Below are 56,655 nucleotides of genomic sequence, written 5' to 3' on the forward strand. Positions count from 1 at the left end.
TTTTCGTGGGCACGTACTGGACCGTGGCCGGATAGGACGCGGCGCTGGCCATGCGCTCGGTATACGGGTCAGGCTGTCGCCCGGGACGGGGCGGCGGCGGGTTGTCCACCGGCCGCCGCCCCTTCCCGCGTCCCGGGACGTACGTCTGCGCCCTACGCCGGCCGCCGCCTCGCGCCTAGCCTGGCCCGTATGCCGATCCGAGCCGTCCTGTGGGACATCGACGACACCCTCTTCGACTACACCTCCGCCGACCTCGCCGGGATGCGCGCCCAGTTCGCCGCCGAGGGGCTGCCCGCCGGGTACGGGAGCGCCGAGCAGGCTCTGGACCGCTGGCGGGAGCTGATGAAGCTGCACTGGGAGCGGTTCGCCGCGGGGGAGTGCACCTTCGAGGAACAGCGCAGGGCCCGGGTGGAGGGCTTCCTGGGCGGCCCGCTGAGCGACCGGGAGGCCGACGACTGGTTCGACCGCCACCGCGTGCACTACGAGCAGGCCTGGGCCCTGTTCCCCGACGCCGTGCCGGTCCTGGACGCTCTCGGCGACGGCTACCGGCATGCGGTGCTCTCGAACTCCAGCCTGACCGTCCAGGAGCGGAAGCTGAAGGCCCTGGGCCTGTGGGACCGCTTCGAGACCGTGCTGTGCGCCGCCGAGCTCGGGGTCTCCAAGCCGGCCCCGGAGGCCTTCCACGCCGCCTGTGACGCGCTCGGGCTGCCGCCCGGAGACGTGGCGTACATCGGGGACGAGCCGGACATCGACGCCCGCGGGGCCGTCGCCGCCGGCCTGACCGGCATCTGGCTGGACCGCACGGGCGCGGGCGGACGGCCCGAGCTGGTGAGCGTCACGGGGCTCGATCAGCTCCCTGACCTGCTGGCGGGCAATACCCGTTTTGGAGCCCCGGGAACCTTCGGGTAATGTTCTTTCTGCGCCGCCCGAGCGGGCCGAGAGGCCCGGCCGGACAGCGCAAACCGAACAAAGACCCCCACTCGGGGGTTGAGTTTTGGTGGGCTATGGTGTAATTGGCAACACTACGGTTTCTGGTACCGTCATTCTAGGTTCGAGTCCTGGTAGCCCAGCTTGCGAGAGCTGTTGAAGTTCGTAGATCAAGACGCAGCTCTGCTAGGGCCCCCGTTGTGTAGCGGCCTAGCACGCCGCCCTCTCAAGGCGGTAGCGCCGGTTCGAATCCGGTCGGGGGTACAGATCCTTTCTTTCCGACACCTTCAGGTCGCTCCTGGATGTATCGACGCGAGGATCGCTAGGGCCCCCGTTGTGTAGCGGCCTAGCACGCCGCCCTCTCAAGGCGGTAGCGCCGGTTCGAATCCGGTCGGGGGTACTGGTTGCACACCAATTCAAAATGGTCTCAACCACCATGGGCTATGGTGTAATTGGCAACACTACGGTTTCTGGTACCGTCATTCTAGGTTCGAGTCCTGGTAGCCCAGCGCAGATCACAACTGCACATAAAGCAAGCCCCCGTTGTGTAGCGGCCTAGCACGCCGCCCTCTCAAGGCGGTAGCGCCGGTTCGAATCCGGTCGGGGGTACGCACCGAAAAGGTCCCGCATCATTGATGCGGGACCTTTTCGCATGTCCGGGCCTGCCGTGGAATTCCCTGGCTCGCCTGCCCGGCGCCGGTCGGGTTCCACGGCGGGCCCGGCACGGCCGAGGCCCCGAACTCCGGTGCGGTGCGCGGGAGTTCGGGGCCTCGGGTGAAGTGGCGTGCGGAAAGGGGAAGTTGCGGGGGAGCGGGGGTCAACTGCCCGAGCGGCGCAGGGACTCCGAGAGGCGGGCCGCCGCGTCGATGACCGCCTGGGCGTGCATCCGGCCCGGGTGGCGGGTCAGGCGCTCGATCGGCCCGGAGACCGACACGGCCGCCACCACGCGGTTGGAGGGTCCGCGCACCGGCGCGGAGACCGAGGCCACGCCCGGCTCGCGCTCGCCGATCGACTGGGCCCAGCCCCGGCGGCGTACCCCGGACAGGGCCGTGGCCGTGAAGCGGGCGCCCTGGAGGCCCCGGTGCAGGCGCTCCGGCTCCTCCCAGGCCATCAGGATCTGCGCGGAGGAGCCGGCCTTCATGGTGAGCGTGGAGCCCACCGGGACGGTGTCCCGCAGTCCGGACAGCCGTTCCGCCGCGGCGACGCAGATGCGCATGTCGCCCTGGCGGCGGTAGAGCTGCGCGCTCTCGCCCGTCACGTCGCGCAGGTGGGTCAGCACCGGTCCCGCGGTGGCCAGGAGGCGGTCCTCGCCGGCCGCGGCGGCCAGTTCGGAGAGCCGGGGGCCGAGAATGAAACGGCCCTGCATGTCCCGGGCCACCAGTCGGTGGTGCTCCAGTGCCACGGCGAGCCGGTGTGCCGTGGGTCGTGCGAGTCCGGTGGCCGCGACCAACCCGGCGAGGGTGGCCGGACCGGACTCCAGGGCGCTCAGCACGAGCGCCGCCTTGTCGAGAACGCCGACGCCGCTAGAGTTGTCCATGCGTCGATACTCGCGTCTCACTCTGTGAAACGCAAGTTCAATTTTCCAACGAACTTGTCACGCTGTACCGGCGGCCACACGAAGGCCCGCGGTCACCGCCCCGTACGGGGGTTCGGGCGGGGTGCACCGACATCTCTAGTTGAGCCGGCAAAGCCGCCGGCCGGAGGGAAAGCGATGGGTAGGACACTCGCGGAGAAGGTCTGGGACGACCACGTCGTCCGGCGTGCCGAAGGGGAGCCCGACCTCCTCTTCATCGACCTTCACCTGCTGCACGAGGTCACCAGCCCGCAGGCCTTCGACGGGCTGCGCAAGAACGGGCGGCGGGTACGGCGCCTGGACCTCACCATCGCCACCGAGGACCACAACACCCCGACCCTCGACATCGACAAGCCGATCGCGGACCCGGTCTCCCGGATCCAGCTGGAGACGCTGCGCAGGAACTGCGCCGAGTTCGGGGTGCGGCTGCACCCGCTGGGCGACGTCGAGCAGGGCGTCGTCCACGTGGTGGGACCGCAGCTCGGACTGACCCAGCCGGGCACCACCGTGGTCTGCGGCGACTCGCACACCTCCACGCACGGCGCGTTCGGCGCGCTGGCCTTCGGCATCGGCACCTCGCAGGTGGAGCACGTCCTGGCCACCCAGACGCTGCCGATGGCCCGCCCCAGGACGATGGCCATCACCGTCGACGGCGAGCTGCCCGCCGAGGTCACCGCCAAGGACCTGATCCTGGCGATCATCGCGAAGATCGGCACCGGCGGCGGCCAGGGCTACGTCCTGGAGTACCGGGGCCCGGCCATCGAGAAGCTGTCGATGGAAGCCCGCATGACCATCTGCAACATGTCGATCGAGGCCGGAGCGCGGGCGGGCATGATCGCCCCCGACGCCACCACCTTCGACTACCTCAAGGGCCGCGACCACGCCCCGGAGGGCGAGGACTGGGACGCCGCCGTGGCGTACTGGAAGACGCTGAGGACGGACGACGACGCGGTCTTCGACGCGGAGGTCGTCATCGACGCCGCCTCGCTGGCCCCGTTCGTCACCTGGGGCACCAACCCCGGCCAGGGCGCCCCGCTGTCGGCCGACGTCCCCGACCCGGCTTCGTACGATGACCCTTCGGAGCGCAACGCCGCCGAAAAGGCCCTGGAGTACATGGGGTTGACGGCAGGGCAGGCGCTGCGCGACATCCGGGTCGACACCGTCTTCGTGGGGTCCTGCACCAATGGCCGTATCGAGGACCTGCGGGCGGCCGCCTCCGTCGTCGAGGGCCGCTCCGTGGCCGACGGCGTGCGGATGCTGGTCGTCCCCGGCTCGGTGCGGGTCGCGCTCCAGGCCATGGACGAGGGCCTGGACAAGGTGTTCACCGCCGCCGGGGCCGAATGGCGGCACGCGGGCTGCTCGATGTGCCTAGGCATGAACCCCGACCAGCTCGCCCCCGGTGAGCGCTCCGCGTCCACCTCCAACCGCAACTTCGAGGGCCGGCAGGGCAAGGGCGGCCGCACCCACCTCGTGTCGCCGCAGGTGGCGGCGGCCACGGCCGTACTGGGCCATTTGGCGTCGCCCGCCGATCTGTCCGACGCAGTCGCAACCGCCCTCGTGGAGGCCTGAGAACCATGGAAGCTTTCACCGCGCACACCGGCCGGGCCGTGCCCCTGCGCCGCTCCAACGTGGACACCGACCAGATCATCCCCGCCCACTGGCTCAAGAAGGTGACCAGGGACGGCTTCGAGGACGGGCTGTTCGAGGCCTGGCGCAAGGACCCGGAGTTCGTGCTCAACAAGCCCGAGCGCCAGGGTGCCTCCGTGCTGGTCGCCGGACCCGACTTCGGCACCGGATCCAGCCGTGAGCACGCCGTCTGGGCCCTGCAGAACTACGGTTTCAAGACAGTTGTCTCCTCCCGTTTCGCGGACATCTTCCGGGGCAATTCGCTCAAGAACGGCCTGCTCACGGTGGTTCTGCCGCAGGAGACCGTGGACCGGCTGTGGTCGCTCACCGAGGCCGACCCGAACGCCGAAATCACGGTTGACCTGCAGGACCGGCAGGTGCGGGCCCAGGGCGTCACGGCCGACTTCGAGTTGGACGAGAACGCCCGCTGGCGGCTGCTCAACGGGCTGGACGACATCTCCATCACCCTCCAGAACGAGGACGCGATCGAGGCGTACGAATCCGGCCGCCCGGCCCACAAGCCGAGTACGATCCGCGCCTGATCCCCCGCCGGACGTCGTTCGAGGGTCGGTTTTCGGCCCCTCCGTAGCCCGTTCGGCCTGAGATCCACGCCTCACTTTCGGCGCCCCCCGCCATTCGTGGCAGGGGGCGCCGAACTGTGTTCCGGGTCTCAACTGCGCTTGTGAGTACATGAGTTGGGCAGTGGGTCGGAAGTGACTTGTGGGGCTGATGGAGCCTGGAATTCCGTTAGTTGCCCCCGGCGGAGGCGACAACTCGCCCCAGATGGCACAATCGGTGCATGGAACGAGACAGCCAACTCAAGCTCCACGAGGCGGTCGCGGACCAACTGAAAGAAGCACACACACGGTTGCGTGCACTGCAAGTCCCGGAGGGCGTACGGATGGCGCTGTCCCGGCAGCTGCTGGCCATATCGGCCGTGGCGAAACACGATCTCGCGACCGCCGACAGGCGTCTGAGCAGGTTGATGAAGGACCTCGACGAAGGCAGATTCCCCGAAGGCGAGTAGCAACTGGGGCTGCGGAACTCCCCTGCGGGCTCCCGTAAGACCTACGACGTTGCGGCACTAGGGTGATTAGCCCGTTTCGTGTTTGATTTGCGGTATATATCTGCCTAACGTGCGAATAAGCCGGACATTTCGTCCCGGCAATGTCTCCGAAGGGGAAGACGTGAACAAGGCCCAGCTCGTAGAAGCGATTGCCGACAAGGTCGGCGGCCGTCAGCAGGCCGCTGACGCCGTGGACGCCGTCCTGGACGCGATCGTCCGCGCCGTCGTCGCCGGCGACCGCGTCTCGGTCACCGGTTTCGGCTCGTTCGAGAAGGTGGACCGTCCGGCCCGCTACGCCCGTAACCCGCAGACGGGTGAGCGCGTCCGGGTCAAGAAGACCTCCGTGCCGCGCTTCCGCGCCGGTCAGGGCTTCAAGGACCTCGTCGCGGGCTCGAAGAAGCTCCCGAAGAACGACGTGGCCGTGAAGAAGGCGCCCAAGGGCAGCCTGTCGGGCGGTTCTTCCACCCGTACGACCGCCAAGGCCGCGGCCAAGAAGGCCACCGCCAAGAAGGCGACCGCGACGAAGAAGGCCACCGCCGCGAAGAAGACCACGCCGACGGCAGCCAAGAAGACCACGGCGACGGCGAAGAAGACCACGGCCAAGAAGGCCACGCCGGCGGCGGCCAAGAAGACCACGGCGACGGCGAAGAAGGCCACCCCGGCCAAGAAGGCCACGGCGACCACCGCCAAGAAGACCACCGCGAAGAACACCGCCCCGGCGAAGAAGGCCACCGCCACCAAGGCCCCGGCCAAGAAGACCACGGCGCGCAAGACCACCGCGAAGAAGACCACCGCCAAGAAGAAGTAGTTCTGGCGACGCGGTACTCACACGCCGGGCCGGGCTCCCTCCGGGGAGCCCGGCCCGCGGTGTTCTCCGGCTGTCGTGTGTCCGGGGGGCGCGACCCAGGCGTTCACAGGGACTCGGCGGCCCCACGGGTCCCGCTCGGAAGGTCTTCAGAAGGTCTGGAGGGTCACCAGGGTGATCCGGGGGACCGGAGCCGCGCCCGCTGTCCCGCGGGCCGTGCCGTCCGCCGTCGCGTCCGCCGTTTCGACGCGTACGCGCTGGCCGGCGCGCAGCAGCCGCAGCCCGCCCGCGTCGAAGGCCGCCGCGTCGAAGGGCACCGGGGTACCGTCGTCGAGCAGCACGCTGCCGCTGCGGGTCTCGGGGTCGTACGTGTAAGCGGTGGCCTGCATGCCGGAAAGCCTAGGCCCTGCCGGGCGGGGACAGCGGCCGGTCCGGGGAGAGCGGGGCCGAAGTCCGGGCGAAGGCGGGGGAGAGGGCGGCGGTGTGCGGGCCCACGCCCAGCGCGAACGCGGCGCGCAGATCGTCGCCGGTGTCCACGTCCTGCCGTACGGAATCCACCAATTCGAGCAGCAGCTCCTCGGCGCCCGAAATCATGTGCCGGATGCGCGAAGGTCCCCCGAACGAGGGCAGGAATTCCACTTCTGGCGCAGTGGAAAGGAATGTGGTTCCGATTCCGGCGGCGTCGGCCAGAAATGCGCGCGGAAATTCCGCCGCCCGGTCGAGCACCCGCCGCAATTCGGCGGGCCGCAGTGCGGGCAGGTCCGCGTTGAGCGCCGCGACGGAAGCGGCGGGGCGGCGGGACCGCACCGTGCGCACACCGTGTGCCAGCGCGGCGTTGAGGCCGGCGGCCGGGGTGTCGGCGAGGACGCGGGCGCCCAACTCCGTGAGCGCGGCGGCGGCCGTGGCGTCGTCCGTGACGACCACCACATCGCGGACCGCGTCGCAGGCCAGCGCGGCGGCCACGGTGTCCTGCGCGAACGCCAGCGCCAGACCCGGCCGCAGCGCCTCTCCGGCGGCGGGCGCGAGCCTGCTTTTCGCCCGTGCCAAGGGCTTCAGCGGCACCACCAGGGACCAGCGGGGGGTCCGGAACGCGTTCAGGGGACGGACCTTTCTTGCCGGACGCCCGGCCGGGCGGCGCGAGGGGTCAGGGGGGGCGGACGGGCCCATTGTCGCCCCGGGCCCGACCGGCCAGGAGGCCCGGCCCCCGGACCGGGGCGTACGGTGTTCTCGACAGACGAGGGACCCGGGGCGACACTTGTCCGCCTGAACCAGGCGCACAAGTGCACACGGGGTGCAGTGGCCAGGGTCCCGAAGGAAGGTGTCCCGAGTGTCCCGCCGCAGAATCGGCTTCTGGTACCGCCTGGCCGCGGTCATCGCCAAACCCCCGCTGCTTGTGCTCTTCAAGCGGGACTGGCGCGGAATGGAGCACATTCCGGCGGACGGCGGCTTCATCACCGCCGTGAACCACAACTCCTACGCGGACCCCCTGTCGTACGCGCACTGGCAGTACAACACCGGCCGCGTGCCGCGCTTCCTGGCCAAGGCGGGCCTGTTCAAGACGCCCTTCGTCGGCATGATGCTGCGCGGCACCGGCCAGATCCCGGTCTACCGCGAGACCACCGACGCGATGAACGCCTTCCGGGCCGCCATCGCGGCCGTCGAGCGCGGCGAGTGCGTCGCCTTCTACCCGGAGGGCACCCTCACCCGCGACCCCGACATGTGGCCGATGGCCGGCAAGACCGGCGCCGCCCGCGTGGCCCTGCAGACCAAAGCGCCCGTGATCCCGGTCGCCCAGTGGGGCGCGAACCTCGCCATGCCGCCGTACGCCAAGGGCAAGAAGACGCACTTCTTCCCGCGCAAGACCCTCCAGGTGCAGGCCGGGCCGCCGGTCGACCTGGAGCGGTTCTACGACAAGGAACCCACGCCGGACGTGCTCCGCGAGGCGACCGAGGTCATCATGGCCGCCATCACCGAACTCCTCGCGGAGGTCCGGCAGGAGCCGGTGCCCGCCGAGGTGTACGACCACCGCAAGGCCCGGGCCGAGCAGCGACGCAGGGCCCTGGAGAAGAAGAAACAGCAGCAGCAGTCGGGGGAGAACGCCAAGTGACACGGGTCGCCGTCTTCGGCAACGGCTCCTGGGGGACCGCCTTCGCCATGGTGCTCGCCGACGCGGGCTGCGAGGTGTCCCTGTGGGGCCGCAACGCCGCCCGCGCGGAGGTCGTCAACGCCACGCGGAGCAACCCCGACTACCTGCCCGGGGTGCGGCTCCCCGACGGCATCACCGCCACCGCGGACGCCGCGGAGGCCGCCGCGGGCGTGGACTTCGCCGTGCTGTGCATCCCCTCGCAGACGCTGCGGGAGAACCTGAGCGGCTGGAAGGACCTCCTGCCGGCCGACTCGGTCCTCGTGTCGCTGATGAAGGGCGTCGAACTCGGCACCGCCAAGCGCATGAGCGAGGTCATCGCCGAGGTCGCCAAGGTCCCCGAGGAACGGGTCGCCGTGCTCTCCGGGCCCAACCTGTCCAAGGAGATCGCCGCCCGGCACCCCGCCGCCGCCGTGGTCGCCTGCCGCGACGAGGAGGCCGCCGTACGGTTCCAGGCGGCCTGCCACACCCCGTACTTCCGCCCGTACACCACCACCGACGTGGTCGGCGTGGAGCTGGGCGGCGCGGTCAAGAACGTCATCGCGCTGGCCGTTGGCATCACCAACGGCATGGGCATGGGCGACAACACCAAGGCCTCCCTCATCACCCGCGGCCTCGCCGAGACCACCCGGCTGGGCCTGGCGATGGGCGCCGACGCGCACACCTTCGCCGGGCTCGCGGGCATGGGCGACCTGGTCGCCACCTGCTCGTCGCCGCTGTCGCGCAACAACACCTTCGGCACGAACCTGGGGCGCGGCATGACCCTCCAGGAGGCCGTCGCCGCCACCAAGCAGACCGCCGAGGGCGTCAAGTCCTGCGAGTCCGTACTGGATCTGGCGCGGCGGCACGGCGTCGAGATGCCGATCACCGAGACGGTGGTGAGCATCGTCCACGAGGGCAAGCCGCCGCTGGTCGCGGTGAAGGAGCTGATGTCGCGCAGCGCCAAGCCGGAACGCTGAATTCCGCAGTGCGTCCACGACGGATGCGCCGGGGCTCCTCGGGTACCCTCAAGCCGATATGAGCAGCCAGAACCTTCCCCAGAGCCCTGACCAGGAGCCCCGCAAGCCGCGTGTGGCCGTCGTCTTCGGCGGCCGCAGCTCCGAGCACGGCATCTCGGTCGTCACGGCCGGCGCCGTCATGCGGGCCATCGACCGCGAGAAGTACGACGTGCTGCCGATCGGCATCACGCTGGACGGGCGGTGGGTGCTGGCCGCCGACGAACCCGACCGGATGGCGATCACCGACCGCCGGGTCCCCAACGTCGAGCAGCTCACCGACGCCTCCGAGGCCTCCGTCGTGCTGTCCGTGGACCCCGGCAACCGCGAGGTCGTGTACAGCGAGCCGGGTTCCGTGCCCAAGGCGCTCGGCGAGGTCGACGTCGTCTTCCCGGTCCTGCACGGTCCGTACGGAGAGGACGGCACCCTCCAGGGACTCCTCGAGCTGTCCGGCGTTCCGTACGTCGGCGCGGGCGTGCTCTCCTCGGCCGTCGGCCAGGACAAGGAGTACATGAAGCGGGTCTTCACCTCCTTCGGGCTGCCGGTCGGCCCGTACCTGGTCGTCCGGCCCCGCGAGTGGGCCGCCGACCCCTCGGCCGCGCGCAAGCGGATCGTGGACTTCGCCGGGGAGCACGGCTGGCCGCTGTTCGTGAAGCCCGCGCGGGGCGGCTCCTCGATGGGCATCACCAAGGTGAACGACCTCTCGGGGCTGGACGAGGCGATCGAGGAGGCCCAGCGCCACGACCCGAAGGTGCTGGTCGAGTCGCTGCTCACCGGGCGCGAGATCGAGTGCGGGGTGCTGGAGTTCGAGGACGGGCCGCGGGCGAGCGTGCCCGCCGAGATCCCGCCGGTCTCCGCACACGACTTCTACGACTTCGAGGCCAAGTACATCGACTCGGCGGCCGGCATCGTCCCCGCGCCGCTGACGGCGGAGCAGACCGCCGAACTCCAGCGGCTCGCGGTCGCGGCCTTCGACGCGGCGTCCTGCGAGGGCCTGGTGAGGGCGGACTTCTTCCTCCAGGACAACGGCGAGTTCGTGATCAACGAGATCAACACAATGCCGGGCTTCACGCCGATCTCGATGTACCCGCGCATGTGGCAGGAGTCCGGCGTCTCCTATCCGGAGCTGGTGGACCTGCTGGTCCAGGCGGCCCTGCGCCGCTCCACCGGCCTGCGCTGAGCCTCCGGCGACCGGGGCCGGTCCGCCGTCGCGCGGACCGGCCCGGCCGTCCGGCGGATCAGCCGTCGGGTCCTGCTGGGACGGGCCGCTCGGCCTAGCCGGGCGGATCAGTCGTCGATGGTCTTGGGGATCGACTTCTCGACGGGCTTCGCGAAGTCGACCAGGATGCTCGCGTCCGGGTGGTACGAGGCGGGGACCAGCAGTTCCACGTACGCCTCGCGGTAGCGGGAGATGAACCGGATCCCGTCGTCGCCCCGGTCGTCGACGACCCAGCCGACCCCGTCGACCTCCGCCGCGTTGTTCTCCGGATCCATCGCTTCGGCGGGCCGTTCGATCCCGCAGCGCAGTACGATCGCGGGGTCGCCCCAGGCCGCCGTGTACGGGGAATCGGGCGACACGTCGCGGCGCGCCACGTCGTCCATGACCTTGGTCGGCAGCTCCTCGTGGAGCGCCTCGCAGTACCCCGCGGCCTCGGTGTCCGGCGAAGGAACCGCCACGACGGCCGCACCGCCCGCGGGGGAGCAGGCGACGGCCGCCGACAGCAGAAGCGCTGCGGCGGCCGAGGCACGGCGGAGCCGGTGGGTCGAGGAAGCCATGCGGCCAAGCGTAGACGGGGCTACAAGTGGACGACCGGGCAGGTCAGAGTGCGTGTGATGCCGTCCACCTGCTGGATCTTGGCGACGACCATGCGGCCGAGCTCGTCCACGGTGTCCGACTGGGCCCGCACGATCACGTCGTAGGGTCCTGTCACGTCCTCGGCCTGGATGACTCCCGTTATCTTGCCGATCATGTCGGCGACCGTCGAAGCCTTGCCGACTTCGGTCTGGATGAGGATGTACGCCTGTACCACGGAACCTCCAAGGCGGCCACGAGGATCATGTGGGGTGGGGAAAGAGACGCCACCGTACCGTGTCGTCGCGGGCGGTGGGGAGACCTGCGCGGCCGGTCGCGCCCGTACGCCCGAGGCGCTCGCGGCGTGCGGCGAACAGAAGTTGACGTACGTGTTGACGGTACCTAGAGCAGTGCTGGCTCGCGACCGCAAGCGCACTGGGGCAGAAGGGGCACATTCATGAAGGGCACCGTGGGAGAGCTGGGAGAGTTCGGCCTCATCAGAGAGCTGACCTCCCGCCTCACCTCCACCCCGGCCGTGCGGCTCGGGCCCGGCGACGACGCGGCGGTCGTCGCGGCGCCGGACCGGCGGGTCGTCGCGAGCACCGACATCCTCCTGGAGGGGCGGCACTTCCGGCGCGACTGGTCGACGGCGTACGACGTGGGCCGCAAGGCCGCCGCCCAGAACCTCGCCGACATCGCCGCCATGGGCGCCGTGCCGACCGCCCTGCTGCTGGGGCTGGTCGTCCCCGCCGAGCTTCCGGCGACCTGGCCGACCGAACTGATGGACGGGCTGCGCGACGAGTGCCAGGTCGCGGGCGCGGCGGTGGTCGGCGGGGACGTGGTGCGCGGTGACACCATCACCGTCGCGATCACCGCGCTCGGCGACCTGCGCAACCACGAGCCGGTCGTACGCTCCGGGGCCCGCCCCGGTGACGTCGTCGCGGTGACCGGGTGGCTCGGCTGGTCGGCGGCGGGGCACGCGGTCCTCTCCCGCGGCTTCCGCTCGCCGCGCGCCTTCGTCGAGGCGCACCGCAGGCCCGAGCCGCCGTACCACGCGGGCCCCGCGGCCGCCGGGCTCGGCGCGACCGCGATGACCGACGTCAGCGACGGCCTGGTCGCCGACCTCGGGCACATCGCGGAGGCGTCGAAGGTCCGCATCGACCTGCGCTCGGGCCTCATCGACATCCCGACCCAGATGTCGGACATCGGGCAGGCGGTCGGCGTGGACCCCATCCAGTGGGTGCTGACCGGGGGGGAGGACCACGCGATCGTGGCCACCTTCCCGCCGGACGTGAAGCTCCCCGCCCGCTGGAAGGTCATCGGCGAGGTCCTGAACCCCTCCGCGCTGCCGCAGGTGACGGTCGACGGGGCGCCCTGGACCAACAAGGGCGGCTGGGACCACTTCGGCGACATCGAGGGCTGATCCGCTCCCCGGGGGGCGCGTTACATTCGCAGGTATGCGAATAACTCCTGCCGCACGTCACGGCGTGCTCCCCTGCGTGCTGACCGTCGCCGGCTCCGACTCCGGCGGCGGTGCGGGCATCCAGGCGGACCTGAAGACGATGCTGGCCCTGGGCGTGCACGGGATGAGCGTGCTGACCGCCGTCACCGCCCAGAACTCCCTGGGCGTGCAGGGGGTTTGGGACCTGCCGGTGGAAGCGGTGCGCGCCCAGTACCGCAGCGTCGTCGACGACATCGGGGTGCAGGCCGTGAAGACCGGCATGCTGTCGTCCGCCGAACTGGTGGAGGAGGTGGCGGGCCTGCTGGCCACCACCGACGCGCCGGTCGTCGTGGACCCGGTGGGCGTCTCCAAGCACGGGGACTCCCTGCTCGCCCCCTCGGCGGTGGAGTCCGTGCGCAAGCACCTCCTGCCGACGGCCACCGTCACCACCCCGAACCTCGACGAGGTGGCCCAACTCACCGGCGTACGGGTGGAGTCGGAGGAGGGGATGCGGGAGGCGGCGGACGCGCTGCTGGCCTGCGGGCCGCGCTGGGTGCTGATCAAGGGCGGCCATCTCCCTGGCGACGCCGTCGACTTGCTCACCGACGGCGCCGAGGAGCACTGGCTGCGCGCCCCGCGGTACGACAACCGCCATACGCACGGCACCGGTTGCACGCTCGCCTCCGCGATCGCCTCGGGTCTGGCCAAGGGACTGGACGTGCCGCAGGCGGTCTCCGCCGCGAAGGAGTACGTCACGGAGGCCATCGCGGCGGGCTTCGCGCTCGGCGCGGGCATCGGCCCGGTCGACCACGGGTGGCGGCTGCGGAACCCGGCGGAGGGCGCGGGGCGGGAGTAGTTCGGGGGAGCCGGTCAGGGGTAGTCCCGCAGCACGATGTCGGTGGCCGCCCGCTGGGTCAGCCGCTGGAAGAACCCGGCCAGGGGGCGCGCGGCGAGCACGCGGTACATGAAGTCCCGCTGCCGGATTCCGCGGGCGGTGGGCGGCGCGAGGAAGGGGCCCGCGTTGCCGGCGATCTTCTGGCAGCCCTTGGCGAAGTCGCGGAACTCCGCCTCGTACGCGGCGAAGGCGGTGCGGTGGTCGCCGCCCGCCGCGGCGAGCTCCCCGGCCAGGACGTACGCGGCGACGATCGCCGCGCCCGTGCCCATGCCGCCCATGGTCGCCCCGTATCCCGCGTCCCCCACCAGCACCACCCGCCCGACGGACAGCCGGTCCACGTGGATCTGCGCGATGGCGTCGAAGTAGAGCTCGTCGGGGGAGGTGAGCCGGGCCAGCGCTTCGAGGACGTGCCCGGTCTCCCACCCCATCCCCCGGAACCTCTCCGTCAGGATCTTCTGCTGCTGGGCGAGGTCGCGGCGGTCGACGTCGAGCCGCTCGGCGCAGGAGAAGACGAGGGAGGCCCCGGCGCGGGCGGGGTCGCCGTCGGCGTTGCCGATGCCCACCATGCGGCCGGGGTCGCTGTGGAGCCGGGCGGTGCGGTCGAGCCCGAGGTGGTTGGGGACGTCGAACCCGGCGACGTAATAGCCGAGGTACGTCAGGTACCGGGACTCGTCGCCGAAGGCGAGGGCACGGGTGCGCGAGTGCAGGCCGTCGGCGCCGACCACGAGGTCGAAGGTGCGGGGAGCGTTTTTCTCGAAGGTGACGTCGACGCCGGTCGGGGTCTCGTGGAGGGTGGCGACGGAGTCCGCGAAGACGTAACGGACGTTGTCCAGGTCCTTGGTCCGCTCGTACATGATCGCGGCCAGGCTGCCGCGGGCGATCTCGACGTCGCCGCTCATCATGGCGGCGGGCAGGTCGACGCGGGGGGTGCCGTCGGCGTCGACGACGGTCTGCACGCCCATGTGCGTCTGCCGGGCGTGCACCTCGTCCCAGATCCCCATGTCCTGGAGGACCGTGCGGTGCACATGCCCCCGGAAGTCGACGGCGAAGCCGCCGGGGCGCAGGGCGGGGGCCTTCTCGACGACGGTGACGCGGGCTCCGCGCCGGGCGAGCTGGAGGGCGAGGGCGGGGCCGGCGATGCTGGCGCCGGAGATGAGGACGTGGAGGTGGGCGAGGGCCTGGGACTGCGGTCGCGGTGTCATGCCCCGGAGCGTGCCGCCCGGCCCTTACCACCGGCTGACCGGCGCCTGACGGCACGGCTGAGCCCTGCCCGCCGCTCCGCCCGGGGGGCGCGGGGAACTGCGCGCTCAGCCACGACGCACTCGCACGGCTCCCACCGGGGGTGGTGCCCCTTCAGGGGCGCGGGGAACTGCGCGACCAGCCACGACGCATCCGCAGTGAACCCTGGGCAGCCGCGCGGCGAGCGCTTTAGGGAAAGGGGCGGGTCCGGGGCCTCTCCTACCCGAGCCCGGCGGGGCTGAGGCGTCCGGCACAGGTGCTGGGCTCTCGGCCCTTGCGGAGGAGCGTGCCCGGCGCAGGTGCTCACGCAGGGGGCGGCACCCGGGTGGGCCGGGAGCGGGAGGGGCCGCCCCCTTGCCCGCCCGTTCCGCCCCCTTGGGGCGGCCCCGTCGCCCAAGGGGACGGGGGTGGCGGGGCGGCTGCGACGCTCAAGGGGGGACGGGGGCGGCAGGGCGGCTGCGAAAGCCCGAGGAGGACGGGGGTGGCAGGGCGGCTGTGACGCCCAAGGGGGGCGGGGGTGAAGGCGAGGTTGCGGAGCTCAAAAGGGGGCGGCCCCCCCCAGCGGGCTACTCGATGCCGATCAGGAGGGGGGAGGCCTGGTCACCGCCGTGGTAGAGCAGGGTGTCCACTGCCAGGTGCCGCCCCCGCACATGCGCCTCCAGCCCCTCCCCGAGCCCCTCCGGCGCCCCGTCCCCCAGCACCAGCGTCACCAGCTCGCCGCCCGCCGACAGCATCCGGTCCAGCACCGTCCGCGCCGTGGCGGCGACCTCCGTGCCGATCACCGCGACGTCCCCGTCGATCAGCCCGAGCACGTCGCCCGCCTGGCACACGCCCACCGTCGTCCACGACTGCCGTTCCGCGACGGCCAGTTCCGCGTACCGGGTGGCCCCCGCCGCCGACGTCATCGCGACGACGTCCTCGTCGAAGCGCCGTTCCGGCTCGTGCACCGCGAGGGCCGCGATGCCCTGGACCGCGGCCCGGGTCGGGATCAACGCGACTCGCACGCCCTCGCTCCGTACCTGCTGGGCGGCCGCCGCGGCCGTGTGCCGCAGATCCGCGTCGTTGGGCAGCAGCACGACCTCCCGCGCGTGCGCCCGCCGGATCGCGTCGACCAGTTCCCCGCTGGCCGGCGGCTCCCCGGGCCGGGCCAGGACGGTCGTCGCGCCGGCCTCCGCGCACAGCTCCACGAGCCCCTCGCCCGGCACCACCGCGACGACGGCCCGCTGCGCCCGCTCCCGGGGCGGAGCCGTCCGGTCGGCCCCGAAGTGCGTGATGCGGATCCGGTACGGCCGCCCCGCCTCGACCCCCGCCTCGACGGCGGCCCCCGCGTCGTCCACGTGCACGTGCACGTTCCACAGCCCGTCCCCGCCGACCACCACCAGCGAGTCCCCGAGACCGTCCAGCCGGCGCCGCAGCCGGTCCACGGCCGCGTCCTCCGCCTCCAGCAGGTAGATCACCTCGAACGCGGGCCCGCCCTCGTCCGAGTGGTCGGCGGAACAGTCCTCGTCGGCCGCCGGCACGGCAGGGACCTTCGCCCGTACGGCCACCGCCTCCCCCGTGACCGCCTCGACCAGCACCCCGAGCACCGCCACCAGCCCCCGGCCGCCCGCGTCGACGACCCCGGCCCTGCCGAGCGCGGCGAGCTGCGCGGTGGTCCGCGGCAGAGCGGCCCGGGCGCCCTCGTACGCGGCCCGGGCGACACCGGCCACGCCGTCGCCCCCGAAAGCGGCAGCCTCGCGGGCCGCCGCCGTGGCGACCGTGAGCACCGTCCCCTCCACGGGGTGCGCCACCGCTTCGTACGCCAGCGCCGCCGCCCGCTGCAACGCCCTTCGCAGGGCCGCCCCGTCCGCCCGCTCCACCGTGGCCAGTTCCTCGGACATGCCCCGCAGGAGCTGGGAGAGGATCGTGCCGGAGTTCCCCCGGGCGCCTATCAGCGCACCGTGCGCCATGGCCCGTACCGCGTCGGAGAGGAGGGGGAGAGAGGCGGCGGGGCCCGGCACCGTCTCGTGGGCGGCGAAGACGGCCTCCACGGCCTGGGCGGCCGACTCCATCGTCAGATACAGATTCGTCCCCGTGTCCCCGTCGGCGACCGGATAGACGTTGATCGCGTCGATCTCCTCGCGCTCGGCGCCCAGGACCGCGAGGGCCAGCGAGCACCAGGTGCGTACCGCGACGGCGTCGAGGTCGTCGGGGGACTGCGGCACCTGGGCCTCCTCCTTGAGCAGCGGGAACTCTCGCAGATTAGTCCCCGGGGCGGGGACGGCGGCAGAAGGGCCCGGGGCGGGGGCCCCGGCAGCCGTGGTAGTTTCGTTGTACGAGAGCAGTCGTTGTATGCTGCTCCGGTTGCCCGATGAAAATCGGGACATTCCCCCGGCTACGCCACAGGATCCTCGGATCTCCCGGCATGCCGGAATTCACTGTAAGTGCATCTGAAGTCTTTGGAGTGACCGTGGCTGCCAACTGCGACGTCTGCGGCAAGGGGCCGGGCTTCGGCAACAACATTTCGCACTCGCACCGCCGTACCTCGCGTCGTTGGAACCCCAACATCCAGCGCGTGCGTGCAGTGGTCGGTCGGACGCCGAAGCGGCTTAACGTCTGCACCTCGTGCATCAAGGCCGGCAAGGTCTCGCGCTGACGTCTCGATAGCGCGGCCACCTCGCTGGTTGCTTGAAGAACCGGTCCACCCTCGGGTGGGCCGGTTTTTTCTTGCCCGCTTCCGGCTCTTTGCCGCCCGCCCAGCACAATCGGCGCATGCGCTTCGGACTGCTGGGCCCCGTGGAGATACGCACCGACGCGGGCGGGAGCGTCGATCCCGGCGGCGAACGCCAGCGCACTCTCCTCGCCCTGCTGCTCCTGCACACCGGGCGCGGTGTCGGCACCGGGCGCCTCATCGAGGGCCTGTACGGCGACGAGCCGCCGGCCGGAGCCGCGAACGCCCTCCAGGCACAGGTGTCCCGGCTGCGCAGACGCGTCGAAGCCCTCGGCGCACGCGTCGAGTCGGTTCCCTTCGGATACCGGCTCGACACGGGTCCCGCCACCGTCGACGTGCACCTCTTCGAGGACGCGGCGCGCGCCGGACGCACCGCACTGGCCGCGGGGGAGTACGGACGGGCCGCGGAACTGCTGCGCGAGGGCCTGGCCCTGTGGCGCGGAAACGCCTTCGAAGACCTCGCCCCCGCGGCCTTCGCCGCCGGTGAGGCCCGCCGTCTGGAGGAGGCACGGCTGAACGCCCGGGAGGACCTCGCGGCGGCGGAGCTGGAGCTGGGGGGAGGCGCCGCCCTGGTACCGGAACTGCGCGGGCTGATCGCCGCACATCCGCTGCGGGAGCGGCCGTACGGACTGCTGATGCGGGCCCTGCGGGCGGCCGGGCGGACCGCCGAGGCGCTCACCGTCCACGAGGACGCCCGGCGCACCCTCGCCGAGCGGCTCGGCACCGACCCCTCGCCCGAACTGGCCGCCCTCCACCTGGAACTCCTGCGCCCGGAGGGCGCCGCCGCCCCCAGGCCGCTGCCCGCCCGGCTCACCAGCTTCGTCGGACGCGAGAACGACCTGGAGCAGCTCGACGGACTGCTGCGCACGGCCCGCCTGGTGACCCTCACCGGCCCCGGCGGCGCGGGCAAGACGCGCCTCGCCCAGGAGGCGGCGGAGCGCCGGCGAGGCCAGGTCTGTTACGTGGAGCTGGCACCCGTGCGGGACGCGGCGGGCCTGCCGTACGCCGTACTGGCGGCGCTCGGAGTGCGCGAGAGCGGCTTCCCCGACCGGGCGGGCGGCGCCGACGCCCTGGAGCGGCTGCTGTCGGCACTGGCCGCCTGCCCCGGCCTCCTCGTCGTGCTGGACAACTGCGAGCACCTGGTGGAAGGGGCGGCGGCCCTGGCCGTACGGCTCCTCGGCGCCCACCCCGACCTGCGCGTACTGGCCACCAGCAGGGAGGCCCTGTCGATCACGGGGGAGACGCTGGTCACGGTGGAGCCGCTGGGGCGGGCGGCGGCGGTACGCCTCTTCACGGACCGTGCGACCGCCGTGCGCCCGGGAGTCGACCTGCGCCCCGGCGGCGAGGGGCACGCCCGCGCGGAGCGCCTCTGCGCGGCCCTGGACGGCCTTCCGCTCGCCCTGGAGCTCGCGGCGGCCAGGCTGCGCACCCTCACCGTCGGCGAGCTCGCGGACCGCCTCGGCGACCGGCTGGGCGGGCCGGGCGACGACCGTTTCCGGCTGTTGTCGCGCGGCGACCGCACCAAGGAGCCCCGGCACCGCACCCTGCGCGCGGTGGTGGAGTGGAGCTGGGAACTGCTCGACGCGGCGGAACAGCGGCTGGCGCGCAGGTTCACCGTGTTCGCCGGCGCCGTGACGGCGGACGCCGTGCGGCAGGTGTGCGCGGCCGATGACGCGGAGGACGTCCTCGCGTCCCTCGTCGAGAAGTCCTTCGTGACGGCCGCCGACGGGCGCTACCGGATGCTGGAGACGATCCGGGCCTTCTGCGCGGAGCGACTGGGCGCGGAGGAGGAGACGTTCCGCACCGCCCACACGGCGTACTTCCTGGACCTCGCGGAACGGGCCGAGCCGCACCTGCGCGGGGCCGCCCAACTGCGCTGGCTGGACCGCCTGGAGGCCGAGCACACCGACCTCCTGGCCGCCGTGCGGCACGGCGACGCCGCCACCTCCCTGCGGCTGCTCGCCTGCCTGTCCTGGTACGCACCGCTGCGCGGCCGCGCCGGGGAACTGGCGCAGGCGGCCCGTGCGGTGCTGGAGACGGTCGGGCCGCGGCCTCCCGAGGGGCTGGCGGAGGAGTACGTACTGTGCCTGCTGGCGGCCGTCGACCACCGGGCGGGACCGCACGGCACCGCCGCCGACGACGAACTGACCGCGCGCGCCGACCGGCTCGTCGCGGGCCTGATCGGCACCCTGCGCCGCCCGCACACACTCACCCTGTGGTCCCTGGCGGCGGGCCCGCGCACGAGCACGGGGGCGCCGCCGGAGGCGGAGGCGGCGTACGGCGACAGCAGCCCCTGGGCGGCGGCGCTGCTGCGGATGGGCCGCGCCTACCAGCAGCTCTTCGCGGGGCGGCCCGGGGCCGCGGAGGAGGACTTCACGGCGGCGCTGACCGGCTTCCGGGCGACCGGGGACCGCTGGGGCATCGCCAACTCCCTCGACCCGCTCGCCACCTTCGCGCACTGGCGCGGCGACCACGCCCGGGCGCTGGCCCTCCTGGACGAGGCACTGGTCCTCGTCACCGAACTCCGGGCCCCCGAGGAGACCGCCGACATGCTGATGCGGCGCGGCCACGTCCTGCTGCACGCGGGCCGGCCCCGCGAGGCAGTCGCCCTCTTCACCCGCTCCGCCGAACTGTCCCGGAGCGTCGGCGTCCCCGACAAGGCGGCCGGCGCGCTGCGCGGCCTCGGCGACGCGGCCCGCCTGGCCGGCGACACGGCACGCGCGCGCCTGCACTACGAGGCGGCCGTCGCCGTCGGCACGGACAGTTGGTTCGGTACGGGCGAGACCCTGCGCGTGCTGCTCGGCCTCGGCCGCACCGCCCTGGCGGAGGGCGACCGGGCGGGGGCCGAGGAGTGCTTCGGCCAGGCCGCGGTCCTGGCCGCCGGCCAGCCCGGCCGGCTGATCCCGGCCGAGCTCGCCGAAGCCCGGGCGGAGGCGTGCGCTCCGGAGCGGGCGGCGGAACTGCTCGGCGAGGCGGAGGCCCTGCGCGGCGCCCTCGTGCTGGGCGACCTGGACGTCGTGCGGACCAGGGAGGCGGCCCGCTCCGGGCTGACGGAGGAGTCGTACCGGGCGGCGTACGAGCGGGGCCGCCGGGCCCGCTCGTGAGGCGGGGTTCTCCACAGGGGACGGGCCTTGTCAGAGGGATGGTGTCCAATGGATCTCGTGCCCTCGCTCGACGAACCACTCAAGAAGACACTCGGCGGCACCACCGCGAAGGTGATGGCCGAGCACCTCGACCTGCACACGGTCGGTGACCTGCTGCACCACTACCCGCGGCGGTACGCCGAGCGCGGCGAGCTCACCCAGCTCGCGGACCTCCCGCTCGACGAGCACGCCACCGTCGTCGCCCAGGTCGCGGACGCCCGCGTGCTGCGCTTCAACAACGGCAAGGGCCAACGCCTCGAAGTCACCCTCACCGACGGCAGCGGACGCCTCCAGCTCGTCTTCTTCGGCAAGGCGATCTACCACCACCAGAAAGAACTCCTGCCGGGCCGCAAGGGCATGTTCTCCGGCAAGGTCGGCGTGTTCCGCAACATCCGCCAGCTCTCCCACCCGGCGTACGAGATGCTCGGCAAGGACGCGGGCTCCGACGCCGTCGAGGCCTGGGCGAACCAACTGATCCCCCTCTATCCGGCCTGCGCCCAGATGGAGAGCTGGAAGATCGCCAAGACCGTCGACGTGGTCCTGGCCTCCATGGAGGCCGCCGACTGGGCGGAGCTGGTCGATCCCCTCCCGGCCGCCCTGCGCGAGGGCCGGGGCCTGGTCCCGCTCCCCGACGCCTTCCGCAAGATCCACCGCCCGCGCACCAAGGCGGAGATCGCCGACGCCCGCGACCGCCTCAAGTGGGACGAGGCCTTCGTCCTGCAAGTCGCCCTGGCCCGCCGCCGCCACGCCGAGACGCAACTGCCCGCCGTCGCCCGCAGGCCCGCCCCGGACGGCCTCCTGGACGCCTTCGACGCGAAGCTCCCCTTCACCCTCACCGAGGGCCAGCGGAAGGTCTCGAAGGAGATCTTCGACGACCTCGCCACCGAACACCCGATGCACCGCCTGCTGCAGGGAGAGGTCGGGAGCGGGAAGACGATGGTGGCGCTGCGCGCCATGCTGGCCGTCGTCGACGCGGGCGGGCAGGCCGCGATGCTCGCGCCCACCGAGGTGCTCGCGCAGCAGCACCACCGGTCGATCGTGGAGATGATGGGCGAACTGGCCGAGGGCGGGATGCTCGGCGGATCGGCCATCGGGACGAAGGTCGTGCTGCTCACCGGGTCGATGGGGATGCCCGCCCGGCGGCAGGCGCTGCTCGACCTGGTCACGGGGGAGGCGGGACTCGTCATCGGCACGCACGCGCTGATCGAGGACAAGGTGCAGTTCCACGACCTGGGGCTGGTGGTCGTCGACGAGCAGCACCGGTTCGGGGTCGAGCAGCGGGACGCGCTCCGGTCCAAGGGCAAGCAGCCGCCGCACCTGCTGGTCATGACGGCCACCCCCATCCCCCGCACGGTCGCCATGACCGTCTTCGGCGACCTGGAGACGTCCGTGCTGGACCAGCTCCCCGCCGGGCGCTCGCCGATCGCCACCCACGTCGTACCGGCCAAGGACAAGCCGCACTTCCTGGCCCGCGCCTGGGAACGCGTGCGGGAGGAAGTGGAGAACGGCCATCAGGCGTACGTCGTCTGCCCGCGCATCGGGGACGGCGAGGACGAGCCGAAGAAGAAGTCCAAGAAGGCCGCCGAGGAGGCCGAGGACCCGGAGAAGCGGCCCCCGCTCGCCGTCCTGGAGATCGCCGAGCAGCTCCGCGCCGGCGCGCTCGCGGGGCTGCGGGTGGAGGTGCTGCACGGGCGGATGCAGCCCGACGACAAGGACGACGTGATGCGCCGGTTCGCGGCCGGGGACGTGGACGTCCTCGTCGCGACCACGGTCATCGAGGTCGGGGTGAACGTGCCGAACGCCACCGCGATGGTGATCATGGACGCCGACCGCTTCGGCGTCTCCCAGCTCCACCAGTTGCGCGGCCGGGTCGGGCGGGGGTCGGCCCCCGGGCTGTGCCTGCTGGTCAGCGAGATGCCCGAGGCCAGTCCCGCCAGGGCCAGGCTGGCCGCCGTCGCCGCCACCCTCGACGGCTTCGAGCTGTCCCGCATCGACCTCGAACAGCGCCGGGAGGGCGACGTCCTCGGGCAGGCCCAGTCCGGCGTCCGGTCCTCGCTGCGCGTGCTCGCCGTCATCGAGGACGAGGAGGTCATCGCGGCCGCCCGCGAGGAGGCCGTCCAGATCGTCGCCGCCGACCCCGAACTGGAACGCCTCCCGGAGCTGCGGACGGCGCTGGACGCGCTGCTGGACAAGGACCGGGAGGAGTACCTGGACAAGGGGTGACCACGGCGGCGCCGGCCCGGCCGCCGCTCGTCTCGCGGAACGTGACGCGGACGCGTGCGAGGCGCGCGGTGCCGTCGCGGCCTCTTCGACGGCCCAGGGACACGGGCTCCCTCGCCTTCTCGGGCGACGCGGACGGCTCCATCGGCCAGGACCGGCCGTACGCGTACTCCACCGCGAGCCGCGTATTCCACCGCGAACAAGGGCACCCCGTTCCGGCGGGGCCCACGCCTGCCGGAAGGGCGTGGGGCTGAGAGACTGGCCGGGTAGCCCGACCCCGTACCGACCAAGGACCTCACCACATGACCCGCGTGATCGCAGGCACCGCCGGCGGACGCCGCCTGGCCGTACCGCCGGGCAACGGCACCCGCCCCACCTCCGACCGCGCGCGCGAGGGCCTGTTCTCGACCTGGGAGGCGCTGCTCGGGACGCTGGAGGGGGTGCGGATCGCCGACCTCTACGCGGGCTCCGGCGCCGTCGGGCTCGAAGCGCTGTCCCGGGGCGGCGTGCACGCCCTGCTCGTCGAGGCCGACCCCAAGGCGGTGCGGACGATCCGGGACAACGTGCGCACGCTGGGTCTGCCCGGCGCCGAGGTCCGCGCGGGCAAGGCCGAGCAGGTCGTGACCGCGCAGCCGCCCGCTGACCCGTACGACATCGTCTTCCTGGACCCCCCGTACGCCGTCACGGACGACGATCTTCGGGAGATCCTCCTCACACTCCACGCCCAGGGGTGGCTCGCGGAGGACGCGCTCGCCACCGTGGAACGCGGCACCAGAGGCGGAGAATTCACGTGGCCCAAGGGATTCGAGCCGCTGCGGGCCCGTCGCTACGGCGAGGGAACGCTCTGGTACGGTCGCGCCGCCTCACCGTGCGACGACGCACGACCGTGCGACGACGCCCCCGAAGGCGCGGACGCACGATGACCGGACCGGAGAGCGAGGGACCACAGATGCGCCGGGCAGTCTGTCCCGGGTCGTTCGACCCCATCACCAACGGACATCTCGACATCATCGGCCGGGCCTCCAGCCTTTACGACGTGGTGCACGTCGCGGTGATGATCAACCAGTCGAAGAAAGGTCTCTTCTCCGTCGAGGAGCGGATCGAGCTGATCCGGGAGGCCACCGCCGACTACGGCAACATCGTGGTCGAGTCCCACCACGGGCTGCTCGTCGACTTCTGCAAGGAGCGCGACATCCCCGCGATCGTCAAGGGCCTGCGGGCCGTCAGCGACTTCGACTACGAACTCCAGATGGCGCAGATGAACAACGGGCTCTCCGGTGTGGAGACCCTCTTCATACCCACCAACCCCACCTACAGCTTCCTCTCCTCCAGCCTGGTCAAGGAGGTCGCGGCCTGGGGCGGCGACGTCGCGCACCTGCTGCCGGAACACGTGCACGCGGCGCTGACGAAGCGCCTCGCGGAGAAGCGCGCGCAGGCGCCGGACAACTGACAGACCGTCAGCAGGTGTCGGGCGGGACACGACTGGCCTTACAGTCGTCCCGTCCGTCTCCACACCAGGCCGAGAGAGTGGCGAGAACACGGTGGACGTGCAGAACAAGCTGGACCGGATCGTCGAGGCGATCGGCAACGCCCGGTCCATGCCCATGTCGGCCTCGTGCGTGGTCAACCGCGCCGACCTGCTGGACATGCTCGAAGAGGTGCGGCAGGCCCTGCCGAACTCCCTCGCCCACGCCCAGGAGCTGATCGGCGGCCGCGAGCAGTTGGTCGAGCAGGCCCGCGAGGAGGCCGCGCGGATCATCGAGACCGCCCAGGCCCAGCGCGGCGACCTGATCTCCGACACCGAGGTCGCCCGCCGCTCCCAGGCCGAGGCCGACCGCATCCTCGCCGAGGCCCGCCAGGAGGCCGAGGAGATCCGCGCCGAGGCCGACGAGTACGTCGACTCCAAGCTCGCCAACTTCGAGGTCGTCCTCACCAAGACCATCGGCTCGGTGGGCCGCGGCCGCGAGAAGCTGCTCGGCCGGGGCCCGGGCCTCGGCGGACAGGGCTACGGCGACCCCGAGGACGACGACGCCCCGGACTACAGCCCCGACCCGGCGACCCTGCTCAGCCGCGCCGACGAGTACGTCGACACCAAGCTCGGCGCCTTCGAGGCCGTTCTCGCCAAGACGCTGGAGGCGGTCGGCAAGGGCCGCCAGAAGCTGCACGGCCGCGTCGCCTCCGACGACCTGGGCCTGCACATGGCCGAGCAGGACGGCCTGGACCACTCGCAGCTCCGCGGTTCCGACGCCGACTTCCTCGCCGACCTGGCCGAGCCGCAGCCCGCCCCGGTCCAGGCCCCCGCCCCGCCGCGCGCCCCCGAGCCCCCGCAGCTCCAGCCCCAGGTGCCCGCCCAGCAGCCGTACGACCCGTACGCGGCCCAGTACGGCCGGCAGCCCCAGCAGCAGGACGCCTACGCGGCCCCCTACGGCCAGCAGGACCCGTACGGTTACCAGCAGGACCCGTACGCGGCCTCCTACGCCCAGCAGGGGTACGACCAGTACGGCCGGCCCCTGCCACAGCAACCGCAGTCCCAGCCGCCCCAGCAGTCCCACCAGCAGCAGGGCGCTCTTGACGAGACCAGCATGTTCGACACGAGCATGATCGATCTCGACCGGTTGCGGGAGTACGAGCAGGGCCGCTGACGCCCGTCGCGGGGGCCCCGGGACCGGATTGGGCACTGGGCGACGCGTCAAGTATCCTGGCCATTCGTCGCGGACCACGTCTGCGATCTCGGCTGCCCGATTCGCCATGGATTTCCGTCCTGCGACGCTACGGCAGCCCCTCCGAAAGCAATCCGAAAGCAGGAAATCCCCTGAACGCGCGCCTCGACCACCGCAACCCCCTCGTGTTCGACACACACGAGCTGGGCCGGCGTCCCGGTGCGCTCCAGCGGCTGACCCGCTCCGCGGAGGCCCCCAAGGACTTCGGTGTCGAAGGGGTCGTCGGCGTACCGGAAGGTGCGCCCTTGGAGATCAGGCTCCGCCTCGAATCCGTCATGGAAGGGGTGCTTGTCACAGGCACCGTCCGTGCGGAGGCCGAGGGGGAGTGCGTAAGGTGTCTGGAGCCGGTGCGACTGAAGGTCGCGGCCGACTTCCAGGAGATGTTCTCGTACCCTGACGCCGACGACCGGGGCCGCGCACAAGCGGAACCGGGCGACGACGCCGAGGACGACGAGGACACACTCTTCCTCGAGGACGGCTTGTTCGACCTCGAACCGGTGCTGCGCGATGCGGTGGTGCTCGCACTGCCGATGCAGCCGGTGTGCCGGGAGGACTGTGCAGGTCTGTGCTCGCAGTGCGGGACCAGCCTGAACGAGAACCCGGACCACCATCATGACGCCGTCGACATCCGTTGGGCGGCGTTGCAGGGACTCGTCGAGACCGGCCAGGTCGACGAGAAGGACAACGTGCACGACGCTGATTCCGGCGTCGACGAGAAGCAGGAGAAGTAGCCGTGGCTGTTCCGAAGCGGAAGATGTCGCGCAGCAACACGCGCCACCGCCGGTCGCAGTGGAAGGCTGCGGTCCCCACCCTGGTGTCGTGCGAGCGCTGCCAGGAGCCGAAGCTCCAGCACATTGCGTGCCCGAGCTGCGGCACGTACAACAAGCGCCAGGTCCTCGAGGTCTGAGCGGCTGGTGAGAGGCACCATGTCTGAGTCACACAAGACGGACAATGCCTCGTCTCACACGCTTCTGGAAGGGCGGCTCGGGTATCACCTCGAGTCCGCCCTTCTGGTGCGTGCGCTGACCCATCGTTCGTACGCGTACGAGAACGGCGGCCTGCCGACGAACGAGCGTCTGGAGTTCCTCGGGGACTCCGTGCTCGGCCTCGTCGTCACGGACACGCTGTACCGCACCCACCCCGACCTCCCGGAAGGCCAGTTGGCCAAGCTCCGGGCCGCGGTGGTCAATTCTCGTGCGCTGGCGGAGGTGGGCCGCGGCCTCGAACTCGGCTCCTTCATCCGGCTCGGCCGGGGCGAAGAGGGCACGGGAGGCCGGGACAAGGCATCCATCCTCGCCGACACCCTGGAAGCGGTGATCGGCGCGGTCTATCTCGACCAGGGTCTGGACGCCGCTTCCGAGCTGGTGCACCGGCTCTTCGATCCGCTGATCGAGAAGTCGTCCAGCCTCGGCGCCGGTCTGGACTGGAAGACCAGTCTCCAGGAGCTCACCGCGGCCGAGGGGCTCGGGGTCCCCGAGTACCTGGTCACGGAGACGGGCCCGGACCACGAGAAGACCTTCACTGCTGCCGCCCGCGTCGGTGGTGTCTCGTACGGCACCGGCACCGGCCGCAGCAAGAAGGAAGCGGAACAGCAGGCGGCGGAGTCCGCATGGCGCGCGATCAGCGCGGCGGCGGCGAAGGCCGAGGCCGAGGCGGTTCCGGCTCCCCAGCCGGACGACGAGAACTCGTCGCAGGTCGCCTGACCCCGTTTGACCAGCAGCAGTACGTCCGGCCCCGGTGGCGCCCCTCGCAGGGCGGCGCCGGGGCCGGACGTGTACCCGAACACCGTGACAGGAGTACCGCCGTGCCCGAGCTGCCCGAAGTGGAAGTCGTACGCCGAGGTCTGGAGCGGTGGGTCGCCGACCGCACGGTGGCCGAGGTCGAGGTGCTGCATCCGCGTGCGGTGCGCCGCCACCTCGCCGGCGGCGAGGACTTCGCGCAGCGGCTGCGCGGGCACCGGATGGGAGCCGCGCGGCGCCGCGGCAAGTACCTGTGGCTGCCGCTGGACGACGCGCCGCTCGCGGTCCTCGGGCACCTCGGAATGAGCGGCCAGTTGCTGGTCCGGCCCGAGGAGACCGCCGACGAGAAGCACCTGCGGGTGCGCGTGCGCTTCGCCGACGGGCTCGGTACGGAGCTGCGCTTCGTCGACCAGCGCACCTTCGGCGGACTCTCGCTGCACGACACCACCGCCGACGGCCTCCCCGACGTCATCGGGCACATCGCCCGCGACCCCCTCGACGAGGCCTTCGACGACGACGCCTTCCACACGGCGCTGCGGCTGCGGCGAACGACGATCAAGCGGGCGCTGCTCGACCAGTCGCTGATCAGCGGCGTCGGGAACATCTACGCGGACGAGGCGCTGTGGCGCTCGCGCCTGCACTACGACCGCCCCACCGCGTCCATGACCCGCCCGCGCTCGGCGGAACTCCTCGGCCACGTCCGGGACGTGATGACCGCGGCGCTCGCCGTCGGCGGCACCAGCTTCGACAGTCTGTACGTCAACGTGAACGGCGAATCGGGTTACTTCGACCGCTCGCTCGACGCGTACGGGCGCGAGGGCCTGCCGTGCGGCCGGTGCGGCACCCCGATGCGGCGCCGGCCGTGGATGAACCGGTCGAGCTACTTCTGCCCCAAGTGCCAGCGTCCGCCGAGGGTGGTCACCGCGCGGTAGCGGGACGGGGATTGCCGGTGGTGCGGACCAGTGTGCGGTCGATGCTCCGTTGATCCGCCGTGTCCGCACAGGGAGTCACGATGTCCGAGGCCTGCACGACGCCCGAACTCTCCGCGCGGGAGGCCGTCGTCCCCCATGCCGAGCCCGGCTCGCCCGGACTGCCACTGACAGCGACCGGCGGAACGGTCCGCGAATTCCGGCGGCCGGAATCCCCGGGGTCGCGGGCCTCGATGGTCACGGGCCCCGATGGTCACCAGCCCGGTGGGGGGCGGTCAGAAACCGAAGTCCTGGGTCCACCACGGGCCGCCGTCGGCCATGTGCACGCCGACGCCCAGGGTCGTGTACTCGCAGTTCAGGATGTTCTTGCGGTGGCCTTCGCTCTTCATCCAGGCGTCCATCACGGCCTGGGCGTCGGCCTGGCCGCGGGCGATGTTCTCGCCGCCGAGGTCCTTGATGCCCGCCTTCGCGGCGCGGTCCCACGGAGTCGCGCCGTCCGGGTCGGTGTGGTCGAAGAAGCCGCGGGCCGCCATGTCGCGGCTGAAGCCGGCGGCGAGCGTGGCCAGGCCGGTGTCCGGGCGCAGCGGGCGGCAGCCCGCCTTCGCGCGTTCCTGGTTGACCAGGGAGAGCACGGCCGCCGCCGCGTCGTTCGCGGAGGAGGGGGCCTTGCGCGGTTGCGGGGCGGCCGGGGTGGCGGCGGGTGTGTGCGTCTGTGGACGCTGCGCCGCCGCGGACCGGGCAGCCTTCGCGGCGTCCGTCTTCGCGGTGTCCGGCTTCGTCTGCTGCTGCGAATCGGCGTCCGGCTCCGGCGTCGCGCCGACCGGGTTCGAGCGCTGCGGGGAGGGGGTCTGCGAGGGGGCCTGCGGCCGGTCCGTCCCGGGCGTCGCAGCCGGGGCCGGGGCCCGGTCCGCCGGGGTCGCGGTGGCACCGCCCTGCGCCTTGAGGTCCACCGCGCCGCCCGCGGTCACCCGGTCGCCGGAGCCGTTGCCGCCGCCGCCGAGGGTGTAGTTGTCACTGCCGGGGAGGATGCCGGACGCCACGGCCACCGCGCCGAAGGCCAGGGCCGCGGAGACACCGAGAAGGCCGGTGCGCACCGGTGCGGGGCGCTTCTTCCGGTGGCCGCCGTGGTTGCCGCCGGCCGTTCCGTCCGCGAACTCAGCGGCGTCGGACCCGGCGGCAGTGCGTCGATGGCGTCCCATCTGCTGTGCCTTCCTCAGAAACTCGACGGTCCATGTGTTCACCCATAAGGATGAGGCTCATTGCGTCGGGACTGTACGGCATGACGGGTGGGGGCGAAGTGCCGCTTGGGCAATTGGCCGGTTAGCGTGCAGTCATGAACGAAGACGCACGGCCCGACGCACGGCTCACCGCATGGGTGCGCGGTCGGGTACAGGGAGTGGGCTTTCGCTGGTTCACCAGGGCAAACGCTTTGCAGATCGGCGACCTCGAAGGCTTCGCGCTCAATCTCGACGACGGCCGCGTGCAGGTGGTCGCCGAGGGCCCCCGTGAGCAGTGCCACCGCCTGCTGGAGTGGCTGCGCTCGGACGACACTCCCGGCCGGGTCGACGGTGTCACTGAGATATGGAGCACACCTCGTGGGGGGTACACCGGCTTCGCCATCCGCTGATCCGCCGCGCCCCGGACCCGTCGGGCCGGGGCGCGAAGGCGTGCCCCTGGCATGTGCGTTCGGCAGAAAGGCCCTGGTGGTTGCCAGAAACGGGTAGTCATGGAAGGCTGCCCGTACAAGGATGATCTCCGCGCCCTCAGGGCCCCGCAGAGAGTGCGTTGCCGTCGGTCCCCGTGCCGCAGACGGCCGAACGCCCCCGGGTCGCCCATCGATACGGGCTGTGATCGTGTTGACCGTCAAACTTTTTGGTGAGACTCTGGAATCCCCGCGCACCTTAGCTGTTTGGCAGCGAGAACCGCAGTGAAACAACAGCACTGCCAAGCACCGCGGGTGCGATTCCCTCACGACCCAACCGCTCCCGGTCGGTCACTCAGTGTGGAGGACCACTCATCATGGCAAAGGCGCTTCTCGGTTACGTCGGCGGCTCCGACCCGCGACTCCTCGCCGAGATGCGACGGCTTCAGCAGCGTGTCCAGGATCTCGAGTCCGAGCTCAACCGGATTCAGAACGAGAACGACACGCTCACCGCCGCCGCTCAGCACCGCGGAGACTCTTCCGTGCTCGACGAGGACTTCGAAAGGGACGTCCCGCGCGCGGAGCCCGCACTCACCTGATTCCGCAGTCGCCGTCGCAGGCCGACACCTGCGCGGTTTCCCGGTTTCTGCGAGGGACGTCTTTTCCGGCGTCCCTTCTGCCTTTCGTCGACCTCTGTCGATCTTTCGTCGCCTCCGGTCGACCTCCCGGCCACACCCCGTTTTCCTCACGTCTGATGTGCCCTGCACATTCATCGGTGAAACCGGGACGGCCCGGCGAGTCCGGTGGATGATCGCGACATCCCGGTAAAGTCCGGCTGCGTGCACCTCAAGGCCATGACCCTCCGGGGTTTCAAGTCGTTCGCGTCGGCCACGACGCTCCGTTTCGAGCCCGGCATCACCTGTGTCGTCGGCCCCAACGGTTCGGGCAAGTCCAACGTGGTGGACGCGCTCTCGTGGGTCATGGGCGAGCAGGGCGCCAAGTCCCTGCGCGGCGGCAAGATGGAGGACGTCATCTTCGCCGGCACGACCGGGCGGCCTCCGCTCGGGCGCGCCGAGGTGTCGCTCACCATCGACAACTCCGACGGCGCGCTGCCCATCGAGTACGCCGAGGTCACCATCACGCGGATCATGTTCCGCAACGGCGGCAGCGAGTACCAGATCAACGGCGACACCTGCCGGCTGCTCGACATCCAGGACCTCCTCTCCGATTCCGGCATCGGCCGGGAGATGCACGTCATCGTCGGTCAGGGGCAGCTCGACTCCGTCCTGCACGCCGATCCGACGGGCCGCCGCGCCTTCATCGAGGAGGCGGCCGGCGTCCTCAAGCACCGCAAGCGCAAGGAGAAGGCGCTGCGGAAGCTGGAGGCGATGAAGGCCAACCTGGCCCGCGTCGAGGACCTCACCGGCGAGCTCCGCCGCCAGCTCAAGCCGCTGGGCCGTCAGGCCGCCGTCGCCCGGCGGGCCGCCGTGATCCAGGCCGACCTCCGTGACGTACGACTGCGGCTCCTCGCCGACGACCTGGTACGGATGCAGGAGGCGCTCGGCGCCGAGATCGCCGACGAGGCAGCGCTCAAGGCCCGCAAGGAGGCCGCCGGGGCCCAGCTCGAGGCCGCGCTCCAGCGGGAGGCCGAGCTGGAGGAGGAGGTGCGCAGGCTCGCGCCCCGGCTCCAGCGGGCGCAGCAGGCCTGGTACGAGCTGTCCCGGTTCGCCGAGCGGGTGCGCGGCACGGTCTCGCTCGCCGACGCCCGCGTGACCAGCGCGAACGCCGCTCCCGTCGAGGAGCGCCGGGGTCGCGACCCCGAGGACATGGAGCGCGAGGCCGCCCGCGTCCGCGAGCAGGAGGCCGAGTTGACGGCCGCTCTGGAGACGGCGCGGCACGCCCTGGACAACACCGTCGAGCACCGCGCCGAGCTGGAGCGCGGCCTCGCGGCGGAGGAACGCAGGCTGAAGGACCTCGCCCGGGCCGTCGCCGACCGGCGGGAGGGGCTGGCCCGGCTGCGCGGGCAGGTCGACGCGGCCCGCAGCCGGGCCGGCTCCGCGCGGGCCGAGATCGACCGGCTCGCCGAGGCCCGCGACGCGGCGCAGCAGCGGGCGGACGCGGCCCAGGAGGAGTACGAGCAGCTCAGGGCGGAGGTCGAAGGACTGGACGCGGGTGACGCGGAGCTGGCCGTGCGGCACGACGCCGCCCGGCGCGAACTGGCCCGGGCGGACGGCGAGTTGGGTGACGTACGGGAGGAGCTGACGGCGGCCGAGCGCGAGCGGGCCGCCACCTCCGCCCGCCGGGAGGCCCTGGCGCTCGGGCTGCGCCGCAAGGACGGCACGGGCGCGCTGCTCGGCGCGGGGGAGTCCCTGACCGGGCTGCTGGGTCCTGCGGCGGAGCTGCTGACGGTCGTCCCGGGGTACGAGGTGCAGGTCGCCGCGGCGCTCGGGGCGGCGGCCGACGCGGTCGCGGTGCGCGGTCCCGGGGCCGCCGCCGAGGCGATCCGGCTGCTGCGCAAGCAGGACGCGGGACGGGCGGCGCTGCTGCTGGCCGGTGAGCCGGGGGAGGCCGCCGAGGGCGAGGCCCCCGCGCCGTACGCCGTGGAATTCGTACGGGGGCCCGAGGAGCTCATGGGGGCCGTGCGGCGGCTGCTGCGCGGGACGGTGGTCGTCGGAACGCTGGAGGACGCCGAGGACCTGCTCTGCGCGCACCCGGGGCTGACCGCCGTCACCGCAGAGGGCGACGTGCTCGGGGCGCACTTCGCGCAGGGCGGTTCGGCGGGCGCGCCGAGCCTGCTGGAGGTACAGGCGTCCGTGGACGAGGCGGACGCGGAGCTGGCGGAGCTGGCCGTGCGGTGCGCGGAGCTGGCCGGCCGGCAGACGGCGGCCAAGGAGCGCAGGGCCCGGTGCGCGGCCCTGGCGGAGGAGCTGGGGGAGGCGCGGCGGGCCGGGGACCGGGAGCGGTCGGCGGTGGCGCAGCGGCTGGGGCGGCTCGCCGGGCAGGCGCGCGGCGCTTCGGGGGAGGCCGAGCGGTCGGCCGCCGCGGCGGCCAGGGCGCAGGAGGCGCTGGAGCGGGCCGTCGGGGAGGCCGAGGAACTGGCGGAGCGGCTCGCGGTGGCCGAGGAGGCGCCGGTGGAGGAGGAGCCGGACACCGCGACGCGGGACCGGCTCGCGGCGGACGGGGCGAACGCCCGGCAGACCGAGATGGAGGCCAGGCTTCAGGTCCGTACGCACGAGGAGCGCGTGCAGGGCCTGGCGGGGCGGGCCGACGCGCTCGACCGGGGCGCCCGCGCCGAGCGCGAGGCCAGGGCGCGGGCCGAGCGGCACAGGGCCCGGATGCGCTACGAGGCGCGGGTGGCGGCGGCGGTCGCGGCCGGCGCCCGGCAGTTGCTGGCGCACGCCGAGGTCTCCCTCGTACGGGCGGACGAGGAGCGGTCGGTCGCGGAGGCGGCGAAGGCGGAGTGGGAGAAGGAGCTCGCGGCGGAGCGGGTGCGCGGGCGGGAGCTGAAGCAGGAACTCGACAAGCTCACCGATTCGGTTCACCGCGGCGAGGTACTTGGAGCGGAGAAGCGGCTGCGGATCGAGCAGCTCGAGACGAGGGCCCTGGAGGAGTTGGGCGTGGAGCCGGCGGCGCTGGTGGGCGAGTACGGGCCGGAGCAGCCCGTGCCGCCTTCGCCCGCGGCCGACGGCGGGGAGTTGCCCGAGGACCCGGAGCACCCGCGCAACCTGCCCAGGCCCTTCGTCAGGGCGGAGCAGGAGAAGCGGCTGAAGGCCGCCGAACGGGCGTATCAGCAGCTCGGAAAGGTGAACCCGCTCGCTCTTGAGGAGTTCGCGGCGCTGGAGGAGCGGCACCAGTTCCTCTCCGAGCAGTTGGAGGACCTCAAGCGGACCCGGGCCGACCTCCTCCAGGTGGTCAAGGAGGTGGACGAGCGGGTGGAGCAGGTCTTCACCGAGGCGTACCGGGACACGGCGCGCGAGTTCGAGGGCGTCTTCGCCCAGCTGTTCCCGGGCGGCGAGGGACGGCTGGTCCTGACCGATCCCGACAACATGCTGACCTCGGGGGTCGACGTGGAGGCGCGGCCGCCGGGGAAGAAGGTGAAGCGGCTGTCGCTCCTGTCCGGCGGCGAGCGCTCGCTCACCGCGGTCGCGCTGCTGGTGTCGATCTTCAAGGCGAGGCCCAGCCCCTTCTATGTGATGGACGAGGTGGAGGCGGCGCTCGACGACACGAACCTCCAGCGATTGATTCGGATCATGAAGGAGCTCCAGGAGAGTTCCCAGCTCATCGTCATCACCCACCAGAAGCGGACCATGGAGGTGGCGGACGCGCTCTACGGCGTCTCGATGCAGGGCGACGGGGTGTCGAAGGTGATCAGCCAGCGGCTGCGCTGAGCTCGCGCGGCTCCGTGTTCCCCGGGGACACACCCCGCCACTTGCTTCAAAGGGTGAAGGAATACGATCTCCTTCGTTCCTTTTGGATTCAAGTAGCGACAACCGGCTACAAGAAGCTTCGAGTGGTGGACAGCGTGCAGGTGTGCGCCACTGGAAGTCCCCTTGACGAGCCTGCCCCCCACGGACACGCCCGGCGACGAGGCCGGGCCCAGGAGTTCACGTGACCAGCACAGCGAAGACCCCATCGGCGTCCTCCGCCGGCCAGCCGGCCCCGGACCACCTCGGGCACGTCATCTTCATCACCGCCGCCGCCGCGATGGGCGGCTTCCTCTTCGGTTACGACAGCTCGGTGATCAACGGCGCCACCAAGGCCATCGGCGCCAAGTACGACATCGGGGCGGGCACCCTCGGGCAGGTCATCGCCGTCGCCCTGATCGGCTGTGCGATCGGCGCCGCGATCGCCGGCCGCATCGCCGACCGGATCGGCCGCATCCGGGTCATGCAGATCGCCGCCGTGCTCTTCACCATCAGCGCCGTGGGCTCCGCCCTGCCCTTCGCGCTGTGGGACCTCACCATGTGGCGCTTCCTCGGCGGCATCGCGATCGGCATGGCCTCGGTGATCGGCCCGGCGTACATCGCGGAGGTCGCCCCGCCCGCCTACCGCGGCCGGCTCGGCTCCTTCCAGCAGGGCGCGATCGTGCTGGGCATCGCGATCTCCCAGCTCGTCAACTGGGGCATCCTCAACTGGGCGGGCGGCGACGACCGGCACAAGGTCTTCGCCGGTCTCGAGGCCTGGCAGGTGATGCTCGGCGTCATGGTGGTCCCCGCCGTGATCTACGGCCTGCTGTCCTTCGCCATCCCCGAGTCCCCGCGCTTCCTGATCTCCGTCGGCAAGGTCGACCGGGCGAAGAAGATCCTGACCGAGGTCGAGGGCGAGGGCATCGACCTGGACGCCCGCGTCGCCGAGATCAAGCACGGCATGCGCAGCGAGCACAAGTCGTCCTTCAAGGACCTGCTGGGCAGCAGGTTCGGCTTCCTGCCGATCGTCTGGGTCGGCATCGGCCTCTCGGTCTTCCAGCAGCTCGTCGGCATCAACGTCGCCTTCTACTACTCGGCGACGCTGTGGCAGTCCGTGGGCATCGACCCGAGCCAGTCGTTCTTCTACTCGTTCACCACGTCGATCATCAACATCATCGGCACCGTGATCGCGATGATCTTCGTCGACCGGATCGGCCGCAAGCCGCTCGCGCTGATCGGTTCGGCCGGCATGACGATCGCCCTCGCCTTCGAGGCCTGGGCCTTCTCGGCCGACATGGTGAACGGCAAGCTGCCCGACACCCAGGGCATGGTGGCCCTGATCGCCGCCCACGTCTTCGTGCTCTTCTTCGCCCTGTCGTGGGGCGTCGTGGTCTGGGTCTTCCTCGGCGAGATGTTCCCCAACCGGCTGCGCGCCGCCGCCCTCGGCGTGGCCGCGGCCGCCCAGTGGATCGCCAACTGGGCGATCACCGCGAGCTTCCCCAGCCTGTCGGAGTGGAACCTCTCCGGGACGTACGTCATCTACACGGTCTTCGCGGCCCTCTCCATCCCCTTCGTGCTCAAGTTCGTGAAGGAGACCAAGGGCAAGAAGCTGGAGGACATGGGCTGAGGCTCAGTCCCCCGACGCTGCCCCGGTCCGCTCCGCGAGCCGGGGCAGCACCCGTTCGCAGAACAGCCGCAGGCTCTCCCGCCCCTCCTCCACCGGCATCCCCCCGCACAGCGGATGCAGCACCAGGCTCCGGGCGTCCAGCGCCGCGCACTGCTCCGGCGTCAGGATCCGGTACACCCCCTCGGCGCGCAGCTCCTCGACGGTGCTCGCGGTGGAACGCACCGCCGAACGGATGTCCTGGGACCGCTGCCAGGAGGCGTACGTCCGGGCCTCGTGCAGGAAGTGCCCGCCGTACGTCGCCCAGGCGCGCTCCGGGTCCTCGCTGAGGTGCAGCAGCGGTGTCTCGGCCTCCGGCATCAGGCAGAAGCCCTGCGTACCGTGCTCGGCGCACTGCTGCTCGTAGTACGCCTGGAGCTCCGGCAGGTGCGCGCTCGGGAAGAACGGCAGCCCCAGCCGGGCCGCCCGCCGGGCCGCCGCCCGGGAGCTGCCGCCGACCAGCAGCGTCGGACGGGGCCGGGTGTACGGACGCGGGGTGACCCGCACGGTCCGGCCCCGGAAGACGAACGGCTCGCCCGACCAGGCGTTCAGCAGGGTCTCCAGCAGCTCGTCCTGGAGCTTGCCGCGCCTGCTCCACTCGGCGCCCAGTTGCTCGTACTCCTCGGGCCGGTAGCCGATCCCCGCGACGGTGACCAGGCGGCCGCCGCTGAGCAGGTCCAGGACGGCGATGTCCTCGGCCAGGCGCAGCGGATCGTACAGCGGGCCGATGATCGCGGAGACGGTGACCGCGATGCGCCGCGTCGCGCCGAAGACCGCGCCCGCGAAGGCCAGGGGCGAGGGCAGCCAGCCGTTGGCGGCGCCGTGGTGCTCCTCCGTCTGGACCGTGTCGACGCCGTGCTCGTCGGCGTACGCGGCCATCTCCAGCGCGGCGCGGTAGCGCGCGGACAGCGACGCCGGGGACGCGTCGGGATCGACCAGGTTGAACCGGACCACTGAGAACGCCATGACGCGAGAATCCCCCTCCACCGGTGGAGGGGGACCTTAACTGACGGGATGTCAGATGGACAGGGTCTCGCGGGTTTCCACCGGCGTGTCGGACGCGGGCTTCTGCCGCGGCAGCACCGCGTACAGAGCGGCGGCGACCAGGATCGTGACGACCCAGCCGAGGCCGTTCGCGCCGAGCCAGGTGGTGGCCAGCGGGCCGGTGAACCAGTCGACCTTGGTGAAGAGCAGGCCCACCACCAGGGCCACGCCCCAGGCCGCCATCGCGGTCCAGGCGAAGCCGCCCCGGTACCAGTAGGCGCTGGTGCGCGTGGTGTCCATCAGAGCCTCGCCGTCGTACGACGTACGCGTGAACATGTCCACGCCGAAGACGCCGATCCACGCCGAGAACGCCACCGCGAGCAGCGTCAGGAAGGAGATGAACGAGCCGATGAAGCTGGTCGCCACCACCATCAGCAGGAAGCCGAAGATCAGGCTGATGATCGCGTTGACGCTGACCGCCCAGGCGCGCGGCACCTTGATGCCGAGGGTCTGCGCGGTGAAACCGGCCGAGTACATCGACATCGAGTTGATCAGCAGCATCCCGATCAGCGCGATGACCAGGTACGGGACCGAGATCCAGGCCGGCAGCAGCTCACCGATGAAGGACACCGGGTCCTGCGCCTTCGCCAGGTCCGGGGTGGAGACCGCCATGACCGCGCCCATCAGGACCATCGGCAGCACCACGATGCCCGCGCCGCCGATCGACGCGCCGACCATGCCCTTGGGGGAGGCGGTGCGCGGCAGGTAGCGGGTGAAGTCGGGGCCCGAGGGGACCCAGCTGATGCCGCCCGCGGCGATCGTGCCGATACCGGCGATCAGCATCGCGGTGGAGCCGGCGGGCTTGGCGAAGACGGAGGCCCAGTCGGTGTTGGCGATCAGGTAGACCAGCACCAGGACGCTGAAGACGCCGAAGAGGTACGTCGACCACTTCTGGCACACGCGCAGCGCGTTGATGCCCAGGCCCGACACGACGAAGGTGCACGTCACGAAGAGCAGCAGGGTGATGACGACCAGCGTGGTGCTGCTCTGCACGCCGAAGAGCAGATCGAGCACCGTCAGCACGGCGTACGCGCCGGTCACCGCGTTGATGGTCTCCCAGCCCCAGCGGGCCACCCAGATCAGCGAACCGGGGAAGAGGTTGCCGCGCTGGCCGAAGACCGCGCGGGAGAGCGCCATGCCGGGGGAGCCGCCGCGCTTGCCCGCGATCGAGATCAGCCCGACCAGACCGTACGAGACGACCGGCGCGGTGACCGAGACGACCAGCACCTGCCAGAAGTTCAGGCCGTTGAAGACGATCAGGCCCGCGCCCATGGTGAGCAGCAGCACGCTGATGTTGGCGGCGACCCAGGTCGGGAAGAGCTTGCCGACCCGGCCGGTGCGCTCGTTGTCGGGGACGGGTTCCAGACCGCGGGTCTCGACCGTGCCCTCGTTGCCCTCGGCAGGAGGATTTTCTGCGGTGGTGCTCATGGTGGGGGGTCCATGCCTCTCGCTCGGCACGCCACGTTGCGGGCCGGTGGGGGAGTGATCGTGAGGACTCTACGCGCGTTGACACGAGTGAGGCCATCGTACTTTGACCCGACTGCGCCCCTGAAATGGGGTATGTCGCTTGGAGGAAGCCACGACGCGGCCCCCGGGCGGACGCGTGGCCGATACTGGTGGGGTTATGGACATCCTCATCCTTGCCGTAGTCATCGCCCTGGTCGCGGTCGGCGCGATCAGCGGGCTCGTGGTCGGCAGCCGCAAGAAGAAGCAGCTGCCGCCCTCGGCGCCGCCGAGCACGCCGACCATCACTGCCCCGCCCGCCGAACCTCAGGTCGGTGAGGACGCCGCTCCGCCGAAGGACGAAGCGCGCCGCACCATCGAGGAGGTCGACCTCCCCGACGCGCCCGTCGTCGTCGAGGAGCCGGTCGTCGTGCCGGAGCCCGAGGCTCCCGCGCTCGACGTCCCCGAGCCCACCGCCGGCCGCCTGGTCCGCCTGCGCGCCCGGCTCGCCCGCTCCCAGAACTCCCTGGGCAAGGGCCTGCTGACCCTGCTCTCCCGGGACAACCTCGACGAGGACACCTGGGAGGAGATCGAGGACACCCTCCTCACCGCCGACGTCGGCGTCGCCCCCACCCAGGAGCTCGTCGAGCGCCTGCGCGAGCGCGTCCGCGTGCTCGGCACCCGCACCCCCGACGAACTGCGCACCCTGCTCCGCGAGGAGCTGCTCCACCTCGTCGGCACCGACTTCGACCGCGCCGTCAAGACCGAGAGCGGCGTCGACACCCCCGGCGTCGTCATGGTCGTCGGCGTCAACGGCACCGGCAAGACCACCACCACCGGCAAGCTCGCCCGCGTCCTGGTGGCCGACGGCCGCTCGGTCGTGCTCGGCGCCGCCGACACCTTCCGCGCCGCCGCCGCCGACCAGCTCCAGACCTGGGGCGACCGCGTCGGCGCCCGTACGGTCCGCGGCCCCGAGGGCGGCGACCCGGCGTCGATCGCCTTCGACGCCGTCAAGGAGGGCATCGCCGAGGGCGCGGACGTCGTGCTCATCGACACCGCGGGCCGCCTGCACACCAAGACCGGCCTCATGGACGAGCTCGGCAAGGTCAAGCGCGTCGTGGAGAAGCACGGCCCGCTGGACGAGGTGCTGCTGGTCCTGGACGCCACCACCGGGCAGAACGGCCTGGTGCAGGCGCGGGTGTTCGCCGAGGTCGTGGACATCACCGGCATCGTCCTCACCAAGCTCGACGGCACCGCCAAGGGCGGCATCGTCGTCGCCGTCCAGCGCGAGCTGGGCGTGCCCGTGAAGCTCGTGGGCCTCGGCGAGGGCGCGGACGACCTGGCTCCGTTCGAGCCCGAGGCCTTCGTGGACGCGCTCATCGGGGACTGACGCGGGCGCGCACCGGGGAGCGTTCCCCGGTGCGCACGGAGAAGGGCCCCACCGCATGGTGCAGATGCGGTGGGGCCCTTCGGCTCCGGTGCGTACAGCTCCTGGGCCGTCCGCGGTACGGCCCTCAGGCCAGATGCCGGTGGCAGATGTACGCCAGCGTGCCCAGCAGGAGGCGCGCCTGCGGCGGCTTGGTCGCGGTGTCCAGGGACGGCGGACGCAGCCACTGGACGTGCCCCAGGCCCGCGTGGTCCGAGGGGGGCGCGGTCAGGTACGAGCCCGGGCCCAGACAGCGCAGGTCCAGCTCCGCGTCGTCCCAGCCCATCCGGTACAGCAGTTCCGGCAGCGCCGCCGCGGCGCCCGGCGCCACGAAGAAGTGCGCCCGCCCGTCCGGCGTCACGCTCACCGGGCCCAGCGGCACGCCCATCCGCTCCAGCCGGATCAGCGCCCGGCGGCCCGCCGCCTCCGCCACCTCCAGCACGTCGAAGGTCCGGCCGACCGGGAGCAGCACCGACGCCCCCGGGAACTGCGCCCAGGCCGCCGTGACCTCGTCCAGCGTCGCGCCGGCCGGGACGACCCGCGCGAAGTCGAAGGGGTGGGCGCCGGGCGCCCGGCACAGCGGGTCGCCGCAGGAGCAGACTCCCGCGGCGGCCCTCGGTCCCGGGACCACGTCCCAGCCCCACAGCCCGGTGTACTCCGCCACCGCTGTGCCCTCTGAGGTACGGCTGCGGCGCCGTGTGCCGGAGCGCATGTCCCGGATGCCGCCGATCGTGAAGCCCATGCCCCCTCCAACGGGTCGAGCGCGCCGGTGGTTACGAGGTGGAGCGGAGCGATGACACTCCGTCACGTCGGGGGTGCCGTCGATCCGGCCTCGGCGGCGCTCCGGGGCGGCCGGGGTGGTGCGGGGCGATGCGCGCGCTGGGGTGTGCGACGCTCCGCCCTTTCCTGATCGTCCCGCGTCAAGTGAAGCGCGCCTCGCGCGACGGGAGTTCACTCGGAGGGGTGGCGAATGGTGGCGTTTCTGTAAGTGCCCTCGCTAGAGGGGTGATCGTAGGATTACTTTCAGTGCATGAACCCCGACGGTGCGCGCACTCATGGGTATGCCGGGGGCAAGCCGGATTCCCGTTCGAAGGGGCGCATTGCGGGGACACGGGACGTCAACCCAGGGCATTGTGCAAGGGGTTGCGTTCCGGCGGTCGTGGTGGATACGGAGCCGATGCAGGGCATGGATGCGGCAGGAATCCCGGAGCGCGGTGTGCGGCCCGCTCCGGACGACGGACGACGGATGGGGGGCGTTCCCGTGGGCGGCAGCAGCGCCGGTGCAGGAAACGCTGGAAAGCGCCCGAACGAGCAGCTCGGCTCGTGGTTCGCACGCAGCGGCTGGTCCAAGGGCGAACTGGCGCGCCAGGTCAACCGCCGCGCACGGCAGATGGGCGCCCACCACATCAGCACCGACACCTCCCGGGTGCGCCGCTGGCTGGACGGGGAGAACCCGCGCGAACCCATCCCGCGCATCCTCTCCGAGCTGTTCTCCGAGCGCTTCGGCGCCGTCGTCGCCATCGAGGACCTCGGGCTGCGCGCCGCACACCGGTCGCCGTCCGTGTCCGGAGTGGACCTGCCGTGGGCCGGGCCGCAGACCGTGTCGCTGCTCAGCGAGTTCTCCCGCAGCGACCTGATGCTCGCCCGGCGCGGCTTCCTCGGCTCCTCGCTCGCCCTGTCCGCGGGGCCCGCGCTGATCGAGCCGATGCAGCGCTGGCTGGTGCCCTCGCCGGCCGGCGACCCGGGACCCGCCGAGACCGCGGGAGCGTCCCGGCGGCCGTCCCGGCTGTCGGAGCCCGAGCTCAGGCTGCTGGAGGAGACCACCAAGATGTTCCGCCAGTGGGACGCCCAGTGCGGCGGCGGACTGCGCCGCAAGGCCGTCGTCGGCCAGCTCCACGAGGTCACCGACCTGCTCCAGGAGCCGCAGCCCGGCATCACCTCCAAGCGGCTCTTTCGCTGCGCCGCCGAACTGGCCGAGCTGGCCGGCTGGATGAGCTACGACATCGGGCTCCAGCCCACCGCCCAGAAGTACTTCGTGCTGGCCCTGCACGCCGCCAAGGAGGCGGGCGACAAGCCGCTGGGGTCGTACGTGCTCTCCAGCATGAGCCGCCAGATGATCCACCTCGGCCGCCCCGACGACGCGCTGGAACTCATCCACCTCGCCCAGTACGGCAGCCGCGAGTGCGCCACCGCCCGCACCCAGGCCATGCTGTACGCGATGGAGGCGCGGGCGTACGCCAACATGGGCCAGCCCAGCAAGTGCAAGCGGGCCGTCCGGATGGCCGAGGACACCTTCGCCGACGCGGGCCTGGACGACGAGCAGGACCCCGACTGGATCACCTTCTTCTCCGAGGCCGAACTCAACGGCGAGAACTCGCACTCCTACCGCGACCTCGCCTACGTCGCCGGACGCAGTCCCACCTACGCCTCGCTCGCCGAACCGGTCATGGAGCGGGCCGTGCAGCTCTTCGAGAAGGACGCCGAGCACCAGCGTTCGTACGCCCTCAACCTGGTCGGCATGGCCACCGTGCACCTGCTCAAGCGGGAGCCCGAGCAGGCCGTCTCGTACTCCGAGCGGGCACTGGAGGTCGCCGGGAGGATCCGTTCCGAGCGGGTCAACAACCGGCTGCGCAAGACCGTCGAGGGCGCGGTGCGCGAATTCGGCAACGTGGCCGAAGTCCACGACCTGACCGACCAGTTGGGGGCGAAGCTCCCCGAAGCCCTGGAGGCGGTCTAGGCCCCTTCGAGGGCCCCCGGAACCCGGCCGCGACAGCCACCCCGTGAAGCCCGACTCGGCTCCCCCACGCCAGGTCAACCGGGTCGCTGTCGCGGTCGGCCCCTGTCCGGGCGGCTGATCGCCGCGTTCATTTCCGCGTAACACGTACAACGTCTTCGTCACCCCGGCGAAACACCCGGCGGCATCCGCCGAAACCGCGCTCCGCCACTCTCAGGGCCCATAACCGGCCACCCCGCACCGGCCGGCCCCGAGACGAGGAGACGCCGATGCCCCCAGGCATCCCGACAGACGCTGTGACTTCAGGGCTTCCCGGGGCGTCACCGGCGGTGACGCTCGCCGCCGAGGCTCCGACGCTGTCCGCGGCCAACACCGGCTTCCTGCTGATCTGTTCCGCCCTGGTGATGCTGATGACGCCGGGCCTCGCCTTCTTCTACGGAGGCATGGTCCGCGTCAAGTCCACCCTCAACATGCTGATGATGAGCTTCATCAGCCTCGGGATCGTCACGATCCTGTGGGTGCTCTTCGGGTTCAGCCTCGCCTTCGGCGACGACATCGGCTCCGTGATCGGCTGGAGCCCGGACTTCGTCGGGCTGAGCGGCATCGGGCTCACCGAACTCTGGGACGGCTACACGATTCCCGTGTACGTCTTCGCCGTCTTCCAGCTCATGTTCGCCGTCCTCACGCCCGCCCTGATCTCCGGTGCGCTGGCGGACCGGGTGAAGTTCACCGCCTGGGCGCTGTTCATCACCCTGTGGGCGGTCGTCGTGTACTTCCCCGTCGCGCACTGGGTGTGGGGCGCCGGCGGCTGGCTCTTCGAGATGGGCGTCATCGACTTCGCGGGCGGCACGGCGGTCCACGTCAACGCGGGTGCGGCGGCCCTCGGCGTGATCCTGGTCATCGGCAGGCGGATCGGCTTCCGGAAGGACCCGATGCGGCCGCACAGCCTGCCGCTGGTGATGCTCGGCGCGGGGCTGCTGTGGTTCGGCTGGTTCGGCTTCAACGCCGGCTCCTGGCTGGGCAACGACGACGGCGTGGGCGCGGTCATGTTCGTCAACACCCAGGTCGCCACGGCGGCGGCGATGCTGGCCTGGCTGGCGTACGAGAAGATCCGGCACGGCGCGTTCACCACGCTGGGCGCGGCCTCGGGCGCGGTGGCCGGTCTGGTCGCGATCACCCCCTCCGGCGGCTCCGTCTCCCCGCTCGGCGCGATCGCCGTCGGTGCCGTCGCCGGGGTGGTCTGCGCGATGGCCGTGGGGCTGAAGTACAAGCTGGGGTACGACGACTCCCTGGACGTCATCGGCGTCCACCTGGTCGGCGGGGTGCTCGGCTCGCTGCTGGTCGGCCTCTTCGCCACCGGCGGGGTCCAGTCCGAGGCCAAGGGCCTCTTCTACGGCGGCGGCCTCGAACAGCTCGGCAAGCAGGCCGTGGGCGTCTTCGCCGTCCTCGCCTACTCCCTGCTGGTCTCGGCGCTCCTCGCGTTCCTCGTCGACAAGGCGATGGGCATGCGGGTCGAGGAGGACGTCGAGATCTCCGGCATCGACCAGACCGAACACGCCGAGACGGCGTACGACTTCACGGGAGCGGGCGGCGGCACGGCGCCCCGCACTCCGGTCCCGGGCCCGATCGCAGGAGCGAGCAAGAAGGTGGACGCATGAAGCTGATCACGGCGGTCGTCAAGCCGCACCGGCTGGACGAGATCAAGGAAGCCCTCCAGGCCTTCGGGGTCCAGGGCCTCACCGTCACCGAGGCCAGCGGCTATGGCCGCCAGCGCGGCCACACCGAGGTCTACCGGGGCGCGGAGTACACCGTCGACCTGGTCCCCAAGATCCGCATCGAGGTGCTGGTCGAGGACGAGGACGCCGAACAGCTGATCGAGGTGGTCGTGAAGGCCGCCCGTACGGGGAAGATCGGCGACGGCAAGGTCTGGAGCGTGCCGGTCGAGACGGCGGTCCGGGTGCGCACGGGCGAGCGGGGGCCGGACGCGCTGTAGGGCCGCAGTGCCGGGCGGGGAGGCCGGCCGGCCTCATGGGCGCGGGCCCGGCGGGGGGACGGCGGCGGCGGGAGCCGTCGCGGGGGCGGCCTTCCCGGCCGCCCCGGACCCCTTCCCACCCCGATTCCCCGACGACGAGACCCTGGTGGCGAGCGTGGCAGACATCGATCCGGCCGAACCCTCGGGACCCGGCGGCTACGCGGCGGCCCGGCTGCGGCTCCTCGGCGCGGATTCGCCGTCCGGGCCGCCGCGCCGGTCCGGGCTCTCCCGGATCACCGACGCGTGGCTCAGCGCCCTCTTCGACACCGCGGCCCGCGAGTCCGGGGTGCGCGGGGCCGCGCTCGTCGCCGTGGGCGGGTACGGCAGGGGCGAGCTCTCGCCGCGCAGCGACCTCGACCTGCTGCTGTTGCACGACGGCCGTGACAGCGGGGCCGTCGCCGCCCTCGCCGACCGCGTCTGGTACCCGGTCTGGGACCTCGGCATCGCCCTCGACCACTCGGTGCGCACACCGGGCGAGGCACGCAAAATCGCCGGCGACGACCTCAAGGTCCACCTCGGACTCCTCGACGCCCGCCACGTGGCGGGCGACCCCGGCCTCACCGCGGGCCTGCGCACCGCCGTCCTCACCGACTGGCGCAACCGGGCCGCCGGACGCCTCCCCGAGCTGCGCGCCCTGTGCCGCGAACGGGCGCAGCGCGCGGGGGAGTTGCAGTACCTCCTGGAGCCCGACCTCAAGGAGGCGCACGGCGGCCTCCGCGACGCCACCGCCCTGCGCGCCGTCGCCGCCTCCTGGGTGGCCGACGCCCCGCGCGAGGGCCTGGCGACGGCCCGCCGCACCCTCCTCGACGTACGCGACGCGCTGCACCTCGCCACCGGGCGCGCCACCGACCGCCTCGCCCTCCAGGAGCAGGACCAGGTCGCGGAGGCACTGGGCCTGCTGGACGCGGACGTGCTGCTGCGGCAGGTGTACGAGGCCGCGCGCACCCTCGCGTACGCGAGCGAGGTGACCTGGCGGGAGGCCGAACGCGTGCTCGCGTCCCGTTCCGTGCGCCCGCGGCTGAAGGCCCTGCTCGGCGGGCGCCCGGCGCCGGAGCGCACGCCGCTCGCCGACGGGGTGGTCGAGCAGGATGGCGAGGCGGTGCTCGCGCGCACCGCCCGGCCCGAGAAGGACGCGGTGCTCGTGCTGCGGACGGCGGCCGCAGCCGCGCAGGCGGGGGTGCCGGTCAACCCCCATGTCGTACGGCAGTTGGCGAAGGCGGCTCCACCGCTGCCGGTGCCCTGGCCCGCGGCGGCCCGGGAGGAGCTGGTGACGCTGCTCGGCGCGGCGGAGGCGGCGGTTCCGGTGTGGGCGGCGCTGGAGGCGGAGGGGCTGGTCACCAGGCTTCTGCCGGACTGGGAACGGGTGCGGTGCAGGCCCCAGCGCAATCCCGTGCACACCTGGACCGTGGACCGCCACCTGGTGGAGACGGCGGTGCGGGCGGCCGGGATGACCCGGCGGGTGGGCCGTCCCGACCTGCTCCTGGTGGCGGCGCTGCTGCACGACATCGGCAAGGGGTGGCCCGGCGACCACTCGGTGGTGGGGGAGACCATCGCCCGCGACCTGGCGGAGCGGATCGGGTTCGACGCGGTGGACGTCGATGTGATCGCCACGCTCGTACGCCATCATCTGCTGCTCGTCGACACGGCGACCCGGCGCGACCTGGACGATCCGGCGACGGTGCGCGCGGTGGCGGAAACGGTCGGGTCCTCCGCCACGCTGGAGCTGCTGCACGCCCTCACCGAGGCGGACGCGCTGGCGACGGGGCCTGCGGCGTGGTCGGCGTGGCGGGCGTCGCTGGTGGCGGACCTGGTGCAGCGGGTCGGCGCCGTGCTGGCGGGGCAGCCGCAGGCGGAGGCGGGACCGGCGGCACTGAGCGCGGAGCAGGAGCGTCTCACGGTGGAGGCGCACCGCACGGGCGGCCCGGTCGTGGCGCTGCGGGCACGGGAGGAGGGGGACGCCGCGCTCGGGGTGGAGCTGTCGATCGCCGTGCCGGACCAGCCCGGGGTGCTTCCGGCGGTGGCGGGGGTGCTGGCGATGCACCGGCTGACGGTGCGCACGGCGGAGATCCGGCCGGCGGACGTGCCGGTGGAGGGGGCGGAACCGGTGCTGCTGCTGGTGTGGCGGGTGGCGGCGGCGTACGGACGCCTGCCGGAGGCCGCGCGGCTGCGGGCCGACCTGGTGCGGGTGCTGGACGGGTCGCTGGACCTGTCCTCGCGGCTGGCCGAGCGGGAGAAGGCGTACGCGGCGGGCGTCCGGCGCCGGTCGGTGCAGCCACCGCCGCCCCGGGTCACGGTGGCGGCCTCGGCGTCCCGGCACGCGACGGTGCTGGAGGTACGGGCGCAGGACGCACCGGGGCTGCTGCACCGGATCGGGCGGGCGCTGGAGGAGGCGGGGGTGCGGGTGCGCAGCGCGCATGTGTCGACCCTGGGGGCGAGTGCGGTCGACGCCTTCTACGTGACGGGGGGCGCGGGAGAGCCGCTGACCGCGCGGGAGGCGGCGGGGGTCGCGCGGGAGGTGGGGGCGGCGCTGGGGGAATAGACGCCCCGTCCCGGTGGCGGGCGGCTGTCCCCAGGGGCCCTGGCCCGTCGCGTCCGCGTGGCGGAGCCGGGAGCAGGACGCCCGTACCGGCGGAATCCGACCTGGCAGGTCTCGCCCGCCCGCACGCCCGATACGCTGGGAGCCAAACTCACCCGCCCCCGACACCCGAGGACCAACGAGCGCCGTGTTCGATACCCTCTCCGACCGCCTCAGCGCGACTTTCAAAAACCTCCGCGGAAAAGGCAGGCTCTCCGAGGCGGACATCGACGCCACCGCCCGCGAGATCCGCATCGCCCTGCTGGAAGCGGACGTGGCGCTGCCCGTCGTCCGCGCCTTCATCAAGCAGGTCAAGGAGCGCGCCTCCGGCTCCGAAGTCTCCAAGGCGCTGAACCCGGCCCAGCAGATCATCAAGATCGTCAACGAAGAGCTGGTCGGCATCCTCGGCGGTGAGACCCGCCGGCTGCGGTTCGCCAAGTCCGGCCCGACCGTGATCATGCTCGCGGGTCTCCAGGGTGCCGGTAAGACGACCCTCGCCGGAAAGCTCGGCCTGTGGCTGAAGGGCCAGGGCCACTCGCCGCTGCTCGTCGCCTGCGACCTCCAGCGTCCCAACGCCGTCAACCAGTTGAGCGTCGTCGCCGACCGCGCGGGCGTCGCGGTCTACGCCCCGCAGCCGGGCAACGGCGTCGGCGATCCGGTCACGGTCGCCAAGGACTCCATCGAGTACGCGAAGACCAAGCAGTACGACGTGGTCATCGTCGACACCGCCGGCCGCCTCGGCATCGACCAGGAGCTGATGCAGCAGGCCGCGGACATCCGCGACGCCGTCAGCCCGGACGAGATCCTCTTCGTCGTCGACGCGATGATCGGCCAGGACGCGGTCAACACCGCGGAGGCCTTCCGCGACGGCGTCGGCTTCGACGGCGTGGTGCTCTCGAAGCTCGACGGCGACGCCCGCGGCGGTGCCGCGCTCTCCATCGCGCACGTCACCGGCCGCCAGATCATGTTCGCGTCCAACGGCGAGAAGCTCGACGAGTTCGACGCCTTCCACCCGGACCGCATGGCCTCACGCATCCTCGACATGGGTGACCTGCTCACCCTGATCGAGCAGGCGGAGAAGACCTTCAGCCAGGAAGAGGCCGCCAAAATGGCCTCGAAGCTGCAGTCCTCCAAGGGCGGCAAGGACTTCACGCTCGACGACTTCCTGGCCCAGATGGAGCAGGTCCGCAAGATGGGCTCGATCTCCAAGCTGCTCGGCATGCTGCCGGGCATGGGGCAGATCAAGGACCAGATCGCCAACCTGGACGAGAAGGACGTCGACCGCACCGCGGCCATCATCAAGTCGATGACGCCCAAGGAGCGCGCCGAGCCGACCATCATCAACGGCTCGCGCCGCGCCCGTATCGCCAAGGGCTCCGGCGTCGAGGTCAGCGCCGTGAAGAACCTGGTGGACCGGTTCTTCGACGCCCGCAAGATGATGTCGAAGATGGCCCAGGGCGGCGGCATGCCGGGCATGCCGGGCATCCCCGGGATGGGCGGCGGCCCCGGCAAGCAGAAGAAGCAGATCAAGCAGGCCAAGGGCAAGCGCAAGTCCGGCAACCCGATGAAGCGCAAGGCCGAGGAGCAGGCCGCCGCCGAGCGGCGTGAGCAGGCCGCCGCGCAGGGCGGTGGCGCGTTCGGCCTTCCCGCAGGCCAGGGCGGCAAGGACTTCGAGCTCCCGGACGAGTTCAAGAAGTTCATGGGCTAGCGGTCGCAGCAGCGCGTACGACGCCGTGGGCGCCCTCCTCGGAGGGCGCCCACGGCGTTTTCCGTGGGGGCGACCCCCCGCATGCCCGGGCGAAGTATGTGTCGTAACGTCCCCCTATGAGCAACCCCGTGCCGCCGCGCCAGACCCCCGACCAGCCGTGGCGGTCCGAGGGCGCCCCACCGCCGCCGCCCGAGAGGACGAAGATGCCCGGCGGCTGGGGCCGGCTCGCGCTGACGGCGCTGGTCGTCTATCTGCTCACCAACATCGTGCTGGGCTTCTTCAACGAGGGCGACGAGCCGACGGTCGCCTACACCGAGTTCAGCAAGCAGGTGACCTCGAACAACGTCTCCAAGATCTACTCCAAGGGAGACGCGATCCAGGGCGAGCTGAAGAAGGAACAGCCCGTTCCGGACGGCGAGAAGGACCAGAAGTACACCAAGTTCCTCACCCAGCGCCCGGCCTTCGCCGACGACAAGCTGTGGGACGAACTGACCGAGGACGGCGTGACCGTCACCGCGAAGCCGGTCGTGGAGGAACGCTCCTTCCTCGCGAATCTGCTCCTCTCGCTCGCCCCGATGCTGCTCCTCGTCGCGCTGTGGGTGGTCATCGCCCGGCGCATGAGCCGCGGGCTCGGCGGAGGCGGCATGGGCGGTCTCGGGCGCAAGGCGCCGCCGAAGCCCGTCGAGGTGACCGCCGACAAGCGGACCACCTTCGAGGACGTCGCGGGCATCGACGAGGTCGAGGGCGAGCTGGAGGAGGTCGTCGGCTTCCTGAAGAACCCCGACGCCTACCGCAGGCTCGGCGCCCGGATGCCCGGCGGCGTGCTCCTCGCGGGCCCGCCCGGCACCGGGAAGACGCTCCTGGCGCGCGCCGTCGCCGGTGAGGCGGGCGTCCCCTTCTTCTCGGCGTCGGCCTCGGAGTTCATCGAGATGATCGTCGGCGTCGGCGCGGGCCGGGTCCGCGAACTCTTCGCGGAGGCCCGCAAGGTGGCCCCCGCGATCATCTTCATCGACGAGATCGACACCATCGGCCGGGCCCGCGGCGGCGGCGCCGGCATGGGCGGCCACGACGAGCGGGAGCAGACGCTCAACCAGATCCTCACCGAGATGGACGGCTTCTCCGGCTCCGAGGGCGTCGTCGTCATCGCCGCCACCAACCGCGTCGACGTCCTGGACCCCGCCCTCACCCGCCCCGGCCGCTTCGACCGCGTGGTCACCGTCAGCCCGCCCGACCGGGGCGGCCGCGAGGCCATCCTGCGGATCCACACCCGGTCCATCCCGCTCGCCGCCGACGTCGACCTCGCCCAGGTCGCGCGGACGACACCGGGCATGACCGGCGCGGACCTGGCCAACCTCGCCAACGAGGCGGCCCTCCTCGCGGTCAAGCGCAAGCAGGACGCCGTCACCCAGACCGACCTGTCCGACGCCCTGGAGAAGGTGCAGCTCGGGGCGGAACGCCCGCTGGTCATACCGGAGGAGGAGCGCCGCAGGACCGCGTACCACGAGAGCGGGCACGCGCTGCTCGGCATGCTCCAGCCGGGCGCGGACCCGGTACGCAAGATCACCATCGTGCCGCGCGGCCGCGCGCTGGGCGTCACGCTGTCCACGCCGGACGCCGACAAGTACGCCTACACGGAGGCATATCTGCGCGGCAGGATCATCGGCGCGCTCGGCGGGATGGCCGCCGAGCAGGTCGTCTTCGACGTGGTGACGACGGGTGCCGAGAACGACTTGGAGCAGGTCACCAACCTGGCCAGGGGCATGGTGGGCCGCTGGGGGATGAGCGAGCGGGTCGGCCGTCTCACCGCCATCCCGTCCGATGCGCAGCAGGCGTACGGACTGTCCGCCGCGCCCGCGACGCTGGACGCGGTCGACAGCGAGATGCGCCGGATCGTCGACGAGTGCTACGCGGAGGCGATCCGGCTGCTGGAGGCGAACCGGCCCAGGCTGGACGCCCTGTCCCGGGCCCTCCTGGAGAACGAGACCCTGGAGGAGGCGGCCGCGTACCGGGCGGCGGGCATCCCCCGCCTGTCGAAGCCGGACGCCTGAGCGCTGCGCCCGAGGTGTGCGCCGGACGTACACGTTCGACGCACACGTCCGAGGAGCGCGCGTGAGGAGTACGGCCGAGGGGTGCCCGGAGCCGTCAACTCCGCTCCGAGCACACAGCCCCCAGTGCGCGGAAGCGTCAATTCCCCTCCGCGCACGGAGGCGTACGGGTGAGAGGGGCCCGTACCCCCGTCACGGCTTCCGGGCGATCAGGTACCGGAACACGTTCGACATCCAGACCGTCCCGTCCGGACGCAGGTGCGGATGCAGCGCCTCCACCAGTTCCTTCTCCACCTGCGCCGGGTCCGTCGCCCGTGCCGCCGCGTCGAAGAGACCGGTCGACATCAGGCCCCGTACCGCACTGTCCATGTCGCCGTACCCGAACGGGCAGGCCACCCGGCCCGAGCCGTCCGGCTTGAGACCGGACCGCGACGCCACGTCCTCCAGGTCGTCGCGCAGCGCCGGACGCCAGCCGCCGGGCCCGGACGACCGCGGCGCGTCCGTCAGCCGGGCCGCCAACCGCAGCACCGCCGAGGTGGCGCACCGTTCCGGCGGGCCCCAGCCGGTCAGCACCACGGGGGCGCCGCGGCCGACGAGCGGCACGGCCTCCGCCAGCGCGGGGGACAGCCCGTCGGCGTCGCCCGCCGCGCAGCCGATCGGCGCGAAGGCGGTGACCAGGTTGTACGGCGCCCCGTCGGCCGCGTCGGCGGGACCGCCGCACACCACCGAACCCGGGGCGCCCCCGGGAGCGCCGCCGTCGAGCCGCTCCCGTGCGTGGGCGGCGAACTGCGGGTCGGCGTCGACGCCGGTGACGTGCGCGCCCCGGGAGGCCGCGACGAGCAGGGCCAGGCCCGCGCCGCAGCCGAGGCCGAGCAGCCGGGTGGCAGCACCCACCTCCAGCCGCTCGTACACCGCTTCGTAGAGCGGAACCAGCATCCGTTCCTGGATCTCGGCCCAGTCACGCGCACGCGTGCCGGTACGGGCCGAAGCCGCGCTCGGGTGGTGCCGGACGAGCGTGGGTGTCATCACAAAGCGCCCCAATCCGCCGTGAGGTCGGTCGTTCCCCGTCTATGGCAACCCCCGTGTGGTGTGCGCTGCGGCACTCCCCTGTATGTCAGGGAACTCCGCATCCGTCCCCAAGTCCAGGGGGCATTGGGCAATGCTTGCGCCTTTTGCGGGGCCGGGCCACCGGTGTCGCCGCGGCCCGCTGCCGGAAGCGCGGGCGACCGTACGGCGTCTGTCCGACCGCCGGAGCCGGTGCGGGCGCCGCCCCGGTGCCACCCCGCCGCGGTGACGGCGACGGTGCGACGCCCCGGCGGCGGCCCTGCTCCTCCCGTCGCCACACGTGGCACCCGAACCGACGCACGCCCCCCGACCGGCGGCGGAGCCGGCCGCGCGGACGTAGCCGGGGATACGCACCCCCTTGGCGCGCGCTGCGCGGGTCCTCCGCAGATCGGCGCACCCGCCCTCGTCGGGAGGCATCAGCGGGAACTGACTGGTACGTGCAAATTATTTGGGATGCCCCGGAATAGGAACACGGGGGCACTCCCGGTCGTTGTCACGTCGTGAGCACGACACCACCTGTCCTCGCCGCAGAACTGGCGCAGGCGTGGGCCGACATTCAGCGGTACCACCCCGAGCTGCCCGATCTTGCCGCGCCCGAGTCCCTGATCGGAGAGTCCTCGTCCGCCTGCGGCGCGGCCCTCTCCTTCGAACGACTGCTGCACGAGGCAGTCCACGGCATCGCCGCCGCCCGCGGCATCCGTGACACCTCGCGCGCCGGTCGCTACCACAACCGCCGATTCCTGGCGATCGCCGAGGAGTTGGGCCTGGACCATCCGGAGGAGCCGCACCCCAGCAGCGGTTTCTCCCTGGTCTCGCTCAACCTCGAGGCGAAGCGCCGCTACCGGCCCACGATCGAGCGGCTGTCGCGCGCGCTGAAGGCGCACACGGTCGCGACGGCGGCGGACACCAAGCGGTCCTTCCGGGGCCCCGCCGCCCGGCACGGATCGTCCGGGGGAGGGGTGCGGGTCAAGGCGGTCTGCGACTGCGGGCGCAACGTCCGCGTGGTGCCGTCGGTGCTGGCCCAGGCCCCGATCGTGTGCGGCGGCTGCGGCAAGCCGTTCCGCATTCCGGACGTGGTGGGCGCCGCGAGCTGAGGCCGCCGGGCGGGGCCCCGGGCGGGGGGCGGCGTGCGCCGTGGCTGTGGCACAATGGGCAGCTGTACTCGACAGCCGCACAGGACCCCTCTCTCCTCCGGCTGACGCGTCCATCGGGCACTAACGAGTACCGCAACCCCACGTGGCATCCCGTGGTGCCCAACCACGTCAATTCCAGGAGAGAACACTCCAGTGCTCAAGATCAAGCTGAAGCGCCTCGGTAAGATCCGTTCGCCTCACTACCGCATCGTCGTCGCCGACGCGCGCACCCGCCGTGACGGCCGCGCCATCGAGGAGATCGGTCTGTACCACCCGGTGCAGAACCCCTCGCGCATCGAGGTCAACGCCGAGCGCGCCCAGTACTGGCTGTCCGTCGGCGCCCAGCCGACCGAGGCCGTCATGGCCATCCTGAAGCTCACCGGCGACTGGCAGGCGCACAAGGGCCTCCCGGCCCCCGCGCCGCTGCTGCAGCCGGCGACCAAGGAAGACAAGCGCGCTTCCTTCGACGCCTTCGCGAAGGCCCTCGAGGGTGGCGACGCCAAGGGCGAGGCCATCACCCCGAAGGCGAAGAAGGCCGACAAGAAGGCGGACGAGGCTCCGGCCGACGCCGCTGAGTCGACCGAGTCCTGATCATGCTCGAGGAGGCTCTTGAGCACCTCGTGAAGGGCATCGTGGACAACCCCGACGACGTGCAGGTCGCCTCGCGCACCCTGCGTCGCGGACGCGTCCTTGAGGTCCGGGTGCACCCCGACGACCTCGGCAAGGTGATCGGCCGCAACGGCCGTACCGCCCGCGCCCTGCGCACCGTCGTGGGGGCCATCGGTGGCCGTGGCATCCGCGTCGACCTCGTCGACGTGGACCAGGTCCACTGAGCATCAGGCAGTAGAGCATGTCCGGCAGGGGCCGGGGAGGGCTGAGGCCCGCCCCGGCCCGTTGTCGTTTCCGCCCGTCGTCCCCGGCGGACCGCAGTCGTACGAACAGGAGAGAACGAGAGTGCAGTTGGTAGTCGCGCGGATCGGCCGCGCCCACGGAATCAAGGGCGAGGTCACCGTCGAGGTGCGCACGGACGAGCCGGAGCTGCGGCTGGGCCCCGGCGCCGTACTGACCACGGACCCCGCAGGCGTGGGCCCGCTGACCGTCGAGACCGGCCGGGTGCACAGCGGCCGGCTGCTGCTGCGCTTCGAGGGCGTCAAGGACCGCACCGCGGCCGAGGCCCTGCGCAACACCCTCCTGATCTCGGACGTCGACCCCGAGGAGCGTCCCGAGGACCCCGAGGAGTTCTACGACCACCAGCTGATCGACCTGGACGTGGTGCTCGCGGACGGCACGGAGATCGGGCGGATCACCGAGATCACCCACCTGCCCTCGCAGGACCTGTTCATCGTGGAGCGCGAGGACGGCAGCGAGGTGATGATCCCCTTCGTCGAGGAGATCGTCACCTCGATCGACCTGGAGGAGCAGCGCGCGGTCATCGACCCGCCGCCGGGCCTGATCGACGACAGCGAGGCCGTCGTGGCCTCCACGCGCGGGGCCGAGCCGGACGCCGAAGAGGACGCAGCCGCCGAGGACGCCGGGAAGGACGCGAACTGATGCGGCTCGACGTCGTCTCGATCTTCCCCGAGTACCTGGAGCCGCTGAACGTCTCCCTGGTCGGCAAGGCCCGTGCCCGCGGCGTCCTCGACGTCCACGCGCACGACCTCAGGCAGTGGACGTACGACCGTCACCACACGGTCGACGACACCCCCTACGGCGGCGGCCCCGGCATGGTCATGAAGCCCGACCCGTGGGGCGCCTGCCTCGACGAGGCGCTCGCCGACGGCTACGAGACGGGCGCGCACGGCCCCGTGCTGGTCGTCCCCACCCCCAGCGGCCGCCCCTTCACCCAGGAGCTGGCCGTCGAGCTCTCCGCGCGGCCGTGGCTGATCTTCGCGCCCGCCCGGTACGAGGGCATCGACCGCCGCGTCATGGACGAGTACGCGACCCGGATGCCGGTGTACGAGGTGTCCATCGGCGACTACGTCCTCGCGGGCGGCGAGGCCGCCGTCCTGGTGATCACCGAGGCGGTGGCCCGCCTGCTCCCCGGCGTCCTCGGCAACGCGGAGTCGCACCGGGACGACTCCTTCGCCCCCGGCGCGATGGCCGACCTCCTGGAGGGGCCCGTCTACACGAAGCCGCCCGAGTGGCGCGGCCGCGGCATCCCCGACGTCCTCATGAGCGGCCACCACGGGAAGATCGCCCGCTGGCGCCGCGACGAGGCCTTCCGCCGTACGACCGTGAACCGGCCGGACCTGATCGAGCGCACCGATCCCGCCGCCTTCGACAAGAAGGACCGGGAGATGCTCTCGATCCTGGGCTGGCGACCCGGTCCCGACGGGCGATTTGGGCGCAACCCCGAGGCCGTGGAAGAATGAGCAGCTGTTGTCCGTCCACGTGCGCCCCTGCCACAGGGGGAACGACGCCCGTGACGACGTGAACAGCACTCCCTTTCGTCTCGACACATGCCGCTGATGACCTGTGGCATCAGCGAAGAAAGCAGACTCACATGTCTCACCTGCTCGACTCCCTCGACGCCGCGTCGCTGCGCAGCGACGTCCCCGCCTTCCGTCCGGGCGACACGGTCAACGTGCACGTCCGCGTCATCGAGGGCAACCGCTCCCGTGTGCAGCAGTTCAAGGGCGTCGTCATCCGCCGCCAGGGCGCGGGCGTCCGCGAGACCTTCACGGTCCGCAAGGTCTCCTTCTCCGTCGGCGTCGAGCGCACCTTCCCGGTGAACTCCCCGATCTTCGAGAAGATCGAGGTCGTCACCCGCGGTGACGTGCGTCGCGCCAAGCTGTACTACCTGCGCGAGCTGCGCGGCAAGGCCGCCAAGATCAAGGAGAAGCGCGACAACTGATCGCGCCTCCGGCGTCCGGAACCGGCCGGATAGGCTCGGGTTCCGATGGACACCGAAGCAGCACAACACACGGAGCGCGACCGCTCCTCCGACTCCCCTCCGGGGGACGAGGAGCGGTCGCGCTCCGTGCGTTCCTCCCGCCCGCCGAGCCGTCCACTGATCCGCCCGCTGACGTACGCCGTCGCCTGTCTCGCCTTCCTCCTGCTGCTCAGCGGCCTGGTGATGCAGCCCTTCCTGATCCCCAGCACCTCGATGCAGCCCACCCTCCAGGTCGGCGACCGGGTGCTGGTGAACAAGCTGGCGTACCGTTTCGGGGCCGAGCCGCGCCGCGGTGACGTGGTGGTCTTCGACGGGGAGGGCTCGTTCGTACGGGAACGGCCCGAAGGCGATCCCGTCACGGGCGCCCTGCACTGGGCCGCCGCCTCGCTGGGCCTGGCGGAGCCGGACGAGAGCGACTTCGTGAAGCGGGTGGTGGGGGTGGGCGGTGACCGCGTCGTCGTGGACGGCCGGGGGAGGCTCTCGGTGAACGGGCGCCGCGTCGAGGAGGGGTACCTCCATCCCGGCGACAGCGCGTCCCGGGTGCCCTTCGACGCCGTGGTGCCCGAGGGGAAGCTGTGGGTGATGGGCGACCACCGCTCGCGCTCCAGCGACTCCCGCGACCACCTGGGCAGCCCCGGCGGCGGCATGGTGCCGGTGGAGCGGGTGATCGGCCGGGCCGACTGGATCGCCTGGCCGCTGGGCCGCTGGGGGGCTCCGCAGCGTACCGACGCGTTCGACGGCGTACGGGACGCGACGGGCGCCCATGGGTAGCCGCGGCCGGGACCGGGCGCGGCCACAGGAACCGCTGCCGACCGGCAGCCGCTCCACGCGGCCCGTGGACGCCGGGGAACGGCCGGGTCCCGGCCGGGCCGAGCGGCGCAGG

The 56,655-nt window shown here is 72.1% G+C and carries 51 protein-coding genes and 5 tRNA genes (1 of these 56 only partly in view); 44 read left to right on the forward strand and 12 right to left on the reverse strand.

Features of this window, described 5'->3' with window-relative positions:
- The first annotated feature begins 189 nt into the window (after positions 1 to 189).
- The 6 genes from ACIP93_RS26190 (at position 190) to ACIP93_RS26215 (ending at position 1,536) form a co-directional block, all read left to right on the forward strand.
- On the forward strand, positions 190 to 909 hold the full coding sequence (locus tag ACIP93_RS26190) for an HAD family hydrolase (protein ID WP_345228170.1): 720 nt from the start codon (positions 190 to 192) through the stop codon (positions 907 to 909).
- Positions 910 to 998: 89 nt separating this feature from the next.
- Positions 999 to 1,070: transfer RNA gene (locus ACIP93_RS26195), tRNA-Gln, on the forward strand.
- A gap of 48 nt (positions 1,071 to 1,118) precedes the next feature.
- A tRNA-Glu gene (locus tag ACIP93_RS26200) sits at positions 1,119 to 1,191 on the forward strand.
- Positions 1,192 to 1,254: 63 nt separating this feature from the next.
- Positions 1,255 to 1,327: transfer RNA gene (locus ACIP93_RS26205), tRNA-Glu, on the forward strand.
- A gap of 37 nt (positions 1,328 to 1,364) precedes the next feature.
- Positions 1,365 to 1,436 (forward strand) — tRNA-Gln (locus tag ACIP93_RS26210).
- Positions 1,437 to 1,463: 27 nt separating this feature from the next.
- Positions 1,464 to 1,536: transfer RNA gene (locus ACIP93_RS26215), tRNA-Glu, on the forward strand.
- 208 nt (positions 1,537 to 1,744) lie between these two features.
- On the opposite strand, the gene ndgR is transcribed toward ACIP93_RS26215, so the two are convergent.
- Entirely contained in the window at positions 1,745 to 2,464 is a 720-nt protein-coding gene (gene ndgR, locus ACIP93_RS26220; RefSeq protein WP_189825801.1) for an IclR family transcriptional regulator NdgR, read from the reverse strand.
- A 174-nt stretch (positions 2,465 to 2,638) separates the two neighbouring features.
- Between ndgR and leuC the strand changes: the two genes are divergently transcribed.
- The 4 genes from leuC to ACIP93_RS26240 all read left to right on the forward strand — a co-directional run bounded on the left by leuC (position 2,639) and on the right by ACIP93_RS26240 (position 6,000).
- Positions 2,639 to 4,069 (forward strand): 3-isopropylmalate dehydratase large subunit, encoded by a 1,431-nt coding sequence (leuC, locus tag ACIP93_RS26225; protein WP_345228166.1) that lies wholly within the window; start codon positions 2,639 to 2,641, stop codon positions 4,067 to 4,069.
- Positions 4,070 to 4,074: 5 nt separating this feature from the next.
- The gene (leuD, locus tag ACIP93_RS26230) at positions 4,075 to 4,668 is read left to right on the forward strand and encodes a 3-isopropylmalate dehydratase small subunit (protein ID WP_345228164.1); all 594 of its coding nucleotides are present in this window, start codon (positions 4,075 to 4,077) and stop codon (positions 4,666 to 4,668) included.
- Positions 4,669 to 4,925: 257 nt separating this feature from the next.
- On the forward strand, positions 4,926 to 5,153 hold the full coding sequence (locus ACIP93_RS26235) for a hypothetical protein (RefSeq protein WP_345228162.1): 228 nt from the start codon (positions 4,926 to 4,928) through the stop codon (positions 5,151 to 5,153).
- 160 nt (positions 5,154 to 5,313) lie between these two features.
- Positions 5,314 to 6,000: an HU family DNA-binding protein gene (locus ACIP93_RS26240; RefSeq protein WP_401762178.1), complete on the forward strand. Its 687-nt coding sequence runs from the start codon at positions 5,314 to 5,316 to the stop codon at positions 5,998 to 6,000.
- 146 nt (positions 6,001 to 6,146) lie between these two features.
- Here ACIP93_RS26240 and ACIP93_RS26245 read toward each other — a convergent pair whose 3' ends face one another.
- Positions 6,147 to 6,386 carry a hypothetical protein gene (locus ACIP93_RS26245; protein ID WP_345228156.1) on the reverse strand — a complete coding sequence of 80 codons (240 nt, stop codon included), beginning with the start codon at positions 6,384 to 6,386 and terminating at the stop codon, positions 6,147 to 6,149.
- Between the two features lie 10 nt (positions 6,387 to 6,396).
- On the reverse strand, positions 6,397 to 7,164 hold the full coding sequence (gene cofC, locus ACIP93_RS26250; RefSeq protein WP_401762181.1) for a 2-phospho-L-lactate guanylyltransferase: 768 nt from the start codon (positions 7,162 to 7,164) through the stop codon (positions 6,397 to 6,399).
- Positions 7,165 to 7,324: 160 nt separating this feature from the next.
- Between cofC and ACIP93_RS26255 the strand changes: the two genes are divergently transcribed.
- Genes ACIP93_RS26255 through ACIP93_RS26265 form a run of 3 tightly spaced genes read left to right on the forward strand, consistent with a single transcriptional unit; the run spans position 7,325 to position 10,315 of the window.
- Complete coding sequence (locus ACIP93_RS26255; RefSeq protein ID WP_345228154.1) at positions 7,325 to 8,104, forward strand: lysophospholipid acyltransferase family protein; 780 nt, start codon at positions 7,325 to 7,327, stop codon at positions 8,102 to 8,104.
- A complete protein-coding gene (locus tag ACIP93_RS26260) occupies positions 8,101 to 9,099 on the forward strand; it encodes an NAD(P)H-dependent glycerol-3-phosphate dehydrogenase (protein WP_345228152.1) in 999 nt (332 codons plus the stop codon). Before ACIP93_RS26255 ends, ACIP93_RS26260 begins: the two co-directional genes overlap by 4 nt.
- A 58-nt stretch (positions 9,100 to 9,157) precedes the next feature.
- Positions 9,158 to 10,315 carry a D-alanine--D-alanine ligase family protein gene (locus tag ACIP93_RS26265; protein WP_345228150.1) on the forward strand — a complete coding sequence of 386 codons (1,158 nt, stop codon included), beginning with the start codon at positions 9,158 to 9,160 and terminating at the stop codon, positions 10,313 to 10,315.
- A 107-nt stretch (positions 10,316 to 10,422) separates the two neighbouring features.
- On the opposite strand, the gene ACIP93_RS26270 is transcribed toward ACIP93_RS26265, so the two are convergent.
- Together ACIP93_RS26270 and ACIP93_RS26275 are read right to left on the reverse strand one after the other, a co-directional pair.
- A complete protein-coding gene (locus tag ACIP93_RS26270; protein WP_401762185.1) occupies positions 10,423 to 10,911 on the reverse strand; it encodes a DUF3515 domain-containing protein in 489 nt (162 codons plus the stop codon).
- Positions 10,912 to 10,931: 20 nt separating this feature from the next.
- Complete coding sequence (locus ACIP93_RS26275; protein ID WP_345228146.1) at positions 10,932 to 11,165, reverse strand: Lrp/AsnC ligand binding domain-containing protein; 234 nt, start codon at positions 11,163 to 11,165, stop codon at positions 10,932 to 10,934.
- A 219-nt stretch (positions 11,166 to 11,384) separates the two neighbouring features.
- Between ACIP93_RS26275 and ACIP93_RS26280 the strand changes: the two genes are divergently transcribed.
- A complete protein-coding gene (locus ACIP93_RS26280) occupies positions 11,385 to 12,350 on the forward strand; it encodes a thiamine-phosphate kinase (protein WP_189825813.1) in 966 nt (321 codons plus the stop codon).
- Positions 12,351 to 12,384: 34 nt separating this feature from the next.
- Positions 12,385 to 13,224, forward strand: a complete 840-nt coding sequence (gene thiD, locus ACIP93_RS26285) for a bifunctional hydroxymethylpyrimidine kinase/phosphomethylpyrimidine kinase (RefSeq protein WP_345228141.1) — start codon at positions 12,385 to 12,387, stop codon at positions 13,222 to 13,224.
- A 14-nt stretch (positions 13,225 to 13,238) separates the two neighbouring features.
- On the opposite strand, the gene ACIP93_RS26290 is transcribed toward thiD, so the two are convergent.
- Both ACIP93_RS26290 and ACIP93_RS26295 read right to left on the reverse strand, forming a co-directional pair.
- Positions 13,239 to 14,465 carry an FAD-dependent monooxygenase gene (locus tag ACIP93_RS26290; protein ID WP_401762190.1) on the reverse strand — a complete coding sequence of 409 codons (1,227 nt, stop codon included), beginning with the start codon at positions 14,463 to 14,465 and terminating at the stop codon, positions 13,239 to 13,241.
- Between the two features lie 603 nt (positions 14,466 to 15,068).
- Positions 15,069 to 16,706, reverse strand: coding sequence for a DAK2 domain-containing protein (locus ACIP93_RS26295; protein WP_401762193.1), 1,638 nt, complete (start codon positions 16,704 to 16,706; stop codon positions 15,069 to 15,071).
- A gap of 245 nt (positions 16,707 to 16,951) precedes the next feature.
- On the opposite strand from ACIP93_RS26295, the gene rpmB reads away from it, so the two are divergent.
- From rpmB to mutM, 10 genes are all read left to right on the forward strand, one after another.
- Complete coding sequence (rpmB, locus tag ACIP93_RS26300; protein WP_003957616.1) at positions 16,952 to 17,137, forward strand: 50S ribosomal protein L28; 186 nt, start codon at positions 16,952 to 16,954, stop codon at positions 17,135 to 17,137.
- A 116-nt stretch (positions 17,138 to 17,253) separates the two neighbouring features.
- Positions 17,254 to 20,316: a BTAD domain-containing putative transcriptional regulator gene (locus ACIP93_RS26305; RefSeq protein WP_401762195.1), complete on the forward strand. Its 3,063-nt coding sequence runs from the start codon at positions 17,254 to 17,256 to the stop codon at positions 20,314 to 20,316.
- Positions 20,317 to 20,364: 48 nt separating this feature from the next.
- Entirely contained in the window at positions 20,365 to 22,578 is a 2,214-nt protein-coding gene (gene recG, locus ACIP93_RS26310; protein WP_401762197.1) for an ATP-dependent DNA helicase RecG, read from the forward strand.
- A 299-nt stretch (positions 22,579 to 22,877) separates the two neighbouring features.
- Complete coding sequence (gene rsmD / locus ACIP93_RS26315; protein WP_401762200.1) at positions 22,878 to 23,498, forward strand: 16S rRNA (guanine(966)-N(2))-methyltransferase RsmD; 621 nt, start codon at positions 22,878 to 22,880, stop codon at positions 23,496 to 23,498.
- Between the two features lie 26 nt (positions 23,499 to 23,524).
- Positions 23,525 to 24,025: a pantetheine-phosphate adenylyltransferase gene (gene coaD / locus ACIP93_RS26320; protein ID WP_401762203.1), complete on the forward strand. Its 501-nt coding sequence runs from the start codon at positions 23,525 to 23,527 to the stop codon at positions 24,023 to 24,025.
- Between the two features lie 91 nt (positions 24,026 to 24,116).
- The gene (locus ACIP93_RS26325) at positions 24,117 to 25,217 is read left to right on the forward strand and encodes an ATP synthase F0 subunit B (RefSeq protein WP_401762206.1); all 1,101 of its coding nucleotides are present in this window, start codon (positions 24,117 to 24,119) and stop codon (positions 25,215 to 25,217) included.
- A 170-nt stretch (positions 25,218 to 25,387) separates the two neighbouring features.
- On the forward strand, positions 25,388 to 26,026 hold the full coding sequence (locus tag ACIP93_RS26330) for a DUF177 domain-containing protein (protein ID WP_345229124.1): 639 nt from the start codon (positions 25,388 to 25,390) through the stop codon (positions 26,024 to 26,026).
- A 2-nt stretch (positions 26,027 to 26,028) separates the two neighbouring features.
- Positions 26,029 to 26,202: a 50S ribosomal protein L32 gene (rpmF, locus tag ACIP93_RS26335; RefSeq protein WP_003965982.1), complete on the forward strand. Its 174-nt coding sequence runs from the start codon at positions 26,029 to 26,031 to the stop codon at positions 26,200 to 26,202.
- A 7-nt stretch (positions 26,203 to 26,209) separates the two neighbouring features.
- Positions 26,210 to 26,998 carry a ribonuclease III gene (rnc, locus tag ACIP93_RS26340; RefSeq protein ID WP_401762208.1) on the forward strand — a complete coding sequence of 263 codons (789 nt, stop codon included), beginning with the start codon at positions 26,210 to 26,212 and terminating at the stop codon, positions 26,996 to 26,998.
- Between the two features lie 101 nt (positions 26,999 to 27,099).
- Positions 27,100 to 27,966, forward strand: a complete 867-nt coding sequence (mutM, locus tag ACIP93_RS26345) for a bifunctional DNA-formamidopyrimidine glycosylase/DNA-(apurinic or apyrimidinic site) lyase (RefSeq protein ID WP_401762211.1) — start codon at positions 27,100 to 27,102, stop codon at positions 27,964 to 27,966.
- A 272-nt stretch (positions 27,967 to 28,238) separates the two neighbouring features.
- Here the strand turns inward: mutM and ACIP93_RS26350 are convergent, their stop codons facing one another.
- On the reverse strand, positions 28,239 to 29,162 hold the full coding sequence (locus ACIP93_RS26350) for a CAP domain-containing protein (RefSeq protein WP_401762214.1): 924 nt from the start codon (positions 29,160 to 29,162) through the stop codon (positions 28,239 to 28,241).
- A 134-nt stretch (positions 29,163 to 29,296) separates the two neighbouring features.
- On the opposite strand from ACIP93_RS26350, the gene ACIP93_RS26355 reads away from it, so the two are divergent.
- From ACIP93_RS26355 to ACIP93_RS26370, 4 genes are all read left to right on the forward strand, one after another.
- Complete coding sequence (locus ACIP93_RS26355; protein ID WP_345228124.1) at positions 29,297 to 29,590, forward strand: acylphosphatase; 294 nt, start codon at positions 29,297 to 29,299, stop codon at positions 29,588 to 29,590.
- Between the two features lie 392 nt (positions 29,591 to 29,982).
- A complete protein-coding gene (locus ACIP93_RS26360) occupies positions 29,983 to 30,204 on the forward strand; it encodes a hypothetical protein (protein ID WP_345228123.1) in 222 nt (73 codons plus the stop codon).
- Positions 30,205 to 30,444: 240 nt separating this feature from the next.
- Entirely contained in the window at positions 30,445 to 33,993 is a 3,549-nt protein-coding gene (gene smc / locus ACIP93_RS26365) for a chromosome segregation protein SMC (RefSeq protein ID WP_401762218.1), read from the forward strand.
- A 220-nt stretch (positions 33,994 to 34,213) separates the two neighbouring features.
- Positions 34,214 to 35,638, forward strand: coding sequence for a sugar porter family MFS transporter (locus ACIP93_RS26370; RefSeq protein ID WP_345228121.1), 1,425 nt, complete (start codon positions 34,214 to 34,216; stop codon positions 35,636 to 35,638).
- 3 nt (positions 35,639 to 35,641) lie between these two features.
- Here ACIP93_RS26370 and ACIP93_RS26375 read toward each other — a convergent pair whose 3' ends face one another.
- A complete protein-coding gene (locus tag ACIP93_RS26375; RefSeq protein ID WP_401762221.1) occupies positions 35,642 to 36,640 on the reverse strand; it encodes an LLM class flavin-dependent oxidoreductase in 999 nt (332 codons plus the stop codon).
- A 51-nt stretch (positions 36,641 to 36,691) separates the two neighbouring features.
- A complete protein-coding gene (locus ACIP93_RS26380; protein ID WP_401762224.1) occupies positions 36,692 to 38,146 on the reverse strand; it encodes a cytosine permease in 1,455 nt (484 codons plus the stop codon).
- Positions 38,147 to 38,342: 196 nt separating this feature from the next.
- Here ACIP93_RS26380 and ftsY point away from each other — a divergent pair, with 196 nt between their 5' ends.
- Positions 38,343 to 39,551: a signal recognition particle-docking protein FtsY gene (gene ftsY, locus ACIP93_RS26385; RefSeq protein WP_345228118.1), complete on the forward strand. Its 1,209-nt coding sequence runs from the start codon at positions 38,343 to 38,345 to the stop codon at positions 39,549 to 39,551.
- A gap of 124 nt (positions 39,552 to 39,675) precedes the next feature.
- Here ftsY and ACIP93_RS26390 read toward each other — a convergent pair whose 3' ends face one another.
- Positions 39,676 to 40,329 (reverse strand): bifunctional DNA primase/polymerase, encoded by a 654-nt coding sequence (locus tag ACIP93_RS26390; RefSeq protein WP_401762227.1) that lies wholly within the window; start codon positions 40,327 to 40,329, stop codon positions 39,676 to 39,678.
- Between the two features lie 519 nt (positions 40,330 to 40,848).
- On the opposite strand from ACIP93_RS26390, the gene ACIP93_RS26395 reads away from it, so the two are divergent.
- The 6 genes from ACIP93_RS26395 to ftsH all read left to right on the forward strand — a co-directional run bounded on the left by ACIP93_RS26395 (position 40,849) and on the right by ftsH (position 50,684).
- Positions 40,849 to 42,324, forward strand: coding sequence for a hypothetical protein (locus ACIP93_RS26395; RefSeq protein ID WP_401762416.1), 1,476 nt, complete (start codon positions 40,849 to 40,851; stop codon positions 42,322 to 42,324).
- Between the two features lie 266 nt (positions 42,325 to 42,590).
- Complete coding sequence (locus ACIP93_RS26400) at positions 42,591 to 43,979, forward strand: ammonium transporter (protein WP_345228116.1); 1,389 nt, start codon at positions 42,591 to 42,593, stop codon at positions 43,977 to 43,979.
- Positions 43,976 to 44,314 carry a P-II family nitrogen regulator gene (locus ACIP93_RS26405; RefSeq protein WP_003965965.1) on the forward strand — a complete coding sequence of 113 codons (339 nt, stop codon included), beginning with the start codon at positions 43,976 to 43,978 and terminating at the stop codon, positions 44,312 to 44,314. The genes ACIP93_RS26400 and ACIP93_RS26405 overlap by 4 nt, the downstream gene beginning before the upstream one ends.
- 145 nt (positions 44,315 to 44,459) lie before the next feature.
- A complete protein-coding gene (locus tag ACIP93_RS26410) occupies positions 44,460 to 46,892 on the forward strand; it encodes a [protein-PII] uridylyltransferase (protein ID WP_401762231.1) in 2,433 nt (810 codons plus the stop codon).
- A gap of 184 nt (positions 46,893 to 47,076) precedes the next feature.
- The gene (ffh, locus tag ACIP93_RS26415; protein WP_345228115.1) at positions 47,077 to 48,636 is read left to right on the forward strand and encodes a signal recognition particle protein; all 1,560 of its coding nucleotides are present in this window, start codon (positions 47,077 to 47,079) and stop codon (positions 48,634 to 48,636) included.
- Positions 48,637 to 48,752: 116 nt separating this feature from the next.
- The gene (gene ftsH, locus ACIP93_RS26420) at positions 48,753 to 50,684 is read left to right on the forward strand and encodes an ATP-dependent zinc metalloprotease FtsH (RefSeq protein ID WP_401762234.1); all 1,932 of its coding nucleotides are present in this window, start codon (positions 48,753 to 48,755) and stop codon (positions 50,682 to 50,684) included.
- A 189-nt stretch (positions 50,685 to 50,873) separates the two neighbouring features.
- Here the strand turns inward: ftsH and ACIP93_RS26425 are convergent, their stop codons facing one another.
- On the reverse strand, positions 50,874 to 51,707 hold the full coding sequence (locus ACIP93_RS26425; protein WP_401762236.1) for a methyltransferase domain-containing protein: 834 nt from the start codon (positions 51,705 to 51,707) through the stop codon (positions 50,874 to 50,876).
- Between the two features lie 539 nt (positions 51,708 to 52,246).
- Between ACIP93_RS26425 and ACIP93_RS26430 the strand changes: the two genes are divergently transcribed.
- The 8 genes from ACIP93_RS26430 to lepB (ACIP93_RS26465) form a co-directional block, all read left to right on the forward strand.
- The gene (locus ACIP93_RS26430; RefSeq protein WP_345228108.1) at positions 52,247 to 52,840 is read left to right on the forward strand and encodes a hypothetical protein; all 594 of its coding nucleotides are present in this window, start codon (positions 52,247 to 52,249) and stop codon (positions 52,838 to 52,840) included.
- 192 nt (positions 52,841 to 53,032) lie between these two features.
- Positions 53,033 to 53,470, forward strand: a complete 438-nt coding sequence (rpsP, locus tag ACIP93_RS26435) for a 30S ribosomal protein S16 (protein ID WP_345228106.1) — start codon at positions 53,033 to 53,035, stop codon at positions 53,468 to 53,470.
- 2 nt (positions 53,471 to 53,472) lie between these two features.
- Positions 53,473 to 53,712: an RNA-binding protein gene (locus tag ACIP93_RS26440; RefSeq protein ID WP_033266910.1), complete on the forward strand. Its 240-nt coding sequence runs from the start codon at positions 53,473 to 53,475 to the stop codon at positions 53,710 to 53,712.
- A 121-nt stretch (positions 53,713 to 53,833) separates the two neighbouring features.
- Positions 53,834 to 54,430: a ribosome maturation factor RimM gene (gene rimM / locus ACIP93_RS26445; protein WP_345228103.1), complete on the forward strand. Its 597-nt coding sequence runs from the start codon at positions 53,834 to 53,836 to the stop codon at positions 54,428 to 54,430.
- Complete coding sequence (gene trmD, locus ACIP93_RS26450) at positions 54,430 to 55,251, forward strand: tRNA (guanosine(37)-N1)-methyltransferase TrmD (protein ID WP_345228101.1); 822 nt, start codon at positions 54,430 to 54,432, stop codon at positions 55,249 to 55,251. Before rimM ends, trmD begins: the two co-directional genes overlap by 1 nt.
- 131 nt (positions 55,252 to 55,382) lie before the next feature.
- On the forward strand, positions 55,383 to 55,733 hold the full coding sequence (gene rplS / locus ACIP93_RS26455; RefSeq protein WP_345228099.1) for a 50S ribosomal protein L19: 351 nt from the start codon (positions 55,383 to 55,385) through the stop codon (positions 55,731 to 55,733).
- Positions 55,734 to 55,778: 45 nt separating this feature from the next.
- Positions 55,779 to 56,543, forward strand: a complete 765-nt coding sequence (gene lepB / locus ACIP93_RS26460; protein ID WP_401762242.1) for a signal peptidase I — start codon at positions 55,779 to 55,781, stop codon at positions 56,541 to 56,543.
- Positions 56,536 to 56,655 carry the 5' end (the start) of a signal peptidase I gene (gene lepB / locus ACIP93_RS26465; RefSeq protein WP_401762245.1) on the forward strand. It continues 990 nt past the right edge of the window, so the window shows 120 of its 1,110 coding nt (coding positions 1-120); it begins with the start codon at positions 56,536 to 56,538; the stop codon falls past the right edge of the window. The genes lepB (ACIP93_RS26460) and lepB (ACIP93_RS26465) overlap by 8 nt, the downstream gene beginning before the upstream one ends.

Origin of the sequence: Streptomyces sp. NPDC088745, from assembly GCF_044751045.1 — a bacterium.
Lineage (GTDB): Bacteria > Actinomycetota > Actinomycetes > Streptomycetales > Streptomycetaceae > Streptomyces > Streptomyces cremeus.

Bases quoted from the DNA above. Each gene is read 5' to 3' on its own strand.
- ACIP93_RS26190 (WP_345228170.1), top strand. From the start codon at position 190: ATGCCGATCCGAGCCGTCCTGTGGGACATCGACGACACCCTCTTCGAC.
- ndgR (WP_189825801.1), bottom strand. From the start codon at position 2,464: ATGGACAACTCTAGCGGCGTCGGCGTTCTCGACAAGGCGGCGCTCGTG.
- leuC (WP_345228166.1), top strand. From the start codon at position 2,639: ATGGGTAGGACACTCGCGGAGAAGGTCTGGGACGACCACGTCGTCCGG.
- leuD (WP_345228164.1), top strand. From the start codon at position 4,075: ATGGAAGCTTTCACCGCGCACACCGGCCGGGCCGTGCCCCTGCGCCGC.
- ACIP93_RS26235 (WP_345228162.1), top strand. From the start codon at position 4,926: ATGGAACGAGACAGCCAACTCAAGCTCCACGAGGCGGTCGCGGACCAA.
- ACIP93_RS26245 (WP_345228156.1), bottom strand. From the start codon at position 6,386: ATGCAGGCCACCGCTTACACGTACGACCCCGAGACCCGCAGCGGCAGC.
- cofC (WP_401762181.1), bottom strand. From the start codon at position 7,164: ATGGGCCCGTCCGCCCCCCCTGACCCCTCGCGCCGCCCGGCCGGGCGT.
- ACIP93_RS26265 (WP_345228150.1), top strand. From the start codon at position 9,158: ATGAGCAGCCAGAACCTTCCCCAGAGCCCTGACCAGGAGCCCCGCAAG.
- ACIP93_RS26270 (WP_401762185.1), bottom strand. From the start codon at position 10,911: ATGGCTTCCTCGACCCACCGGCTCCGCCGTGCCTCGGCCGCCGCAGCG.
- ACIP93_RS26280 (WP_189825813.1), top strand. From the start codon at position 11,385: ATGAAGGGCACCGTGGGAGAGCTGGGAGAGTTCGGCCTCATCAGAGAG.
- thiD (WP_345228141.1), top strand. From the start codon at position 12,385: ATGCGAATAACTCCTGCCGCACGTCACGGCGTGCTCCCCTGCGTGCTG.
- ACIP93_RS26290 (WP_401762190.1), bottom strand. From the start codon at position 14,465: ATGACACCGCGACCGCAGTCCCAGGCCCTCGCCCACCTCCACGTCCTC.
- ACIP93_RS26305 (WP_401762195.1), top strand. From the start codon at position 17,254: ATGCGCTTCGGACTGCTGGGCCCCGTGGAGATACGCACCGACGCGGGC.
- recG (WP_401762197.1), top strand. From the start codon at position 20,365: ATGGATCTCGTGCCCTCGCTCGACGAACCACTCAAGAAGACACTCGGC.
- rsmD (WP_401762200.1), top strand. From the start codon at position 22,878: ATGACCCGCGTGATCGCAGGCACCGCCGGCGGACGCCGCCTGGCCGTA.
- coaD (WP_401762203.1), top strand. From the start codon at position 23,525: ATGCGCCGGGCAGTCTGTCCCGGGTCGTTCGACCCCATCACCAACGGA.
- ACIP93_RS26350 (WP_401762214.1), bottom strand. From the start codon at position 29,162: ATGGGACGCCATCGACGCACTGCCGCCGGGTCCGACGCCGCTGAGTTC.
- ACIP93_RS26355 (WP_345228124.1), top strand. From the start codon at position 29,297: ATGAACGAAGACGCACGGCCCGACGCACGGCTCACCGCATGGGTGCGC.
- ACIP93_RS26360 (WP_345228123.1), top strand. From the start codon at position 29,983: ATGGCAAAGGCGCTTCTCGGTTACGTCGGCGGCTCCGACCCGCGACTC.
- ACIP93_RS26375 (WP_401762221.1), bottom strand. From the start codon at position 36,640: ATGGCGTTCTCAGTGGTCCGGTTCAACCTGGTCGATCCCGACGCGTCC.
- ACIP93_RS26380 (WP_401762224.1), bottom strand. From the start codon at position 38,146: ATGAGCACCACCGCAGAAAATCCTCCTGCCGAGGGCAACGAGGGCACG.
- ftsY (WP_345228118.1), top strand. From the start codon at position 38,343: ATGGACATCCTCATCCTTGCCGTAGTCATCGCCCTGGTCGCGGTCGGC.
- ACIP93_RS26390 (WP_401762227.1), bottom strand. From the start codon at position 40,329: ATGGGCTTCACGATCGGCGGCATCCGGGACATGCGCTCCGGCACACGG.
- ACIP93_RS26400 (WP_345228116.1), top strand. From the start codon at position 42,591: ATGCCCCCAGGCATCCCGACAGACGCTGTGACTTCAGGGCTTCCCGGG.
- ACIP93_RS26405 (WP_003965965.1), top strand. From the start codon at position 43,976: ATGAAGCTGATCACGGCGGTCGTCAAGCCGCACCGGCTGGACGAGATC.
- ftsH (WP_401762234.1), top strand. From the start codon at position 48,753: ATGAGCAACCCCGTGCCGCCGCGCCAGACCCCCGACCAGCCGTGGCGG.
- ACIP93_RS26425 (WP_401762236.1), bottom strand. From the start codon at position 51,707: ATGACACCCACGCTCGTCCGGCACCACCCGAGCGCGGCTTCGGCCCGT.
- ACIP93_RS26440 (WP_033266910.1), top strand. From the start codon at position 53,473: ATGCTCGAGGAGGCTCTTGAGCACCTCGTGAAGGGCATCGTGGACAAC.
- trmD (WP_345228101.1), top strand. From the start codon at position 54,430: ATGCGGCTCGACGTCGTCTCGATCTTCCCCGAGTACCTGGAGCCGCTG.
- rplS (WP_345228099.1), top strand. From the start codon at position 55,383: ATGTCTCACCTGCTCGACTCCCTCGACGCCGCGTCGCTGCGCAGCGAC.
- lepB (WP_401762242.1), top strand. From the start codon at position 55,779: ATGGACACCGAAGCAGCACAACACACGGAGCGCGACCGCTCCTCCGAC.